The organism is Stutzerimonas sp. (assembly GCF_982611455.1).
Genome location: NZ_CEXBBO010000002.1, coordinates 1 through 56,258, shown reverse-complemented (window position 1 = coordinate 56,258; position 56,258 = coordinate 1). Strand labels below are relative to the sequence as shown.

Genomic DNA, 56,258 nt, shown 5'->3' with positions numbered 1-56,258 from the left:
TTTATCACCGCCTGCAATTTGGCCCGGTTGGCATCGTCGAGATTGATCGCTTCCGGCGACAGCAGCACGTAATTGGCTAGATCGACCGTCAGCGTTTCCTGCTGTCCATCGGCGCTACGCAGTCTGCGCACCGGTTTTATCTTCAGGTATTGCAGGCTGGCGAAGCGCACCGTGCCGCGCAGCTTTTCCAGGCTGCCCTTCTTCTTCAAGCGGTCGAGTAGATCCGGCGGTATCACCAATACTTCGAGGCTGGGATCATTGAACGCAGCGATGCTTTCGCCGATATTCGACTCGAAGTTCCAGCCCAGTACCACCACCTTGTCCCAGCCACCGAGCAGGCTGTCGCGTTGGGCCAGGGCCTTCTTCAAGGTGGCCGCCCCGGTCAGCTTGTTCGGTGAGTCGGCATAAACGAGGGTACGCACGCCACCGCCCGAGACGCTGCCGAGGTTGCGTGTGGGGTTTTCCTGCTCGGCCAACGGCAGGGCGCCATACAGCGACAATACGATCTGCGACAGGTCGCCGATACGGAAGCTGCGGCCCAGAGAGTTCTTCGCCGATTCGACGTGGTAGTCGCCGATGGCTTGGTAGAAGAATGGCTGTGCGTTCTGATCGATCAGCCGCTTGCGCATAATCATGCAGGCCGGTTTACCCAGGTCACTGGTGATCCAGCGGCGGCCCAGCCTCTCGGCCACGGCAGCGGTTGTACCAGACCCGCCGAAAAAATCGGCGACCAGGCCGTTTTCGGGGCAGGAAGCTTGGATTATTCGTTCGAGGAGTTTTGCGGGCTTTTGGGTAGCGTACTCAACTCGCTCATCTGCCATAGCGTTTATTTCGGAGATGTCAGTCCAGATATCCCCAAGAGCTTCTCCTTTTTCTTCGTCCAAGAACCGGATTAAGCGCCGTTTGCCCGTACTGGTCCTATAAATTTTACCTTGCGCTTCAAATGTGGCAATTGATGTATCAGAGTAATCTCCCAGGTCACAGTCTCTGAAAAGGCGCCCGTTGGCATCTGGTCGGAACTTAGCTCTGATGAACTCCGCGTCATACGGTTTGTAAACGTTATACCAAGAATACGTTTCGCCTTTTGAATAGAAGAACAGTGACTCTGAGTTTCTAGCAAATTGCTTACCGGTAGCCTTTGCGCCCCTTACTGGTTGTCGTTTCCACCGTATTTCGTTTCTGAAACAACCTTTCCCAAATACGTCATCCATTACCAGCTTGACGTAATGCCCCACATGCCAATCCAGATGCACATAGATCGAGCCGCTATCGCTCAGCAGCTCGCGCATTAGAATCAGCCGTGGTGTGATCATTTCTAGATAGGAGGCGGTACCGTCGCTCCAAGTATCCGAATAGGCGAACTGTTCGATTACCGTAGGTTTCTGTTCAAGCTCCACACCCGGCAGAGAGACTTTAGTGCGGTAGTCGGCCTTGGAGTCGAACGGCGGGTCGATATAGATCAGGTCGAGCTTGCCGCGCATGCTGGTCAACCCGGTGGCTTCATCGCCGGCGAGCAATGCAGCCATGGCTAGCAGGTTGTCGCCATAGATCAGCCGGTTGCGCCAGGGCATTTCCGCTTCACCATCTCCGCGCGATGGCTGCACCCCACTTGGCAGCCCGCCCTGCATCGAGGCCAGCGCTTGCTGGCGCAGATTGCCGGCAATCCAGTCCGTGGTCTTGCTGTCCTTCGACGGCAAGACCCATTCGCGGGTTTGTAAACCCACCCGGTGGCGCCCTTCCAAGCTCTCAAGAATTTTTACTGCAACCTGCCGCCCGCGGGCGACGATTTCGGGGAGTTGCTCCAGCAAGGATCTGGCCATGAGGTGGTACTGCATCCATTGAAACGAAAATTCAACGGATACTGAACCAAAACTAAACCACAGTTCAATCATGGACCTAACTTTCGGTTCCATGAACGAAAAAGCCCTTTTTGCCGAACGCCTGAAAGCCGCCATGCTCGATGCCGGCTATGAAGCCCGCCCCGGCGTGTTGGAAAAGCAATTCAATTCACGCTACTGGGGGCGCTCGGTTAGTTTCCAAGCAGCGCGCTCTTGGCTGACCGGCCGGTCGATGCCCGAGCAGGACAAGCTGCAGGTGCTAGCCGAATGGCTACGAGTAGAACCACATGTATTGCGCTTCGGCGAGAGGGCCTCCCTACGCATCCAAGAAACCCGCAGCCGCTGGGATCAAGCTTTGATCGGAGAGGAGCGAGAAGTGATGCAGGCCTATCTGGACCTGCCGGCCGAACAACGCAAGATCATTCGCGAAGTGATCATGGCTTTTACCAAGAGCAGAGAAGCTCAGCCACAGAAGTGAAGGGCTTAGGTCGCCGGATCGCCGCGATGGATAGATAGCCGGAGCAGCGGAGGCATCGAGCCCACTCCGCGCAAAAATTTATGAGCCTATTTTGTCGGATTGCCTTTATTAGAGCGATTCGAGGCATTCGGCGAGTGTCGTACCGAGGCCTTCTACCAAACGCTCATAGCCACGCGCATCGGCTTCGATGGTATTGCCCATGGCATCGAGTTCGGCCAGCTTCACCGGCAATCCGCGACTCAGCGTGTCGGCCAGGCGTGGGCGGCTCGGTGGCTCATAGAACACACAGCTGGGGCCGGCCTGTTGCAGGCGCTCGCGCATAGCGGCGACGTGTCGCGCGCCCGGCTGAGTCTCGCCGCCAGCGCTGAATGCGCCCGTGTGTTCGAGGCCATAGGCGGTCTCGAAATAGTCGTAGGCTTCATGGAAAACGAAAAATGGCTTGTCGGACACCGCAGCCAGACGAGTTTGCAGACGCTGGTCGAGCGCGTCCAGGCGTGCCTTGAACGCGGCGAGATTGGCCTGGTAGCGCTGGGCGTTCGTCGGATCGAGCACGGCGAGATCGCCAGCCATCTGCTCGGCAATTACCAGGGCATTGGCCGGCAGCAGCCAGAGGTGCGCATCAAGGCTGCCCGGACGATGATCGTGATCATGCTCTGCGTGCTCATCATGGCCGGCATGCTCTGCATGACCGTCATGGCTTTCACTGTGGTGATCGTGCTCGTCGTGGCTGTCACCGAAGTGGCGCAAGGTCAGGCCCGGCAGTGATTGCAGCACAACCTTCGGCCCGTCGCGGCCCTTGAGCACCGGGGCCAGAAAGCCTTCCATATCCGGGCCGATCCAATAAAACAGGTCGGCGCCGCGCACGTGCCGGACATCCGACGGACGCAACGCGTAATGATGGGCGGACGCCCCGGCGGGCAGCAGCACGGCCGGCGTGTCGACACCCTCCTGCACCGCCGCCGCTATCAATTGCAGCGGCTTGATGCTGGTCAGCAAATCGACCTCGGCACGGGCCGGGGCACTGGAGAACAAGGATATGGTCAGAAGCAGTGGCGATGAAAAAAGACGGTACACGGGCAACACTCGACTGGACTGAATAGGTAACATAATAACGTCTCTCCACAACCTCGTCTCTGCATATGCCCAAGACTCCGCTGGCCTATACGCCACACGATCATGATCACTGCGTCAGTCATGCACTGGCCGAAGCCGACACGCTCTGCGCGCGTTCCGGCGTGCGCCTTACCGCACTACGCAAACGCGTGCTGGAGCTGGTCTGGCAAAGTCACAAGCCACTCGGCGCCTACGACATCCTCGGCGAGCTGACCGAGCAGGATGGCCGTCGCGCCGCGCCGCCGACCGTCTATCGGGCGTTGGATTTCCTGTTGGAAAACGGCTTAGTGCATCGGATCGCATCGCTCAACGCCTTCATCGGTTGCAACCATCCGGAACACCCACATCAGGGACAATTCTTGATCTGTCGCAATTGCCACACCGCCATCGAGCTGGAACATGCAGCCATCAGCGATGCGATCACGACCGCGGCGGCCAGCGTCGATTTCAGCGTCGAAGGCCAGACGGTCGAAGTGGTTGGCCTTTGCGCGCCGTGCCGGAGCGCCGCATGAGCGAAGCGCTGATCCGTCTGGATGACGTCCACGTGCGGTTTGCCAAGCAGGCCGTGCTCGAAGGCGCTCAGTTGCAGGTGCATCGCGGCGAAATCGTTACCCTGATCGGTCCCAACGGCGCGGGCAAAACTACGCTGGTACGCGCCGTGCTCGGCCTGCTTCAGCCCGACAGCGGCACGGTCTGGCGCAAACCCAAACTGCGCGTTGGCTATATGCCGCAGAAGCTCCACGTCGACCCTACGTTGCCGCTGTCGGTGCTGCGTTTTTTGCGTCTGGTGCCCAAAGTGGACCGCGCCAGCGCTCTGACCGCGCTGGCCGAAGTTGGCGCCGAGCACGTTATCGACAGCCCGTTGCAGACTGTCTCTGGCGGTGAAATGCAGCGTGTGCTGCTCGCGCGGGCGTTACTGCGCAAGCCCGAGTTGCTGGTGCTGGACGAACCGGTGCAAGGCGTCGATGTATCCGGCCAGGCCGAACTCTATCGGCTGATCGGCCGTCTGCGGGATCGCTATGGCTGCGGTGTGCTGATGGTTTCTCATGATCTGCATCTGGTCATGAGCGCCACCGATCAGGTCGTTTGCCTGAATCGTCATGTCTGCTGTTCGGGCCACCCGGAGCAAGTCAGCAACGATCCGGCCTTCGTCGAACTGTTCGGCCAGGATGCCCGCAGCCTGGCGATCTACCACCACCAGCACGACCACAGCCACGACCTGCACGGTAGCGTGGTCACCGACAAAACCCATGTCCATGGCCCGAATTGCAAACATTGATCAACATGCCTGATTTTCTTCTCAACGCGCTGCTCGCCGGCCTGGCCCTGGCCCTGGTGGCCGGCCCGCTCGGCTCTTTCGTGGTCTGGCGGCGTATGGCCTATTTTGGCGACACCCTTTCCCATTCGGCGCTACTCGGCGTCGCGCTGGGGTTGATGCTGGAGGTCAACCTGACCCTGGCGATAATCGTCTGCTGCGTGCTGCTAGCGGTGTTGCTGGTGACCTTGCAACAACGCCAGCCGCTGGCATCGGACACCCTGCTCGGAATTCTGGCGCACAGCACCTTGTCGCTGGGGCTGGTTTCGCTGAGTTTCATGCAGGATGTACGCATCGATCTGATGGGTTACCTGTTCGGCGATCTGCTGGCCGTGAGCCCGACCGATCTGGCCTGGATCGTCGCAGGCAGCGCGCTGGTCCTGCTCATTCTGATGCTGCTGTGGCGACCGCTACTGGCGGTGACCGTGCATGAAGAGCTGGCCAAGGTCGAAGGCCTGCCGGTTGCAGGCATCCGTCTGGCGCTGATGCTGCTGATTGCCATAGTCATTGCGGTGGCGATGAAGATTGTCGGCGTGCTGCTGATTACCTCGCTGTTGATCATTCCCGCCGCGGCTGCCCAGCGCCATGCACGCACGCCGGAACAGATGGCCTTCGGCGCCAGTCTGCTGGGGCTGCTGGCGGTGTGCTGCGGGTTGGCGTTGTCTTGGTATCAGGACACGCCAGCCGGGCCGTCGATCGTGGTGTCGGCGGCGGGGTTGTTCCTGCTGAGCTTCGCCTGGCCACGCCGCTCAGGCTGATGCAACGAGTAGAGTGGGTGCAACCCGCCACACCAACCTTTCAACGCTGCCGGGCATACGAACAGTCATGAACCCAACCGCGCCCCTGCGCTATCTCCAAGGCTACCCGGACGCTCTGCAACAGCAGGTTCGGCACCTGATCGCCGAACAGCGCCTGGGCGATTATCTCGCCCGACGTTATCCGCAGCGCCATCAGATTCAGAGCGACAAAGCGCTGTATGACTTCGTCCAGAAACTCAGGCAGGCACACCTGAAAAGCGCGCCGGGTATCGACAAGGTGCTCTACGACAATCGCCTGGACCTGACCCACCGCGCCCTTGGCCTGCACACCGCCGTATCGCGCGTGCAGGGCGGCAAGCTGAAGGCGAAGAAGGAGATCCGCGTCGCCGCGCTATTCAAGGAAGCGGCGCCGGAATTTCTGCGAATGATCGTCGTGCACGAGTTGGCACATCTGCGTGAGAGCGAGCACAACCGCGCGTTCTACAAACTCTGCGAACACATGATGCCCGGCTACGCGCAGACCGAATTCGATCTGCGCTGCTACCTGCACTGGCGTGAACTGGAAAGCGCCTGAGAGCGACACGCGATACCAGCGCCGCCAGGTGTGAACTGCCAACCTCCAAGAGCTTCGCCCCGAGGGCGGGCCTCCCACGACTGGCACGGCGCATGCCAAATCCAGTAGGAGGCCCGCCTCGGGGCGATTGCAAGCCGTAGGCCTGCCGGGTCGTCTGCTCGGGCGTTTAGGCCGGCACTTGATCCGCCGCAGGCTGACGCGCCCAGATGCGGTGTTGCGCCAGCGCCTGCGCGAACGCTACAAACACCGTGGCCACATCCCCATCGTCGCCTGTCACCAGGCCGGCATCTTCCGGCAGGTTAAGCGCCGTGAGCAGTTGCCGCGCATCGCCCAGCACGGCGATCGGTTTTAGGTGCTTGTAGGCTTCGAGCAGGTAGTGCTTGGCCACGCCGGACTTGGCCATGGCCTGCACGCTTTGCGCGCCGCCAGGCACGAACACCGCATCGAAGGCGATGGAAGGCATGCCGTCCATAGCCGCGTCGGGAGTGAGCATCTTGCCATCGGCCGTTTTCACCGGGGCCGGTGAGGGGCCGATCAGCTTGGCCAGCGCGCCTTCGCCAGCCAGCTTCTGCTTGAAGGCATCAATGGCGGCACCGTCCACGCCATTAGCGATGAGGATGGCCACCTTGCGCGATTTGATATTGCCCGACAGATGATTCATCAGGCTCAGCGCCGGTGAGCTGGCCGGTGTCGGCTGCTTGATGCTGACAGTCGGTGCGGTCGGCGGCGTTACGCCGATGTTCTCGGCCACCCGGCGCGCCAGCTCCAGATCGATATTGGCGAGGATCTCGTTAACCTGGCGCTCACGAATGAACACCCGCTCGACCTTGCCCAGCTCGAAGCTGTAGGCGCCGATGATGTGTTCTTTCTCCGGCGCGCTCATGCTGTTCCAGAACAGTGTGGCCTGGGAGAAATGATCCGCGAACGACGGGCTGCGCACGCGCACCTTATGTCCTTCCATGCGCTCCGGGTAGCTCTCGAAGCCACCGCCACTGGCCGCTGGTGGGGTTTCCTTCGGCCAGCCGCTGTCGATGGAATTGGGCTCGTAGTTGGCGCGGCCCTTGTTGATCGTTTGTCGATGAAAGGCGTCGCGCTGATTGTTGTGCGTGGGCGCGATCGAGCGGTTGATCGGGATCTCGTGGAAGTTCGGCCCGCCGAGGCGCAGCAGCTGGGTGTCGGTGTAGGAAAACAACCGGCCTTGCAGCAGCGGATCGTTGGTGAAATCGATGCCAGGCACGATGTGGCCGATGTGGAAGGCGGCCTGCTCGGTCTCGGCGAAGAAGTTGTCCGGGTTGCGGTTGAGGGTCATCTTGCCGAGCTTCTGCACCGGCACCAGCTCCTCGGGGATGATCTTGGTCGGGTCGAGCAGGTCGAAGTCGAACGTGTGTTCGTCGGCCTCTTCTACCACCTGCACGCCCAGTTCCCACTCGAAGTAGTCGCCCATTTCGATGGATTCCCACATGTCACGGCGATTGAAGTCCGGGTCTTTACCGGCCAGCTTCAGGGTCTCGTCCCAGACCAGCGAATAGGCGCCAGAGACCGGCTTCCAGTGGAATTTGACGAAGCGGCTGACGCCCTCGGCGTTGACCAGGCGGAAGGTATGCACGCCAAAGCCTTCCATTGCCCGGTAGCTGCGCGGGATACCACGGTCGGACATGGCCCAGATGACCATGTGTGCCGACTCAGGCGTCAGTGAGACGAAATCCCAGAAATTGTCATGAGCCGATTGGCCCTGCGGAATTTCGTTGTGCGGCTCAGGCTTTACCGCATGGACGAAGTCGGGAAACTTGATCGCATCCTGGATGAAGAACACCGGCATGTTATTGCCGACCAGATCGAAGTTGCCCTCGTCTGTGTAGAACTTGGTGGCGAAGCCGCGGACGTCACGCACGGTATCGGCTGAACCGCGCGACCCCTGCACGGTGGAAAATCGCACGAACACTGGCGTTTCCTTACCTTTGCCGGCAAGAAAAGACGCCTTGGTCAGCGCGCTGTGATCGTCGTAGCTGACGAATACGCCGTGGGCGGCGGTGCCGCGAGCATGGACGATGCGCTCCGGTATCCGCTCATGGTCGAAGTGCGTGAGCTTCTCGCGCATGATGAAGTCTTCGAGCAACGACGGGCCGCGCTCGCCAGCCTTCAAAGTGTTCTGGTTGTCGGCAATCTTCACACCTTGATTGGTGGTCAATGCCTCGCCGGTGGCATCGCTGCGTGATGCCTCGAGATCATCGAGTTTGGCGCTGTGATTCTTGCGATCGACGGTATCTGTACCCGCCAACTCGCTGTGCTTTGGATCTTTGTTGTTCGTCATGATGGGCCTCGGTTGAGCAAATGAGCTGAACCGCGAAAGGCCATGGCCGCTCTTGCTGGGGCCTGATGCATGGATCAATTCACGGCGTACCGGTTAGTGACCTGCGAAAGCTGTACAAGGTTGCGCCGTGCATCGATTTGCTCAGCCTATGGTTGCGATGGGTTGCTTCAATGAAGGCAGGTTCGCTACGCCGATGAGGCACAAACGCGTAGAATGCACGCCTTTCGCCGATTATCCCGGCACTGACGACCGCACCCACAAGGTTCGCCCGTGATCGAATTCCAGCAAGTCCATAAAACCTACCGGAGCGCCGGCCGCGAGATACCGGCGCTGCGACCGACCCAACTGGAGATCGGCGCTGGCGAAGTGTTCGGTCTGATCGGCCATTCCGGTGCCGGCAAAAGCACTCTGCTGCGCCTGATCAACCGTCTCGAAGAACCCTCCGGCGGACGCATTCTGGTCAACGGCGAAGACGTCACTGCGTTGGATGCCGATGGCCTGCGGCGCTTCCGCCAACGTGTAGGCATGATCTTTCAGCATTTCAATCTGCTGATGTCCAAGACCGTGGCGGATAACGTCGCCATGCCGCTGCGTCTGGCCGGCACTTACTCGCGTAGCGAGATCGACAGCCGTGTCGCCGCGCTGCTCGATCGCGTCGGCCTGAAGGAGCAGGCACGCAAGTATCCCGCGCAGCTTTCCGGCGGGCAGAAACAGCGCGTCGGCATCGCCCGTGCGCTCGCCACCGAGCCGGACATTCTGCTCTGCGACGAGGCCACCAGCGCGCTCGATCCGCAAACCACCGCCTCGGTGCTGCAGCTGCTGGCGGAAATCAACCGCGAATTGAAATTGACCATCGTGCTGATCACCCACGAAATGGATGTGATCCGTCGGGTCTGTGACCGCGTGGCGGTGATGGATGGCGGCGAGATCGTTGAACAGGGTGCGGTGACGGATGTGTTCCTGCATCCCAAGCATCCGACTACCCAACGTTTCGTGCTTGAAGACGAAGCCGTCGAGGAAGGCGAGCAACGCGACGACTTTGCCCATGTGCCGGGTCGCATCCTGCGTCTGACGTTCCAGGGCGAAGCCACCTACAAGCCGCTGCTGGGTACCGTCGCGCGGGAAACCGGGGTGGATTTCAGCATCCTTTCCGGGCGCATCGACCGTATCAAGGACACGCCCTACGGCCAGCTGACCCTGGCCCTGGTCGGCGGTGACATGGCGGCAGCGCTGGCGCGCTTGGATGCCGCGGACGTACATGTGGAGGTGCTGCGCTGATGGAAGCTTTGCTAGCAAACGTCGACTGGTACGAAATCTGGCTGGCGACGCTGGACACGCTGCTGATGCTTGGCGGTTCGCTGCTGTTCACCATTCTGCTCGGCCTGCCGCTGGGCGTGCTGCTGTTCCTCACCGGCCCGCGCCAGCTGTTCGAGAACGGTCCGCTGTACGCCTTCCTCTCGCTCGTGGTCAACGTGCTGCGATCGCTGCCGTTCATCATCCTGCTGATCGTGATGATTCCCTTCACGGTGCTGATAACCGGTACATCATTGGGTGTAGCTGGGGCAATTCCGCCGCTGGTGGTGGGTGCTGCACCGTTCTTCGCGCGCCTGGTGGAAACCGCCCTGCGCGAAGTGGACCGCGGCATCATCGAGGCGACGCAGGCCATGGGCGCCACGACTCGGCAGATTATTTTCAGCGCCCTGCTACCCGAAGCGCGCCCCGGCATCATCGCTGCCGTTACCGTTACCGCAATCACGCTGGTGTCCTACACCGCCATGGCTGGCGTGGTGGGTGCCGGCGGGCTTGGCGATCTGGCCATCCGCTTCGGTTATCAACGCTTCCAGACCGACGTCATGGTGGTCACAGTCGTTCTGCTGCTGGTACTGGTGCAGGTGCTGCAAAGCGTCGGCGACAAGCTGGTGACGCATTTTTCCCGTAAATAATTGCCCTAGTTAACGCATGTTCAACCACAGATGGCGGCGCCTGTGCGCCACATCGATAAGGAGCCATCCATGAAAAAACTGCTTGCCGCCCTCGCCGCTGTTGCGGCCTTCTCTGCACATGCCGCTGACGAACTGAACGTCGCCGCCACCGCCGTCCCGCACGCGGAAATTCTCGAATTCGTCAAACCGCAGCTGGCCGAGCAAGGCGTGGAGCTGAACGTGAAAGTCTTCACCGACTACGTGCAGCCGAACATCCAGGTTGCCGAGAAGCGTCTGGACGCCAACTTCTTTCAGCACCAGCCGTACTTGGATGAATTCAACAAGGGCAAGGGCACCGAACTGGTCAGCGTCGCTGGCGTACACATCGAGCCCTTCGGCGCCTATTCCGACAAATTGAAGTCACTGGACGAGCTGCCCGATGGCGCCACCGTAGTCATCCCCAACGATGCCACAAACGGCGGCCGCGCCCTGCTGCTGCTGCAAAAAGCAGGCGTTATCACGCTGAAAGAAGGCGCCGGCATCACCGCCACGCCGAAAGACATCGCCGAAAACCCGAAGCACATCAAGATCCGTGAACTGGAAGCCGCGACCCTGCCGCGCGTGCTGACTCAGGTCGACCTGGCGCTGATCAACACCAACTACGCGCTAGAAGCCAAGCTCAATCCCACCGAAGACGCCCTGGTCATCGAAGGTAGCGACTCGCCTTATGTGAACATCCTCGTCGCCCGCCCGGATAACAAAGACAGCGCCGCCATGCAGAAGCTGGCCCAAGCCCTGCACAGCGACGCGGTGAAGCAGTTCATCAACGAGAAGTACAAGGGTGCGGTCGTACCAGCGTTCTAAGCGGATGATCCGCCGATCGCGCCGATCGGCACCCACCAAGGCCCGCCTGGCACATGCCAGCGCGGGCTTTTTTATTCTTCCGCGTGGCTGAGACCCGGCTTGATGGGTTTCACCGACCTTCGTTTCCCGATCAGCCTATTCCAGCGCCAATACCGCCGGCAATTGCTCGGCAAGTTTTTCTGGGCGCAGTGGGGCGCGGATGAAGCCGCGCAGGCGACCGTCCGGACCGACAAGTGCAAGGTTGCCGCCGTGATCGACGGTGTAGTTTTCTTTCGAGGTGTCGGCCGGGATGAACGGGACACCGACGGCGTTGGCCAGGGTCTGGATGTCATCCAGCGGGCCAGTCAGGCCGATGAAGCCGGCACCGAAATAGTCGAGGTACTTTTTCAGCTGTTCCGGGGTATCGCGTTCGGGGTCGACGCTGACTAGGATCGGCTGCATCCGCTGGCGCACTTCTTCCGGTAGCTTGCCGCGCAGCTGCCGCAGCTCGGCGAGGGTGGCGGGGCAAATGTCCGGGCAGAAGGTATAACCGAAGAACAGCAGGTTCCAGCGTCCTTCGAGCTGATCCATCGATACCGATTCGCCGTCCTGGTTGGTCAACGTCAGGTCTGGCACATCACGCCCCTGCGGCAGCATGACAATACCCGCATCGAGCAGCTCGGCGGTGTCGAGTTGCTGCTCCGTATTGAGCACCTTGTAGACGGTCAAGCCAATGACCAGCGCAACCAACGCCACGAGGATGAATACGGTTTTCTGGATGCGTGTCATGAAGGTCCTTGGCTGCCTGCTAGATGTTTAGCAGCAGATAATGATCAACCAGCAGCGCGATGAACAGCGCGAACAGGTACCAGATGCTGAATTTGAAGGTCTTGATTGCCGCGTGAGGCCGGCTGTCGCGGTAGAGTACGACGGCCCAGAACAGAAAACGCGCGCCCAGCAGCACAGCCGACGCCAGGTAAAGCGGGCCGCTCATGTGAATGGCGAAGGGCATGAAGCTCACCGCCAACAGCACCGCGGTATAGAGCAGGATGTGCACCTTGGTGTAGTGCTCGCCATGGGTCACCGGCAGCATTGGGACATTGACCTTGGCGTATTCCGCCTTGCGGTGGATCGCCAACGCCCAGAAGTGCGGCGGCGTCCAGGCGAAGATGATCAGCACCAGCAACAGTGGTTCAGCGGTCACCTGGCCCGTTACCGCGACCCAGCCGAGCAGCGGTGGCGCAGCACCAGCCAACCCGCCGATGACGATGTTCTGCGGCGTGGCGCGCTTGAGGAAACCGGTATAGATCACCGCATAGCCGATCAGCGAGGCCAGCGTCAGCCAAGCCGCCAGGGCGTTGGTGAAGGCCAGCAGCAGGCCCATCCCCGCGACACTGAGCAGCAGCGCGAACAGCAGTGCCGCCGCTGGCGAGACCCGCCCTTCGGCCAGCGGTCTTTTGTGGGTGCGCGCCATGACCGAATCGATGCGCCGGTCGACCACATGGTTGACCGCCGCCGCTCCGCCGGCGCAAAACGCGATTCCGAGATTACCGAAGAGCAGCACCGTCCAGGGCACGCCGGCGCGCGTGGCGAGAAACATGCCCACCAAGGACGTGATGAGCATCAGCAGCACCACTTTCGGCTTGGTCAGTTCGAGGTAATCGCGCCAAGTGGCCTGGACGCCGCGTTCGCTGAGTAGAGTCGTCGCCATGGGGATTCTCCTTCTGGTCAAGCGCGAGGCAGGTCGAGCCCGCCCGTGGTATTCGAAAGGGTTCGTGGCGTCGCGTGCGGCTGCGCCATGGCATAAGGCCGGCGCGCCACGTAGAGGCGATGGTTGATCAGGACGCAGACCAGCAGCAGCAGCGCGCCACCGGCGTTGTGGGCGACGGCTACTGCCAGCGGCAGGTTGAGCAGCACGTTGCTGATACCGAGGCCGATCTGCAGCGTCAGCGCGGCCAGCAACAGCCCGGCAAGACGCGCCATGCCATGGCACCAGAGCTGCCAGGCGAGAGCCAACAGCACCAGCGCTACGCTCAGCGCGCCAAGACGGTGGGTGAAATGAATAGCGGTGCGCGCCTCGCCGTAAAGCATGCCTCCCAGGTAGTTGGGGCCAATATCATGCTGGGCCAGATTGAAGGCGTTGGCGAAATCCATCTGCGGCCACCATTCGCCATGGCAGGTAGGGAAATCAGTGCACGCGACGGCCGCATAGTTGCTGCTGACCCAGCCACCAAGGGTGATCTGAGCGATCACCAAGACCAGCGCACCGGCTGCCAGCGCGCGCAGCCTGGTCGGCAGCACGGGCAGGTCAATGTGCTTGCCCGACAAACGCAGACTCAGCAGAAACAGCAAGCTCAAGGTGGTGAAGCCACCCAGCAGATGTGCGGTTACTACCTGTGGCCAGAGTTGCAAGGTCACGGTCCACATGCCGAAGGCTGCCTGGGCGATCACCACCGCCAGCAGCAATAGCGGCAACTTCAGCGGTTGCTCCGGCAGCGACCGACGGCGCACGGCTTGCACGGTGAGTCCGAGAATCACCAGCCCCAGCGCGCCGGCGAAGTAGCGATGGACCATCTCGTTCCAGCCCTTGTGCACCTCCAGCGGGGCCTCAGGGAAGCGCAGCGCCGCCAGGCTCTGCGCTTGCTCGCTCATGGGCACGGCGAGAAAGCCGTAGCAACCGGGCCAATCAGGGCAGCCGAGCCCGGCGTGGGTCAGGCGGGTGTAGGCGCCGAGCAGTACCACCACAACGGCCAGCAGCGTGGCGAATACGGCAAGGCGATAACCGGGGCGTGACGTTTGCGGCATAAGGTCCTCGTTTCACTCGGGCTGGAGGCTGGGCGATCAGTCTTTAGTCGTTGCTGAGCCTTCAACCCGACAGCCCCTTCTTCGTTTCGTGTTGCCATCTGTACTTGGTTTCCCCCCCGTCCAGCCTCCAGCCTTTATCGTTCTTATCGTCTTTATCCAATCTGGGAGATTTTCAACAAATGCTTCAGGTCGTCGAGGATGGCCTTGCCGTTGGCTTTCGCGTCGTAGCGCAGCACCAGGTTGCCGTGCGGGTCGACGATCCACAGCTGTGCGCCGCCGGGTGCCTCGGGGTGGCGGGCATACACCGCTGGGTCCAGTGAATAGCGCTGCAATTGCGGGTATTCGCGCTGGAGGCGCTGCGCGTAATCGGCAGCCAACGTCTGCCCGCTGGCCAGGGCATGGCTGGCGCGCCCGGCTTCACGCGCCAGGCCGATATTGATCTGCCGCGCCAGATAGACCAGTTGCTGACAGGCCTCGTCGCAGCCGTCCGGGGCGGTCACCAGCAGCTCCCAGCGCGGCTCGGCCGCTACCGGCGCGGTCACGCCGAGCGCGTCGCGGCCCTGACCGGTAGCGACGAGCGTACCGTCGTAGGTTCGGGTTTCCGGCACCCAAAAGTCGAAGCGGTACATCGCCGAGGCCAGCAGCATCGGCCCGATCACTACCGCCAGGATCAGCAGCAGCTGAAGCCGCCCGCGACGCCGATGAGGCGCGGAAGGATAGATTGTCGGATTCATCGCATTCACTGCTTGCTCCCCCGTGCCTGATGCACGCCGAAATAGATGAACAGCGCCAGCAACGCTGCCGCCAACGCAAACCACTGCACGGCGTAGCCCAGATGTTGCTGCGGACGCATGGCGGTGATCGGCCAGTCGGCGCGGTAGGCCGCCGGGCCCGGCTCCAGTCGCAGCTCGTACTTGATGCCATCGCGCCCAAGCAACTCCCACAGCGCCTCGACGTCGACGTGATTGATCAACCGTGGCCAGCCTTCCGCCATTCGGCTATTGAGGATGAACGGCTTTCCAGTGGGTGCGTAGGTCCAGGCGGCCAGCTTCAGCGGACGATCCGGGGTGTCGAATTTCGGTGGGATTCGCCGATCCGGCCAAGGTATCCAACCGCGGTTCACCAGGACCCAGCGACCGCTGGGCTGATCTTGAAAGGGTTGCAGCAGCTCGACACCGACCTGACCGTCGCGCGTGCGGCTGTCCAGCAAAAAGCTGTGCTCGGCATCGAAGCTGCCCTGTAGATAGATGCGGCTGTAGGCGGGATCGGCAAGCTGTTCGATCTGCTCCGGACTCACGGGCGCGGCTTGTTCGCGAGCCTCCTGACGCGCCAGCATGTCTCGCTTCTGCTCTCCGCGCTCCAGCTGCCAGAAGCCCAGCCAGACCAGCAACGGTAGCAAGGTCAGCACCACCAAAGTCGGCACCAGACCGGGTTTGAAGCCGTTCATGCCCTGCCCTGCGGCGTATCGATCCGGCTGGCTATACTGCACCCCCACTTCTCCCCGTTCACCTATCACGGCGGACCCGCTCATGCTCAAGGCGGCAATTGTTCTGTTATTAGTAGCCACGCTGGTCAGTCTGTTCAGTGGTTTGTTCTTTCTGGTCAAAGACGAGGGCAAATCCTCTCGCCTGGTGACCGCATTGTTCGTTCGCGTCTCCCTCTCTGCCCTGACGGTCGCGCTCATCGCCTGGGGTTTTTATACCGGTCAGTTGCAGCCGGGTTTCGGTTAAGACACATCCTTAAAACTCCATGATGGGCTTCACCCACCCTACGACCCTGGCGGGTGCAACCTACGCATCGTGCAAAACCGCATCGGCGCGTCACACCCGCCTACAGAGACGGTTCGCGTCTTGCCTCGTCCAGCCTCCGGCCTCCCGCGCCGTTGTCGGCTTTAAAGCACGTAGACAAAGATGAACAGACCGATCCACACCACGTCGACGAAGTGCCAGTACCAGGTCGCGGCCTCGAAACCGAAGTGCTGCTCAGGCGTGAAGTGGCCACGAAAACTGCGCACCAGCATCACCGTCAGAATAATTGCGCCCATGGTCACGTGAGCGCCGTGAAAGCCTGTGAGCATGAAGAAGGTTGCGCCGTAGATACCCGAGCCAAGCGTCAGCCCGAGTTCGGTATAAGCGTGCACGTATTCCTCAGCTTGCAGGGCTAGAAACGAGGCGCCGAGGAGCACGGTCAAACCCAGCCCCAACTTGAGGTGCTTGCGATTTCCCTTGCGCAGTGCGTGATGCGCCCAGGTCACGGTAAAGCTGGAGCTGACCAGCAAGAGGGTGTTGATCAGCGGTAATCCCCAAGGACTGATGGTGCCTTCAGGCGCTGGATAGATTTGGGGATCCGGGTTGTTCAGCAGCGGCCAGGTGTATTCGAAATTGGGCCAAAGCATGTTGCTGACGCCTTTGTCGCCATCGCCACCGAGCCAGGGGCCGGCCCAATAGCGGACGTAGAAAAGAACGCCGAAAAAGGCAAGAAAGAACATCACCTCGGAGAAGATGAACCAGCTCATGCCCCAGCGGAACGAACGGTCCATCTGCGCGCTGTAGAGCCCGGCACGACCCTCGCGAACCACCGAGCCGAACCAGCCGAACATCATGTAGGCGATCAGCAACGCGCCGATAAAGAAGATCAGTGGACCGTTGGATTCCGCGCGCTCGGCCTTGAGATCGTTGAACCAGGTGCCGAGGCCATAAACGGTGACCAGCAGTGCAATCGTGGCGATGATCGGCCACTTGCTCTGGGCGGGAACGTAGTAATTCTCGTGCGGTGTGGTCTGTTGGCTCATTGCAGACTCTCCTTCGTCGCCACCGCGGACGCCTGATCAACGACGGCGACGGGAGGTTGGCGAGACGTGATGTCGAACAGGGTGTAGGCGAGCGTCAGGTGACGCACATCTGCGGGTAGATCACGATCGACGATGAAACGCACCGGCATCTCGATGCGCTCACCGGGCTGCAGCACTTGCTGGGTAAAGCAGAAGCACTCGGTCTTGTGGAAAAACGCCGCCGCCTTGGATGGCGACACGCTGGGCACCGCCTGCGCCGTCATCGGCTTATCGGTTGGGTTGTAGGCGATGAAGCGCATCTCCCGGCTGGACCCGGGGTTCACGCTGATCTGGTCGGCTATCGGCTTGAATTCCCAGACCATCCCCGACGCATTGGTGGCGAGGAACTGCACCCGCACCTCGCGTGCCTCGTCCACCGTCTGCGTGCCTTCGTAAGCGCCGGCCGTCTTGCCGTTGATGCCGAAGGCCTTGCACATCACGTCGTAGATCGGCACCAGCGCGAAGCCGAAAGCGAACATCGCCACCACGACGAGCAGCAGACGGCGCACCAAACGGGCGGTGGGCAGGGAATCGCTCATTGCATCCTCCTCGCATTGGGCCGTTTATCGTGCACAGGCTTCGGCTTGGCACCCTTGCACTGGTGGGCTGAAGCCCACCCTACAATGCTTTCGCAGCCACTCTGGTGGGCTGAAGCGGAGCGCCGCCCGGCCCACCCCGCGAAGGACTCGCCGCTATACGGATGGCGTAGGGTGGGCTTCAGCCCACCAATGCAGCTAGCGGCCAACTCCCGAGCAGCTGCAGCGCACGCCATTGAAGCCACCGTTCGTCCAGCCTCCGGCCTCCAGCCTCCAGCGGCTCCATTATTCATGCTTGGGCCCCGTCCGATGCTCATGCAGCTCCTCCACACTCGGCGGCACGCTGAAGGTGTGGTAAGGCGCGGGCGACGGCACGCTCCACTCCAGTCCTTCGGCGCCGTCCCAGGGTTTAGCCGCAGCCGCCGGGCCGCCGCGGATGCACTTGATGACGATGAACAAGAACAAGAGCTGAGTGGTACCGAACATGAAAGCGCCGATGCTCGAGACCATGTTGAAGTTGGCGAACATCATGTTGTAGTCGGGGATCCGCCGCGGCATGCCGGCCAGCCCGACGAAGTGCATCGGGAAAAACGCCAGGTTCATGCCGATAAAGCTCATCCAGAAATGCAGCTTGGCCAACGTCTCGTCGTACATATGCCCGGTCCACTTGGGCAACCAGTAGTAGGCCGAGGCGAAGATGCCGAAGATCGCGCCGGGCACCAGCACATAGTGGAAGTGCGCCACCACGAAGTAGGTGTCGTGGTATTGGAAGTCCGCCGGGGCAATGGCCAGCATCAGCCCGGAGAAGCCGCCAATGCTGAACAGGATGACGAAGGCCACGGCGAACAGCATCGGCGTCTCGAAGGTCAGCGAGCCACGCCACATGGTCGAGACCCAGTTGAACACCTTCACTCCGGTCGGCACTGCGATCAGCATGGTCGCGTACATGAAAAACAGCTCGCCGGTCAGCGGAATGCCGACCGTGAACATGTGGTGCGACCAGACGATGAACGAGAGGAAGGCGATCGCCCCGGTGGCGTAGACCATCGAGGTGTAGCCGAACAGCGGCTTGCGGCTGAACGCCGGGATGATCGAACTGACCGCGCCGAACGCCGGCAGGATCATGATGTACACCTCGGGATGGCCGAAGAACCAGAACACATGCTGGAACAGCACCGGATCACCGCCGCCCGCGGCGCTGAAGAAACTGGTGCCGAAGTGGATATCCATCAGCATCATGGTCACCACACCGGCAAGCACCGGCATCACCGCGATCAGCAGGAAGGCCGTAATCAGCCAGGTCCAGACGAACAGCGGCATTTTCATCAGCGTCATGCCGGGGGCGCGCAGATTGAGGATGGTCGCCACCACGTTGATCGCGCCCATGATCGAACTGATGCCCATCAGATGGATGGCGAAGATGAAGAAGGTCACCGACTCCGGCGCGTAAGTCGTCGACAGCGGTGCATAGAAAGTCCAGCCGAAGTTGGGCCCACCTCCCTCCATGAACAAGGTGCTGACCAGCAGGGTGAAGGCTGCCGGTAACAGCCAGAAGCTGAAGTTGTTCATCCGCGGCAGGGCCATGTCTGGCGCGCCGATCATCAGCGGAATCATCCAGTTGGCCAGGCCGACGAAGGCCGGCATCACCGCGCCGAATACCATGATCAGGCCGTGCATCGTGGTCATCTGGTTGAAGAACTCCGGCTGCACGATTTGCAGGCCCGGCTGGAACAACTCGGCGCGGATGACCATGGCGAAGGAACCACCAAGGAGGAAGGCGCAGAAGCTGAACCACAGGTACATCGAACCGATGTCCTTGTGATTGGTGGTCAGCACCCAGCGCATCAGCCCCTTGGCCGGGCCATGGTGATGGTCATGCCCGGCATGACCATGATCGTCGATCACTGCACTCATCGCCGCCTTCCTCTTATTGACTGGCTTCTTCGGCCTGTTTGAAGTCGAGCACGTCTTTCGGCGTGACCATGTCGCCCTTGTCGTTGCCCCACGCGTTGCGTTCGTAGGTCACCACGGCAGCGAGGTCGACCTCCGACAGTTGCGGGCCGAAGGACGGCATTGCCGTACCCGGCGATCCTTTGACGACGATGCTCAAATGGTCTTCCGCTTCGCCAGTGGCGATGGGCGAACCCTTAAGTGCAGGGAACATCGGTGGCAGGCCTTCACCGGTCGGCTGGTGGCAGGACGCGCAGTTGGTCTGGTAAACGGTCTCGCCGCGGGCGACCAGCTCTTCGAGCGTCCATTCCTTGCTGGTCAGCTCGGCGAGCTTGGCGGCCTCGGCCTTCTTCTCGCCCAACCAGGCGGCGTAGTCTTCCTTTGACTTCACATCCACGACCACCGGCATGAAGCCGTGGTCCTTGCCGCACAGCTCGGTGCACTGGCCGCGGTAGATGCCGGGCTCATCGATGCGGGTCCAGGATTCGTTGATGAAGCCGGGAATCGCATCCTTTTTCACCGCCAGGTCCGGTACCCACCAGGAATGGATGACGTCCGCCGAGGTGATCAGGAAGCGCACCTTGGAGCCGACCGGAATGACCAGCGGCTGGTCCACCTCCAGCAAGTAATGCTCGCCCTTGGGCGCAAGATTGTTGATTTGGTCGCGCGGGGTGGTGAGGTTGCTGAAGAATTCCACATCCTCGCCCAGGTACTTGTAGTGCCACTTCCACTGGTAGCCGGTGACCTGAATATCGACATCCGATTCGGACGCGTCGTAGATGTGGATCAGCGTACGGGTCGCCGGTACCGCCATGCCGACCAGAATCAGCAGCGGAATGATGGTCCAGAGCACCTCGACCTTGGTGTTCTCGTGAAAGTGCGCCGATTCCAGCCGCTTGGAGCGGCGGTGAGCGAACATCGACCAGAACATCACCGCGAACACCAGCACGCCGATGATCACGCAGATCCAGAAGATGGTCATGTGCAGATCGAAAACGGAGCGACTGACCTCTGTGGCACCGGAGCGCATATTCACGTCCCAGGCCGCCTGGGCCTGACCGAATAGCGACCACAGCCCAATCCCCATCCAGACTCGTGGATGTCGCGACATTGCGGGTTCCCCTTATGGTTCTTGTTATCCCGCCGACTGCTTCGGTCCGATCACCAACGAGCAACACGCTCGATTCAATGACCTGATCAGGCTCCGACCTGGCTCCCCCCAATTCCTGGTTGCCAGGCGGCGCTTTGCATGGACAGTCGGATTCAATCGGTACGCTTACGAACGGAGTATAGACAGCGATCCCGGACTGGCAATTTCGTCAGACTCTCGTTCAGTTCAGGCGCTGGCTTCAGCTTCTGCGGGATCATCGTTCTTCTTCACACCGCGAATATTCATCAGTGCCAGACACACCTGCAGCGTGATCAGCGCCCATGCTTGAGCGTGCCAACCCCAAATCACCCATAGCAGGTTGCTCAGCAGAAAACACCAGAACCCCACCGTACGCCGCCCCGGCTTCAGCGAGCCGATCAGCCAGGCCGCCAGAACCGTGACCACCATTGCCGGCCATTGCAGCAGGTCGATCCAATCCACATTGCCTCCGAGAATGCGTATGCGCGCCGGGCCATACCGGCGCCGCAGCAATACAGAGATTGGTGCGCGGCGCGCTGCGTATAGTTCCGGCGAGCCGCCTTGCGGTGTTTCCGGTGAGGTCCTTAGAAAAGAACCGTTTGGCAAGGTCGCGGGGATAGCGGGCCTGTCTCAAGCGCAAAAGCATCGCGCCGGGGCGGCCCTCCCACAAAGAGCGAAAAACCGCGCCGCCGCAATTTTTTGTAGGAGGCGCGACCCGCGGCGAATGCAGGCCGCAGGCCTGCCAGCCCTGTAGGGTGGGTTTTAGCCCACCGAAGGTGTTTCGCTACCGCTAGGCGAGATTCCATGGCACGGGTTTGAAGGCGATTTGTTCTGGCGTATTGAACGGCACGGCACCAAGTTTCGGTGGGCTGAAGCGGAACGCTGCCCGGCCCTCCTACGATAGTCAGGCAGGCGGGCGCGATTGACGTGGGGTCCAGCATTCGGCCGCGGCAGGCTCAGATCAGGCTCATCTGCTGCCCGGGCGGAGCGAAGCGACTGCAGTCGAGGCCATAGTTCTGGTCCCGGCGGTTGTAACCCAGCCGTTTGCAGGCCAGTTGAAAGCGCTGGGCGAGCAACTGAGCGAACTGCCCTTCGCCGCGCATACGGCTGCCGAAGCGGCTGTCGTAATCCTTGCCGCCGCGCGATTGCCGCACCAGGCTCATGACGTGGGCGGCGCGCTGTGGGAAATGCTCCTGCAGCCATTCATCGAACAGCGTGGCTACTTCATGAGGCAGCCGCAGCATCACGTAGCCGGCCGAGCGCGCGCCAGCGTCCCGCGCCGCTTCGAGCATGCGTTCCAGCTCCATGTCGTTGATCATCGGAATCATGGGTGCGCACATCACGCTGACCGGCACACCCGCCTCGTGCAAGCTGCGCAACACTCGCAGTCGCGCCGAAGGCGATGCCGCGCGGGGCTCCATAATGCGTTTGAGTTCATCGTCCAAGGTAGTCAGGCTGACTGAAACACTAGCCAGGTTTTGCTCGGCCAGCGGCACCAGCAGGTCCAGATCACGCAGCACCAGCGACCCCTTGGTAATGATGTGTACCGGATGCTTGAAGCGCAGCAGAATTTCCAGCGCCTGGCGCGTCAATCGCTGCTCGCGCTCGATCGGTTGATAGGCATCGGTATTGACCCCCAGCGCAATGGGCTGCGGCACGTAGCCGGGCTTGCTCAGCTCTTGCTCCAGGCGCTCGGCGAGGTTGGTTTTGGCGATCAGGCGGGTTTCAAAATCGATCCCCGGCGACATATCCCAATAAGCGTGACTGGGCCGCGCAAAGCAGTAGATGCAGCCGTGTTCGCAACCACGATAGGGATTTACCGAGCGATCGAAGCCGACATCCGGCGACTGGTTACGGGTGATGACGGTTTTCGCCGTCTCGCTGCGCACCTCAGTGGCGCGGGTCGGCGGCACGTCCTGCTCCCAACCGTCGTCGTACGCTTCGCTATGCGTCGGAGCGAAGCGGTTGTCGGGGTTGACCGCGGTGCCGCGACCGCGCGGTGTGGTTTTTGGTGCGAACATGGCGGGCTCCGAAATACTGTATATAGATACAGTATCAGAGCCAGACGTTGCATCGCCAACATCAATATGCCCGCCCGTCGCCGTAGGGTGGATCGCGCCTCATCGATTCACCCTACGGCGCACCGCCCGGCCAATCGGAGCACGCGCGTCCTAACGCAATCGGTGGGTATGAACATCGACATCCGCCCTACATCGCGGAATGGCGTCAGCTAGAACGACGACGCACCTGCACCTTGCTGTACTCAGCTTCCGCACCGTCGCTGAGCTGAATGAGGCCACGCTGCGCCAGCTCGCGGGCACGCCAGTAGAGAAACAAGTCGGTGGGAAAGAAGCCATCGCAGCGGCCCATGACCTCGGCCATGGCGCGAGCCAGTGGCATCCAGTCGTCGCTGCAAGCTGCTACCAATTCGTCGTCGATCCGCGCGTTGCTCTCACCCACGAAACGACCGTCGATCCAGCGACGTATCGCAGCGTTCTCTTCAGCGACGGTCCGCCATTGGCTGGCGAGGTCGGCGATGCGAGCCGGCTCGACGAGGCGCGTTTGATAAAGCGCAGCCAGAGCATCCAGCGCATGCATGGACACCGCCATGCGCGTGCCGACACGACTATCGCCCGTGCCGCAAACGACCTCGTGCAGCGGTATCGCAGCACCTTCCAATGCCGCCGCCACGCGGGCCAACATCAGTTGTTCGGAGGCGCTGTCGCCATGCCAGACCGTTACCGGACGCGACTGGCCAGGCAGCCCTGCCAGCCACTCGGCATCTTCGTCGACTCCTGCGAAATCAGGCCGAGGCTCCAGTCCGACGGGCCAAACCTCCTTCCAGAAGTCCGATCGCATCGCACACGGGCGCCTTTCGATATCAGCAAGCGGGCCGACAGCCAGATCGTCACGCAGCACGCGCACCTCGTCGCCAGCGCTTTCGTCCACCAGCTGCCGGACGCTGTCAGCGGCAAGGTCGCCACAGGTGAGATGCCACATGGCAAATCTCCCGTCGATCAGTCGGATTTTTTCTTCAGCTTCGGATTCGGGAAGAACTGCACGGCCTGCACCTGCGGGTCGGCGGGTTTCGGCTTGGCCTGATTGACTCGCGTGCCCAACTCCGACGGCACAGACTGGCCCTGGGCGTTGAGGGTGTCAGCGTAGCCGCACTCGACGCACTCGCGATGCGGCACGCCATCGACATCCCACATCTTGATGCTGTCGCTGGCGCTGCACGCCGGGCACACGGCACCGGCGATGAAGCGTTTGGTTGTCGTTACCTTAGCATCGTCGCTCATGCCACTTCCTCGGTCAGGCCGAGGTGGCGTAGCAGCGCATCGGTAGACGGCTCGCGGCCCCGGAAATCAACGAACAGCACCATCGGTTCCTGCGAGCCGCCGCGCGCCAAGATGGCAGCGCGGAAAGCGCGCCCGGTTTCGGCATTGAACACGCCTTCCTCCTCGAAACGCGAAAAGGCGTCGGAAGACAGCACTTCGGCCCACTTGTAGCTGTAGTAACCCGCCGCGTAACCGCCGGAGAAGATGTGCGCGAAACTGTTGGGGAAGCGATTGCTGGCGGGCGGACGCATCACCGAGACCTCGTCACGGATGCTTTCCAGCACTTCGAGCACGCTGCGGCCGTCGCCGTGGGTGGCGTGCAGTTCGAAGTCGAACAGCGAGAACTCCAGCTGGCGCACCATCACCAGGCCAGACTGGAAATTCTTCGCCGCCAGCATCTGGTCCAGCTTGTCCTGTGGCAGCCGCTCGCCAGTCTGGTAATGACCAGAGATGAGCGCCAGACCCTCCGGCTCCCAGCACCAGTTCTCCATGAACTGGCTCGGCAGCTCCACCGCGTCCCAGGCCACACCGTTGATGCCCGAGGCGCCGGCATGCTCGACCTGGGTCAGAAGGTGATGCAGCCCGTGGCCGAACTCATGGAACAGCGTGGTGACTTCATCGTGGGTCAGCAGCGCCGGGCGCTCGCCCACCGGCGGGGTGAAATTGCAGACCAGATTGGCCACCGGCGTCTGCAGCGTACCGAGGCAAGTGCGGCGCTTGTCGCGGGCGCCGTCCATCCAGGCGCCACCGCGCTTGTTGGAGCGGGCGTAGAGGTCGAAGAAGAATCGCCCAACGTGCTCGCCCTTCTCGCGAATCTCGAACAGGCGTACATCCGGGTGCCAGCTGTCGAAGTTTTCCAGCTCGTGGATTTCGATCCCGTACAGGCGCTGGACGATGGCGAACAGCCCGGACAGCACCTTGTCGACCGGAAAATACGCGCGCAGCTCTTCCTGGTTCAGGCTGTAGCGTTGCTGACGCAGCTTCTCGCCGAAGTAATTGCCGTCCCAGCTCTGCAGATCGCTCACGCCTTGTTCGGCGGCGAAGTCGCGCAGCTCCTTGAGGTCGCGCTCGGCGAACGGCTTGCTGCGCTTGCCCAAGTCGCGCAGGAAGCCCAGCACCTGATCGGTGCTCTCGGCCATCTTGGTCGCCAATGACAGCTCGGCGTAGTTGCCGAAGCCCAGCAGCTTGGCCAGCTCCTGGCGCAGGTCGAGAATTTCTTCCATCACCGGACCGTTGTCGAACTGGCCGGCATTCGGGCCTTGATCGGAGGCGCGGGTGGAGTAAGCGACGTAAACCTCTTCGCGTAACGCTCGGCTGTCGGCATAAGTCATCACGGCGTAGTAGCTGGGAAATTCCAGACTGATCAGCCAGCCGTCGAGGCCTTTGGTCTTGGCGGCTTCAGCCATCTGCGCTTTGGCCGAGTCGGTGATGCCGGCCAGCAGGCTTTCATCGGTGACGTGCTTGGTCCAGGCCTGCGTCGCATCGAGCAGTTGATTGGAAAACTTGCTGCCCAGTTCGGCGAGCTTCATGCGAATCGCGCCGAAACGCTGCTGCTCGGCCGGTGGCAGGTCGATGCCAGACAGGCGGAAGTCACGCAGCGCATGTTCGATGATGGTGTTCTGCGCCACATCGAAGCCGTCGGCTTCCGGGCTCAGCGATAAGGCCTGGTAGGCCGCGAAGAGATCGGCGTTCTGCCCGAGTTCGGTGGCGTATGCCGACAGCTTGGGCAGACACGCCTCGTAGGCGGCGCGCAGTTCGGGGTTGTTGCGTACGGCATTGAGGTGGCTGACCGGGCCCCAGGCGCGGCTGAGCCGCTCGTTCATCTCGTCCAGGCCAATCACCAGATTGGACCAGTCGAGGCTTTCGGCCGGGCGGCTAAGCAGTTCCTGCAAGGCGACACGGTTGTCGCCGAGGATGGCATCTACCGCCGGCTCGACATGCTCCGGGCGAATCTCCGAATAGGGCGGCAGGTCGAAATCCCGAAGCAGCGGGTTGGTATCGGTCACGGCAGTTGCCCCTTTTGAATGGTTAATCACCGGCGCATGTTAAAGACAAATGCCCGACCGCGCAGCCTGGAAACGAGGCGATAGAGCCGCTCTATGTACGACGAAACGGTGCAGTTGCGGGCATGCGTACCGCTATTGGACAGCTGTCTGCTCGGGCAATTCGGGGCGACGCGCATAGCGCTGGGCGAGCACCGTGCAGACCATCAACTGAATCTGGTGGAAGATCATAAGCGGCAGAATGATCATCCCCACGGCATTGGTGGCGAACAGCACCTGCGCCATGGGCACGCCGGTGGCGAGGCTTTTCTTCGACCCGGCGAAGATGATGGTGATGCGGTCTTCCAGATCGAAGCCCAGCCGCTTGGCGAGAAATTGCGTCAGCCACAGGACGATCGCCAGCAACAGGCAGCAGGCCAGTAACAGGCCGAGCAGATGCGTGAGCGGCACCAACTGCCAGAGGCCTTCGACCACCGCACCGCTGAAGGCGACGTAGATCACCAGCAGAATCGAGCCTTGGTCGACGCTCTTCAGCCAGCCCTTGTTACGCGTCACCCAGGCACCGATCCAGCGCCGCGCGATTTGCCCGGCGACGAAGGGCACCAGCAGCTGCAGGACGATCTTGCCGATGGAGTCCAACGTCGAACCGGCCTCGCCTTCGACGCCCATCAACAGCAACACCAGCAGCGGCGTGAGGAAGATGCCGATCAGGCTGGAGGCGGCCGCGCTGCAGATCGCCGCCGGAATGTTGCCACGCGCCAGCGAAGTAAAGGCGATCGCCGACTGCACCGTAGCGGGCAACGCGCAGAGATAGAGCATGCCCAAATACAGCTCATCGCCCACCAGCGGCGTCAGCACAGGCTTTAATGCCAGCCCCAGCAGCGGAAACATGACAAAGGTGCAGGCGAACACCAGCAGGTGCAGACGCCAGTGGCCGGCGCCCGCCAGAATGGCCTCGCGGGATAACTTGGCGCCGTGCATGAAAAACAGCAACGCAATCGCCAGCGTGGTCAGCCAGTCGAAGAACACCGCACCCCGTCCTTCGCACGGAAACACCGTGGCGATCGCCATGACCGCGAGCAGGGCGAGGGTGAAGTTATCGAACAGTATGCGGAGCTTGGACATCTCGAATCCTTTGGTCTTGCGGGCAACGGGGAACGACCTTAACGTGGGCGCCATCTTCCGACTAACGCCAAGCAGGCATTAAATGTCGTCAACCGGACAAAACACCGCATTGATTACCCGCATTGGAGAGCTCAAGCAGCTGCCACGCCCGGTGTATGGCCAACTCGATTCGCCACCCAACCTCAAGCTCGGCTATCGCCACAGCCACCCTTGGGTGCAGCTGTCCCATGCGGTGGAGGGCGTGCTCGAGGTGCGCACCGAAAGGGGTCGGTTCATCGCGCCGCCCTTGCGGGCAGTCTGGATTCCCGCCGGGATAACCCATCAAGTGTTTTGTGCGCCGGATACCTGCATTCGCAGCCTGTACATCGATCGCAGCGTGGCCGGCGATGCGTCCGAGCACTGCCGGGTGCTGCAGGTCAGCCCACTGCTACGCGAACTGATCCGGCACTTCAGCACCCTGCCCGAAGCTTACGCCGAAGACGGTGCCGATGGACGATTGGTGCAGGTACTGCTGGACCAGCTAGGCAGCGCGCCGGAAATCGAACTGGTGCTGCCACTGCCCGCCGAACCGCGCCTGCACCGCCTGTGCAAGAGCCTGCAAGCGCGGCCCGATTCGCAGGAAGGCTTGGCAGACTGGAGTCAGACCCTGGGCGTGTCCGAGCGCACCCTGAGCCGGCTGTTCCTGCGCGAAACCGGGCTGAGCTTTCGTGCCTGGCGGCAGCGCCTGCGTCTGCTCAGCGCGCTGCCGGCGCTGGAAAGCGGCGAGCGGGTTACCGACGTGGCGCTGGGCTGCGGTTACGAGTCCCTGTCGGCGTTCATCGCCGCGTTCCGCGAGCAATTCGGCGCGACACCCGGTGAATTCTTTCGCGATGCCAAACGCCAAAATCAGCCATAAGCTTCAAGCTAGAAGTCTCAGCTTGAACCGCGTCCCCTCTCAGTCCGTAATTGGACGTTCATTCACCACAGGAGCCTGCCCCATGCCCATCCGTACCTATCAAGATCACACGCCGAAGCTCGGCGAGCGCGTCTTTGTCGACCCCAGCGCCGTGCTCATCGGCGATATCGAAATCGGCGAAGACAGCTCCGTCTGGCCGCTGACCGTGATCCGCGGCGACATGCACCGCATTCGTATCGGCGCGCGCAGCAGCATTCAGGACGGCAGCGTCCTGCACATTACCCATGCCGGCCCCTTCAACCCGGACGGATTTCCGCTGGTCATCGGCGACGAGGTGACGGTCGGCCACAAGGTCACCCTGCACGGCTGCACCCTGGGCAGCCGCATCCTGGTCGGAATGGGCTCGATCGTGATGGACGGTGCGGTAATCGAAGACGAAGTGATCATCGGCGCCGGCAGCCTGGTGCCACCGGGCAAGACACTGGAAAGCGGCTACCTCTACGTCGGCAGTCCGGTAAAACAGGCCCGTCCATTGACCGACAAGGAGCGCAGCTTCTTCAGCTACACCGCCGGCAACTACGTGAAGCTAAAAAATCTGCACATGGCAGAGGGGGCTTAACGGCAGCCGAAAGCCTCACGCTTGAAGCAGCCGCGAATTTGGCGGCCGTTGGCGCTCCTGCCTCATGAATTCGAAAGCACTCGTTTGTGTGCATATGTGGAAAACGCACACACGAAACCGTACTTTTTGTGCATGTTTGCCCCCAATAACGCTGCTGCGCCCCGGTGCCGCAGGACAAAACAACACTGACGAGCCGTATATGCACCAATCCACCCTCCTCTTCGACCTCGACGGTACCCTCACCGACCCGCGCGAAGGCATCACTCGCTCGATCCAGCATGCGCTGGCGCAGTTGGGGATCGACGAGCCGGACCTCGCCAAGCTGGAGCCCTTTATCGGCCCGCCCTTGTTACAGGCTTTCATGCAGTTCTATGGCTTCGACGAGGCACGTGCGTGGGAAGCGGTGGGGCATTACCGGGAGCGCTTCAAGGCCACCGGCCTTTACGAGAACCTGCTGTTCGACGGCGTGCTGGAGATGCTCGAACACCTGCGCGGACAAGGTCGCACGCTCTATGTGGCGACTTCCAAGCCCTCGGTGTTCGCTCGCGAGATCGCCCGGTATTTCGCTTTCGATCATCACTTCAAGGTCATCTACGGCAGCGAACTGGACGGTACTCGCACCAACAAGGTCGAGCTGATCGCTCATCTGCTGAACGAAGAAAAGCTGGAGGCGGGCCACACGTTGATGATCGGTGATCGCAAGCATGACCTGATTGGCGCCCATGCCAACGGGCTACAGGCGGCAGCGGTGGGCTATGGCTTCGGCAGTCACGCCGAGTTGATGGCCGAGTCGCCCGCCTATTACTACGCCACGCTGCAGGAGTTGCGCACGGCGTTCGCCTGATTCCGGGAGCCACCGAGCCACGCTTCAGACGATCGCAACTAATCGCGCTCGGGGCCGAAGGTCACCGGAGGCGAGCCATCGGCGTTGATCTGCTCGACACGCAGCGGCCGACCTTCGGCGTCGAGCCGAACCCGCCCGATACCTGCCCCGTTCCACAATCGCTCGCCGGAGCGGCTGCGGCTCGGCAGCCACGGCTGGACCCGCACGCGACGGCGCTTGGTAAACCAGTTCAGCGGTGAGCGCGGCGAATACAGCCAGCGGTTGAGCCGGTCGAAGATATCCAGCAGGCGGCGCGGAAATTCGTTCTTCACGCCGCTGCTGGTGATCTGCCAGAGCTTGGGCCCCTCGGTGCGACCGCGTATATGCACCTCGTAAGCGAAGGAGTAGTGCACGTCGCCGGACAGGATCACGTAGTTACCCGGCGTTCGGGTATGGCGAAATATATTGAGCATGACCTGGGCCGCGCCCCGGTGGGCCATCCAGTTCTCGGCATCGACCAGCAGCGATTGCCCCGCCCAGCTGAACATCCGCTGCACGGTCTCGATCAGCTTCACGCCAAACATCGGCGCCGGCGAGACGATGATCACCGAGCGGTGATCGAGCAGATGCTGCTGGAAGTCCGTCAACGCTTCCCAATCCATCAGGCCCGAGGGCCTGCTGAGGTTGCGCTCGTTGCGCCAGCGTCTCGTTCGGGTGTCGAGCACCACCAGCGCCGGCTCGCTCGGCAGCACGTAGCCCCAGTCGCCGCGCTGCAGCAATTCATCGATCAACTCGTTGTGCAGGCTGCAGTCGAGTCGTCCATCCTCTCCGCTCGTCAGCAGATATTCGACCGCTTGCAGCGCTGGGCCATAGGCCTCGGGCTCGTTGCCCCAGGCCTGGCACACGAGGTAGCCGAGCAGCGCGTTGCCAATGATTCGCCGCGAAAAGGGATGGCCGTATGCGGTTTGCTCCCAGCGGGCGCTGAGATTCCAGTCGTCGGTGATGTCGTGATCATCGAAAATCATCAGCGACGGCAAATGCGCCAGCACGCGCGCGACCTGCGGCAACCCGGCGCGAAAGGCCTCCAGGCAGCGCGCTTCTTGGGCATACCGCTCGGCCAGTTCCTCGTCCAGTTGCGGCGCGCGCGTTTCGATCAGCTTCCAGGGCTCCGGCGACCAGACCAACAGGTACATGGCCAGCACCTCGGCCAACGAAACCAGGTGGTTATGTGCACTGGTGGTGGTGAAGATTGGCTTCTCGACGCCGCCGAAGAAGCGCTCGCGCAGCGCCTCGTTGGACTTGAACGCTGGCAGCAATTGTTCACGCCGATAGTAGGTCGCCGGATGCGCCATCAGCTCGTCGCTGTCGGCGACCACCGCGCCCTCCAGGCACTCACCGTACAGCCCGAGGCGGCGGATCAGCGCATGAATCGCCACCAGCGTCGGCCCTGCCACATCGTCGACATATACCTGATCGCCAGTCATCAGCAACGCTGCCGGCCAACGTTCGGGGGCTTCGCGCGCCTCACCCAGCAGGGCGTCGACCACTGCCAGCCCGTCCGCCGCGTCGTGGTGCGGTTTACGACAGGAGCCATGCAGCAGGTCGTCGTACCGTGAGCGTACAACGAACGCCGGTCGTCGGGCGCCGTCGTAAATCAGCTGTTGCGCCCAATCGGCCATGCGCTGCTCGCCATCGCCGCGGATGATCAGCAAGTCGTATTCGATCAGTTGATCGCAGGGCAGCGGTGCGTCGAGCGGCACATCGATCAGATGCAGCCACGCCTCGGTCCCGATGCGCAGATAACGGCAGGCATCGCCATCCAGACTAAGTGTGCGCGGCGGCTCGCCGGCAGCTTGCAATTCCAGACGTAACTTCAGCGGCTCGCTACCGACCAGCCAGAGCACCAGCCGATCGGCCTGCAGCCGACGCAACAGCGGCCCGGCGAGAACTGGCGGAAGGGATGGCGGCGTTTGGGATACGGCGGGATCGTTCATTCAGCGGCTCGTTGAACTGCGGTTGAGGCTCAGAGTGTACCGAACGACTTCGCACCACTCGGTATCGGTGCTCCGATCGAGGCGGAAATCGCCAGCGATCACGCGAGCCTGAGCGATCTGATTCGTGGAGAAACGCTGTATTTCAAGCCGACTGTCGCGGTTGCGCCATCACATCCACACTGACCGCACGACCTGAATACTGCGGCCAAAAAAAGGCGCGCCCGGAGGCGCGCCAAAGTTGAAGCGCACGCGGTATCTATTTGAGCTGAGTGATCAACTCGCGACGGAGCAGGGTTTTGACCTTGATCAAATGGTCATCTCTCTGCGTCTTGGCCTTGTGGAAGCCTTTGGCAGTTTTCGTATCGAGCGGCGTGCCTTTGTTATCGAGAATGCCGGATAGGTTATCCATGGAGCCTCCGTTTAAACGGCTTGTATTGGCTAGCTGTAGGGGCTGATCAAGGGCTCTGCTGAGCTGACGTTCTAAAAAAATGGACGGAGGAAAACGGAAAACAATTCCGTCGGTTCAGGGCTGAAAATACTGAAAGACGACAAGTGGCAGCCGCCAAGCTTTTCGAACAGCGCAGATCAGTCATTGCGAAATCGGCCGCGACGCCTTGCCCGAATTGGATTTAAGCGAAGCGACGAGTACTTCAGCGAAGCGTTTCCAGCAGGCGTGTCCGCTCGTCGGCAGGCATACGGGCAAGCGCTTCGACGCGATCATAAAAGCGCTGCCAATCGCCGCCGGCCTGCGCGAATAACGCGGCGAACGCCGGCACCCAACGATCATAGAGGCCGAACGGCACCAGGCTGGCGTTGTTCAATGGCTGGGCCATCCAGCGATCGAAACGGCCATCACCCTTCCAAGGGCCCTCACGCAGCTGCCGATAGGCCTGACGCATCCGCGTGAACTCCGCGCGCTTGGCGGTGCGCATCTCGGCTTCGCTCAGATCGGATGCATACAACGCGGCCAAGCGCTCGCGGGTCGCCAGCACCAGCCTGCTGAGGTCCGCATACTGATCGCGCGCCGCATCGCTGTGCGGCGGCAGGCCTTGGCTGGTTAGCCATTGGCGCAGGCCTTCACGCTCAACGAATGAGGCGAAGGATTCGTTGAAGGCCGTGTCGTCGGTGACATACAGCTGCTGGTGCGCCAGTTCGTGGAAGATCAGCCCAGCCAGGCGCTCATCATCCCAACGCAGCATGGAACTGAGCAGCGGGTCGTCGAACCAGCCCAGCGTCGAATAGGCCTGCACGCCGCTCACCATCGTGTCGTAGCCCTCGGCCTGGAGCAGCGCAGCCGCACCCCGAGCGCGACCTTGCTGGTAGTAGCCGCGGTAGGCCACGCAGCCGGCGATAGGGAAACAATGAGTCAGCGGCGCCACCGAAAACGCTTCGGTGGCAAAGACATTCCAGACGACATACGGCCGCTGGATGTCGGCATAAACCCGGTAACTGTCATTGTCCGGCAGCGCCAACGCGGTACTGGCGAAACGACGCGCTTGCAGAGCCAGGGCGAGACGCTGGCGCAGCTGCGGATCTTGCTGTGGATTTTCGATGACTGCGGCGATGGGTTCACGCTGGCGCAGCAGATCGAACTGACCGACGGCGAGCTGACCGTAATAGGTGCTGCAGCCGTTCAGACCGACGGCCAGCAGAAACGGAAACCAATGCCAGAGGCAGCTGTCGACTAAGGCGGTTTTGAATTTCAACATTTGGCAAGCGCTGACGGATGACCGAGCGGGTCGATGAGCCGCAGCCTACAACGACAATGAAGTGCGCCCAACCGTTGCACGGCAGTTTCCGCCTTCTCAGCCAGACCGGCCAATAGCCGGTCGGAGAGCCCATACATGCGAATCCTGATCTCTGCTTTAGCGCTGTCCACCCTGGGCGGTTGCGCCCTCTGGATGCCCAAGCCGGACCCGAGTCAGGCCTGGGTCGAGTTGGCCCCGCATGATGAAACCGAACTGGTGGCCGTCGCGGTGGACCAGAAGCTGCTGGACGATGACCGCTACTTCCAGGTGACACCCGGTAGCCACCAATTGGGCATGCGCTATCGCTTCGAGGTGGGACCGGCCGATGTTGGCCGCGACAGCGAGGCGCTGGAACGCGACTGCCGCCTGACGCTGAGTTACGACAGTTTCGACGCTGGTGCCCGCTATCGCCTGGTCGCCGGCGGTTACGGTTTCCGTCCCTGGGCCAAGCTCTACGACCAGCACAACCAGTTGCTGGCCAAGGCAAGCGAACGCGGCTGCGGTGGTGTCGCCACTCGCTGACCGGCACAGCCTGTTAGTCGCTGCCCGTTGAAAAATCGGCCAGGCTGGCTCAGTCTCATCAGATGACCGCGTCAGCGAAATGCTGAGCCCGCGGGCTTGCCGAGGAATCGTTCATGCGACTGCCGCTTGCTCTATCCGTGGCGCTTGGCCTGTCCGGCTGCGCCGGCCCCCTGCCCGCCCCCGACCCGAACATGGCCTGGGTCGATCTGACCGCACAGCCCGCCGACATCTTCATGTCCGACCGCCTGGATGATAAGCGCACGCCCGATGGCCGCTATTTCCAGGTTAGCCCCGGCGCGCATGAACTCGAAGCACGCTATGAATTCGAAATCAGCAGCGGCGGCTTCGGCATTTTCGGCGAACCCCATTACCTGCGCTGTACCATGGTCATCCGCTATGACGACTTCCAAGCCGGGCGGCGCTATCTGTTCCAAGCGCGCTCGCTGGGCTTCACGCCGCAGGGTTGGCTGCGCGACGAACAGTACAACGTGCTGGCACGAGCCGAGGCCGAGCACTGTTACTGAGCCGCTCTGCCAGCCATTCCCTGTCAGCAAACCCGACAGCAAAGAGAGACACGATGTCCCGTATCGAACACACCCGTTTTTCCACACTCGATCTGGCGCCGATCCGTGATGACGGCGACGCCGGCCTCGCTCTGCGCAATTCCCTGGCGCTGGCCCAGCATGTCGAAAAGCTCGGCTTCGAGCGCTTCTGGGTCGCCGAGCACCACAACATGGACGGCATCGCCAGCGCCGCTACCTCGGTGCTGATCGGCTATCTGGCGGCCGGCACGTCACGGATTCGCCTGGGCGCCGGAGGCGTGATGCTGCCCAACCACGCGCCGCTAGTGATCGCCGAGCAATTCGGCACGCTGGAAGCGCTCTATCCCGGGCGCATCGAGTTGGGGCTGGGCCGCGCGCCGGGTGCCGACCAGTTCACCGCCCACGCCCTGCGTCGCGACCGCATGGGCAGCGCCGACGACTTTCCCGCCGATGTCGAGGAATTGCAGCTGCTGCTGGGCCCGCGTCAACGCAACCAACGGGTGATCGCCATGCCCGGTGTCGGCAGTAATGTGCCGATCTGGCTGCTCGGCTCCAGCCTGTTCAGTGCGCAGCTGGCAGCCGCCAAGGGCCTGCCCTACGCCTTCGCCTCGCATTTCGCGCCACGCTACGCGCATGAGGCGATTCGCCTGTACCGCGAGAATTTCAAACCGTCCGAGGTGCTCGACAAACCCTACGTAATGCTCGGCGTACCGCTGATGACCGCCGACACCGACGAGCAGGCCGAGTACCTGGCGACCACCGCATACCAGCGCATCCTCGCGCTGATTCGCGGCCAGAGTCTGGTGCTGGTGCCGCCAGTGCAGAGCATGCAGGGCAAATGGCTGCCGCATGAGCAGGACGCCGTGGGTAATTTCCTTGGCATGGCATTGATCGGCGGACCGGAAAAGATTCGTGCGCGACTGGACGTTCTGCTCGAGCAAACCCAGGCCGACGAGCTGATCTTCACTTGCGATTTCTACGAAACCGCCGACCGCCACCATGCCTTCGAGATTCTCGCTGGGTTGCGCCAGGGCTGAAGATTGGCTGGTGGGTTGAAGCGGAGCGCCGCTCGGCCCGCCCTACAGGCCAGCGGCGTTCCGTTTCGTAGGGTGGGCTTCAGCCCACCATTCGATCGTTGCTCTGCGAGGGAACGCTACTTCCGGCGCTCCGCTTTCCTTTTCCGTTCGGCAAATGCAGCTGAACCCCCTCGAACCATTCCAATCGAAACTCATGCGCACCTCAGCGCGTCACGCTCGCTTCGGAAGACTGCATGAATTTTCTCGAATGGATGGCTGTGCTCGGCGTCCTGCTGTTGATTCTCGCCCTGGCGTCGGCCTATCTGCGCTGGCTGCCGGTCACCACATCGCTGATCTATCTCGGCTTCGGTCTGCTGATCGGGCAGCTCGGCATCGGCCTGTGGGAGATGGACTTCATCCAGACCGCCGGCTGGATGGTGCACCTCACCGAAATCGCGGTGCTGGTGTCGCTGTTCGTCAGCGGCCTGAAACTGCGCATGCCGCTGCGGCATCCGGCCTGGAAAAGCGCCTATGTGCTTGCCGGCCCGGTGATGCTCGCCTGCATCGCCGGTGTCGCGCTGTTCTGCCATTACTTGCTGGGCCTGAATTGGGGACTGGCGGTGCTGATCGGCGCGATTCTGGCACCCACCGACCCGGTGCTGGCCAGCCTGGTGCAGGTCAACAATTCTCGCGACAACGATCATGTGCGCTACGGCTTGTCCGGTGAAGCCGGTTTCAACGACGGCACCGCCTTCCCCTTCGTGGTGTTCGGCCTGCTGCTCATCGAACAGGGCACCCTGGCGACTGGCTGGGTCGGCGAATGGGCTCTGCATCGCCTGCTCTGGGCCGTCCCGGCGGGACTGATCTTCGGTTACCTGCTAGGCAAACTGATCGGCAAGCTGGCGATCAAACTGCGCGCGCGGTATGCGGATACGTCGATGTCGCCCAATGACTCGCTGGCGCTGGCGTTGATCGCGCTGGCCTACGTCGGTGCCGAGATGATCGGCGCCTGGGGGTTTCTAGCGGTATTCGCGGCTGGTCTCGGCCTGCGTCATGCGGAAATGTCCGCCGCGAAAAAATCCGAAACGCCTTCAGAAGAGCTGATCGCCCACGCTGTTCCGCACCTGGCCGAAGGTGGCATGGTGCCGCGTGAACTGCCGTTGGAAAGCGGTAGCATCGCCGAACCCAAGGTGGCTGCGGGCGTGATGATGGGCGATATCCTGACCTTCGGCGGGCAGCTTGAACGCAGCCTGGAAGTGTTGCTGGTGACTATGCTCGGCGTGCTGGTGTCGGCGCACTGGGACTGGCGCGCGGTGCCGTTGGCGCTGACGCTGTTTCTGGTGATCCGGCCGCTCAGCGTGTGGCTGCTGATGCCTCGGCGGTATCTGGATCACACCCAGCGGCTGACCGTCGGCTGGTTCGGTATTCGCGGCATCGGCAGTCTCTACTACCTGAGCTACGTCGTGACCCATGGCCTGCTGCCGGTCGAGGCCGAGCAGCTCGTTCAGCTGGTGCTGTCGGTGGTTGCGCTGAGCATCCTGATCCATGGCCTCAGCACCCAGCCGCTGTTACGGCGCTACGAGCGCAGTCGCTGCCAGACATCGGCGACGTGAGCTGAACCGCAGGCCCCCAGGCAGCTGATCGCACTGGCTGCCGGGCGGCCTGAAAGGCGATCAGCTCTCGGCGAGGCGAAAGCCGACTTTCATGGTGACCTGATAGTGGCCGACCTTGCCGTTTTCGACATGGCCGCGGATTTCACCGACCTCGAACCATTCGACATTGCGCAGCGTTTTGCTGGCTTCGGCAATACCGTTCTGAATCGCCTCGTCCACGCTGGTGCGCGAAGAACCAACGATCTCGATCTTCTTGTAGATGTGATGATCCGACATAGATTTCCCCTTCTGATCTGAAGAGCCTCCGCTCGGTAGTGACGCATCCTGTCTGCTTGAGGCCCGCCTGACAGGTCGGAAGTTCAGCGCAACGGTTCAATCGAAGCCGTTGAAAAAGAAAGTCACAAGCACGAATAGCAAGTAGGGTGGGCTTTAGCCCACCAGTGGCGCTGGCCCATTGGTGGGCTAAAGCCCACCCTACGGAGCCGTCTGGGCAACTGACACGATCACGAAAAACCTAGGGTGCGCTCCGCGCACCGACGATGCACCGGGCCGCCTGCGGTTCCGGGGCGCGCGGCCCACCCTACTTCAGCCGGCGGTAGCTGTAGTGCTGCGGCTTGAATACCTGATTGAAATGCCTTCCCAGCGAATCCGCCTCCAGCAGCGCCTGTACCACCTCGGCCGGCACTTGTTCGTATCGGTAGATCGAGCCGTTGTGAAACTCGACTTCCAAAGCCTGCTCGTCAGGCTCGTAGCCCAGCGAGCGCAGGCTGCGGGACGTTACGGCGGCGCGCTTCATTTGGCGGTATCGGGTTGCCGCTTGAAGCCTTCGGCCTGCATCCGCCACAAGGCATCGAACTCGCCGCCACGACTGCGCAATTCATGCGGCGGACCGTCTTCGACAATGCGCCCTTCACGCAGCACGATGACCCGGTCGAAGCTCGCCAGGGTCGACAGCCGATGCGCCACCGCCACCACGGTGCGGTTGTGCACCAGATCATTGAGCGCGACCTGAATTTCGGCTTCGGATTGGGTGTCCAGTGCGGAGGTGGCCTCGTCGAGGATCAGGATCGGCGCGTCCTTGAGAAACGCACGGGCAATACCGAGGCGCTGGCGCTGGCCGCCGGAGAGCATCACACCCCGTTCGCCGACCAGGGTGTCGTACCCCTGCGGCAGCTCACGGATGAAGCCGTCGCAGAAGGCATTGCGCGCTGCCGCGATCACTTCCTCGTCGGTCGCGCCGGGGCGGCCGTAGCGGATGTTCTCGCGGATGCTGCGGTTGAACAGCGCGGTTTCCTGCGGGACCACTGCGATTTTCTCACGCAGGCTGTCCTGGCTGACGCCGCGGATGTCCTGTCCATCGATAAGGATGCGGCCGTCGTGCACGTCGTCGAGCCGCTGGATGAGGTTGATCAGGGTCGATTTGCCGGCCCCGGAAGAGCCCACCACGCCGACCTTCTGCCCGGCCGGGATATGCAGGTCGAGATGCTCGAACACCGCGCCACGATCCGGGTAGCGGAAGCTGATGTGCTCGAAGGTGATATCGCCTTCGGCCAGCAACAGCTGAGCGTCGCTGTCTTCCAGGCCATGCGGCTGGACGATGATGCGCAAGGTGTCGTCAATCGCACCGATCTGTTGAGTGGTGTCCACCAGCGCCAGCGCCAGATCACGCGAACCGTGCAGGATGCGAAAAGTCAGTGCGCTGACCAGCACCACGTCGCCGGCCGTTACCGAGCCGCCGATCCACAGATTGATCGCCCAGATCAGCATGCCGCCGGCCATAACCGACAGGCAGATGTCGTGCATGACCCGCGCTTTCTCCAGATACATCCAGCTGCGCCGCTGGGCACGCGCTTCATAGCCGATCTCGTTGGCCAACCGCTCGGCTTCGCGGTCGCGGGCGGAGAATGCCTTGATCGTCCAGACATTGGAGACGGCATCGACCAGCTCGCCGCCGACCCGCGCCGACTGGGCGGCGAAGCGTTGATGCTTGGCACGGCCACGAATGCCGAACCCAGTGATCAGCGCGGCGACGATAGCGACGAACAGAATCAGCGCCACTGCCATGCGCCAATCAACGGTGAACAGCACCAACACGGCGCCGATGAAATCGACGATCGGCGGCACGATCTTCCAGGCCAGCCCGCCGTAAATCGATCCTGCGGCGGTGCCGAGGGCGGAAATGCGATTGCCCAGCGAGCCGGCGAAATGCTCGGTGAAATAGCGCATCGGGTGCCCGGTCAGGTGCTTGAACAGGTCGACGCGAATGTCCACCACACTGGCCACCACGGTGCGACAGCCGAGCCAGCCACCGAGGCGCCAAAATACGTTTTCGATGACGATCAGGCTGATGAACAGCCCCAGCGGAAACCAGACATTGGCTGCGCTACGGTCCCCGCTGGCCTGGGCCATGGAGTCCACCAACATTTTCATCCCGTACTGCACCGCCACCGCACAGCTGGAAGCACCGACGATCAACGCCAGCAGGCCACCGAAATGCCAGGGTCTGGCGCAGATGTAGCGCCAGAGAAAGGCCACCGGCCCGCTCGGAAGCGGTACCGCTTGCGGTTTCGCCTTGGGTGCGGTGGCCGGGGCGTTCATGGCATGGCGTCGGCGAGTTGCAGCGCGGAATTGAATTGGCTGAAGCGCAACTGCTGCAGGCGAAGCTCGTCAGCCAGACCTTCATGCACGCAACGGTTGCCGTTTTCGTCGGGAAAGCCGAGCAGCCCGACCGGGCAGTGGCGATCGTCGGTCCAGCCTGGGTAATCCAGCACCGGATACAGGCAAATACCTTCGACGGGAACGCCACGCTGCATGGCCAGCCCGGCCTGCTCGCTGACGTAGCGCAGCCAGTCACCACGCACGTCGCCCTCGGCACCGGTTTCGGCGATCAGCAAGGGCCGCTTGTAGCGCTGCCATATCTCGCTGAGGATGCCCTTGAAAGGCCGGTAGTCGGGGCTGTCGCGCTCGATGGTGCGGCCATCGCCGAGGTACCACTGGTTGTCGGAGTAGTAATTGACGCCCAGCACATCGAGATACTCCGGCGCGCCGCCCAAGCCCGGCCAAAGCTCGCCACTGAGCATGTCCCAGGCCTCGAATTGCGATTGGCGGAAACGCTCCGCCTCGCGCTGGGGGCCGGGGCGATCGTTGGACGCGACGACGTGAATGGCCGGATCGACCTGGACGAAGCGTGCCCGTGGCTCGACGTCCCGGATCGCCGCCATGGCGGCGATGGTCGCGCGCACCAGTTGATGCTTGAGCTCGAAGCCACGACCACGGGCCATTGGGTTGAAGTAGGCTTCGTCGCCGCCGGCCCAGGCCCAGAAGGAAATCTCGTTGAGCGGCGCGTAGAAGGGCACCGTATCGGTTTCATCCTTGATCAGTTGCGCCGCTGCCGCCGAGTAGCGGGCGAAGCGCTCGACGAACTGCGGTCGCCAGATGTCGATGTCGTCCGGCCAGCCGTAATGGCAAAGATCCCAAATGACTTGGGTGCCCTGGCGCTGTGCCGCCTGCAACATCGGCAAGCAGCTCGACCAGTCGTACTGACCTGGCGTCTTTTCGATCAGATGCCATCGTAGTCCGTCGCGCACGCTGCGCAGGCCATGGCGCTGTAGCACCGCATAGTCATGCGCGGCCCAGCGGTCATGACCAGTGGCAGCGAGCAGATCGAGGCGCCGGCCATCGCTGCGGCGATGATTCGAGCACTCGAACCCCCCCATGAAGAAACTCTTGAACAGCGTGGGCTGATGCATCTTGCGCCTCGTTTCAGGGTGCCTGTTCAGCCAGCGATTGGCTGTGTTCGGTGCTTTCACCGGACTCGGGGCCGAGCTCGGCCTCCTCGATGCGCTTGTACAACGCCAATGCCTGACCGACCACCTGATCCATGTTGTAGTACTTGTAGGTGCCGAGCCGTCCGACGAAGGTGACGCCGGGCGTCTGGTCCGCGAGCTTCTGATAGCGCTTGTACAACTCCGCATTTTCCGGTCGCGGAATCGGGTAATAGGGGTCGCCTTCGGCCGAAGGGTATTCGTAGGTGATGCTGGACTTCGGGTGAACTTGCCCGGTGAGGTGCTTGTACTCGCTGATACGCGTGTAGGGCACGTCTTCGCTCGGGTAGTTGACCGTGCCGACCGCCTGGAACTGCTCCTGATCGAGCTGCTTGTGCTCGAACTTCAGCGAGCGGTACGGCAGTTTGCCGAAGCGGTAGTCGAAGTACTCGTCGATCGGACCGCAGAAGATCAGATGGTCGTGCTGCACCTCGTCGCGAATTTCCCTGTAGTCGGTGTTGATCATCACCTTGATATTCGGGTGCGCGAGCATCTTCTCGAACATCTTCGTATAGCCGTGCTTGGGCATCTGCTGGAAGGTGTCGGTGAAATAGCGGTCATCGGTGTTGGTGCGTGTGGGGATGCGCGAGGTCACCGATTTGTCCAGCTGCGACGGGTCCAACCCCCACTGCTTGCGGGTGTAGCCGCGGAAAAATTTCTGATACAGCTCACGGCCGATGCCGTTGATCACCACGTCTTCGCTGGTCTCGATGTGCGCCACCGGCTCGGCGCGGCTGGCGAGGAAATCCGCCGCCTCCTGCTCGGTGGTCATGTTCAGGCCGTAGAGCTTGTTCAGCGTGGTCATGTTGATCGGGATCGGCACCAGTTGATCGTCCACCTGAGCCAGCACCCGGTGTTCGTAGGGCCGCCATTCGGTGAACCGCGAGAGATAGTCGACGATGCGCTGGGCATTGGTATGGAAAATGTGCGGCCCGTAACGATGGATCAGCACGCCGGCTTCATCGTAATGGTCGTAGGCGTTGCCACCGATGTGCGGCCGGCGGTCGACCACCAGCACGCGCTTGTTCAGCCCGGCCGCCAGGCGCTCGGCCAGTACGCTGCCGGCGAACCCGGCGCCGACGATCAGGTAGTCGAAGCCGCGCCGACGGCGTGCAGGATGATCGCTGGCACCACCGCCTGCGTGCTCGGGATTGCTGTCTCGCAGGCTCAGATCGCGCATTGCATCTTCTCCTTCATCAACGCCCAGGTGTGATCCCAGGACATGTCACCGAGGATCTCGTCAGCAGTCTTCAACAAACGATCCCGGTCTTCGCCATCGGCGAGGGCACGCTCCACCGCGGCCATGAACGCGTCGGGAGAATCGGCGATATGGACGATCTCGGTATCGCCATAGGTCCGCACCACATCCTTGATCGGCGTGGACACCACCGGGCAGCCACCGGCGAGGTATTCAGGCGTCTTGGTCGGGCTGATGAAGCGGGTCGACTCATTCATCGCAAACGGCATGATCGCCACGTCCCAGCCCGACAGATACCTGGGCAATTCGTCATAGGTCTTGCCGCCCAGATAGTGAATGTTGTCGCGTTGTGGCAGATCCGCCGGGTCGATCTTGACCACCGGCCCGACCAGCACGAACTGCCATTCGGGGCGCTTTTGCGCGATCTCGGCGATCAGCTGGATATCGAAGCGCTCATCGATCACGCCATAGAAGCCCAGCCGTGGATGCGGGATTTCGGCCTGGTCATCGGGATCGGCCTGGGTCCGCCGTGCCTCGGCGAAGTGCGCCACGTCGACACTGCTGGGAAAGGCGTGTGCATTGTCATGTAGCTCGCGCTTGGCTTCCCAGATGCTGTAACCGCCAGTGAATACCACATCGGCGCGGTCGAGCAGTTCGCGCTCGCGCTGCACCAGCTCCGGCGGTGCGCCGCGAAATGCCGAGAGCTCATCCATGCAGTCGTAGACGGTGAGTTTCGGTTTTAGATGCCCGGCATAGCCCAGCGCCATTGGTGTGTAGTACCAGAGCATGAGTTCGTTAACGCCGAGTTTTTCCAGGTATCCATCGAGCAGGTCACGCTGTATGCGCAACGCCGTCTCGCCCTCGCAACCTTGAGGCAGGCGCGGCACCAGCACCTGCACGCCGTTTTCCTCGGGACGCACTTCGAGCCAGGGTTGGGCGTCCTCGGTGGGGATCGGTTCTTCGAAGAACAGCACGTTGAAATCCCGCGCGAAGCGCGACATCAGATGCTGCGGGCGCTGATACACAAAGCTCCAGCGAAGATGCGAAAGACACAACAGGGTTGGAACCAGCTCATCGAAGATGACTTCGGGCGGCGTTTCCTGCTTGTCGGGGGATTTGCCGATTTCGTATTGGTAAGGGCCGGCCCAGCTCATGGCAACCTCTTGCAGATAGCGAAGTCTCCAGAGTCCCTTCTGCCGCATCGCATAAGCCCGCGCAGCCTGCGCAGGGAGCAGAAAAGTCGGGGCCCGCTTGATCACCGAAAACCGTCGCGACACCAAGCGCAACCCGCCGGCTATGGACGGCGCCGGGTGAGCCAAGGTTCCCTTTGACGCAGCAAGCAGGTCGGTCATCGGCTGGCCGTCGTCTCGTTGGAACTTGGCCGAGCCTTCTCCGTCCTTATTCACAGGACGCCTGACTTACCCCGGCAGCGGCGCTGCGTGCCCCGGCAGTAAAAGCACCGCCGATTCGCCGAACCCTACTCTGGAGATGCATGCAGCGGCCGCGCTCATACGGTCAGCCGCAGACTCCGTGCGCGTCGAAAGAAATGCCATGCGAGGTCGAGACATGATTCTGGTAACCGGAGGCGCTGGTTATATCGGGTCCCACGCTGTGCTGGAGCTGCTCTTGGCAGGCCACGAAGTGCTGGTACTGGACAACCTTTGCAACAGTTCAAAGATCGCATTGGATCGCGTCGAAACCCTGGCTGGCCGCACGGCGCAGTTCGTCAAGGGTGACGTGCGTAATCGTTCGCTGCTCAACGCGTTATTCGCCGCCTACCCGTTAACGGCCGTCCTGCATTTCGCCGGTCTGAAGGCGGTGGGCGAAAGCGTGCGCGAACCGCTGCGCTATTACGAGACCAACGTCAGCGGCAGCATCGCACTCTGCCAGGCCATGGCCGAAGCCGGCATCTTCAAGCTGGTGTTCAGCTCATCGGCAACCGTCTACGGCGACTCTCCGCGCATGCCGATCACCGAGAACTGCCCGACCGGCATTCCGACCAACCCCTACGGCCAGTCCAAATTGATGGCGGAAAACGTGCTGAAAGGGCTGGCCGAGTCCGACCCGCGCTGGTCGATCGCCCTGCTGCGCTACTTCAACCCCATCGGCGCGCACGAGTCCGGGCTGATCGGCGAAGACCCCAACGGCATCCCCAACAACTTGCTGCCCTATATGCTTCAGGTCGCCGTGGGTCGTCGCAAACAGCTGAACGTCTACGGCGCCGACTATCCGACCCCGGACGGCACTGGCGTGCGCGACTACATTCATGTGGTCGATCTGGCCAAGGGTCACCTGAAGGCCTTGCAACGCCTCGACCTGGTTCACGGTGTTTCCACGTGGAACCTCGGCACCGGCCGCGGCTACTCGGTGCGCCAGATGATCACCGCGTTCGAGGAGGTGATCGGCCGGTCGCTGCCGCACGTATTCAAGGCGCGCCGTCCTGGCGACACCGCCCAATGCTGGTCAGACCCGACCAAGGCTCGGAATGATTTGGGATGGGAAGCCGAACGGGATCTGTTGACCATGCTTAGTGACGCCTGGCGCTGGCAGAGTCGCAACCCTCAGGGTTATGCCCAGGAAACAACAAAAAAAGACGAAACAGCCGCAACCGCGCTGGCCAGCTAGTGCCGCGCGGCGCGACGCGCTATGGCTCTGTGGATATGCAAATTTCTAAATCCGTAGGGTGGGCTTTAGCCCACCGCTGCCACTACCCTGCGGGTTGTTCGCTTCCGAGCCGTCGACAAACCTCTTCAGTGGGCTGAAGCCCACCTACATAGCTGACCGATGCCTGGCGCTGGACGGGCGAAACGGCCGATACAGCGTTGGCCAGCTGAAACGGCTGACCCGTTGGGCCGCGCGTCACGCGGTCGACTAAACATCATGCCAATTGCCGTCTGTAGGGTGGGCTTTAGCCCACCGCTATTAGCGCTTTGCAGGTTGTCAGTCCCCGTTCCCGCCGCCCGCCCTAATAGCCACTACGTGCTTACATTTGCACTCAGCTCGTTGCGTAACCATTCGGCCAGGCGCTCCGCACGGCGATCCAAGCGGCGAGCCGGCACCCAGAGAGCCAGCTTGGCGCGGGTCTCGATGAATCCCCAAGGCGCCAGCAAGCGGCCGTGGCGTAGATCGTCAGCCACCAGTTGCAACGGCGCGATGGCCACGCCGAGCCCTGCCAGTGCTGCTTCCAGTAAAAAGTAGAGGTGCTCGAAGCCCTGCCCCATCTGCAATCTCGCGGGATCGAGGCCGCTGCCGCTCGCCCAGGCCGGCCAGGCCTGGGGACGCGAAACGGTGTGCAGCAAAGGCTCACCGAGCAGCTCGTCCGGCCGCGCCTGGCTTAATGCCGCAAAGCGCGGATGGTGCGGATTCAGCACAGGTCCAATGCGTTCGACGGTTAGCTCATGTACTTGCATGTCCGTCGGCCAAGGCGGTTCGGCGTACAACAGCGTGGCGTCCAGCCCCGGTTTGCGCGGGTCAAGCTCGCCCTCGCTGGCGGATAGCTGCAGGCGCAGTTCAGGCAGCTCTCGGTTGAGCCGATCCAGCCGCGGGATGAACCAGCGCGCCAGCAGGCTGCCCGGACAACCGAGCACGAACGGCGCGTCCATCGTCTGCTGGCGCAGCTCGGTGCAGCTATCTCGCAACCGCGCGAACGCCTCGCCTGCAGCCTCTCGCAACCGCAGCCCTGCATCGGTGAGTTTTACGCCGCGCCCTTCCTTGCTGAACAGCGCGACGCCGAGGTCCTCCTCGAGCAGGCGGATCTGTCGGCTGACGGCTCCGTGGGTCACGCTGAGTTCCGCTGCCGCTTGGCTTACGCTTTGTAGGCGCGCGGCGGCTTCAAAGGCTCGCAGCGCGTTGAGCGGGGGAAGTGCCTGGCGCATCGGTGAGTTTTCCTGACAGGTTTCGACGATCTTATCGCTTTTTATCCGGGCGCAACTCGGTTAATTTCCAGCCTATCGCGCAATTGCTGGAATCGGAATTGCCCCACCCATTCCCCGCAGGAGATGACCATGACCTCATTCCGTAGCGGCCCTGACGCCAAGGGCCTGTTCGGCCACTTCGGCGGTCAGTACGTCGCCGAAACCCTGATGCCGCTGATCCACGAGCTGGCCGCCGAGTATGAAAAAGCCAAGCAGGACCCCGAGTTCGCCAAGGAACTCGCCTACTTCCAGCGCGACTACGTTGGCCGCCCTTCCCCGCTGTATTTCGCCGAACGCCTGACCGAGGCCTGTGGCGGCGCGAAGATTTACCTCAAGCGCGAAGAGCTCAATCACACCGGCGCGCACAAGATCAACAACTGCATCGGCCAGATCCTGCTGGCGCGGCGCATGGGCAAGCAGCGCATCATCGCCGAGACCGGCGCCGGCATGCACGGCGTGGCCACCGCCACCGTCGCCGCGCGCTTCGGCATGCAGTGCGTGATCTACATGGGCACCACCGACATCGAGCGCCAGCAGGCCAACGTCTTCCGCATGAAGCTGCTCGGCGCCGAGGTGATTCCGGTCACCGCCGGTACCGGCACGCTGAAGGATGCAATGAACGAAGCCCTGCGCGACTGGGTGACCAACGTCCACAACACCTTCTACCTGATCGGCACCGTCGCCGGTCCGCACCCCTACCCTGCGATGGTTCGCGACTTCCAGGCCGTGATCGGCAAGGAAACCCGCGACCAACTGCAAGCCCAGGAAGGCCGTCTGCCCGACTCGTTGGTCGCCTGCATCGGCGGCGGCTCCAACGCCATGGGCCTGTTCCACCCCTTCCTCGATGATGAAAGCGTAGCGATCATCGGTGTCGAAGCGGCCGGCCACGGCATCGAAACCGGCAAGCATGCCGCCAGCCTCAACGGCGGCGTGCCTGGCGTGCTGCACGGCAACCGCACCTTTTTGCTACAGGACGAAGACGGCCAGATCATCGACGCCCACTCGATTTCCGCCGGCCTCGACTACCCCGGCATCGGCCCGGAACACGCCTGGCTGCACGACATCGGCCGCGTCGAATACACCTCGGTGACCGATGACGAAGCCCTGGCTGCATTCCACAAATGCTGCCGCCTCGAAGGCATCATCCCGGCCCTGGAAAGCGCCCACGCGCTGGCCGAAGTCTTCAAGCGTGCGCCCGGCCTGCCGAAGGATCACCTGATGGTGGTCAACCTCTCGGGCCGCGGCGACAAGGACATGCAGACCGTCATGCACCACTACGACGAACAGGAAGAACATATATGAGCCGTTTGCAGACGCGCTTCGACCAGCTGAAACAGGAAAACCGCGCCGCCCTGGTGACCTTCGTCACCGGCGGCGACCCGGATTACGCCACTTCGCTCGCCATCCTCAAGGGCCTGCCGGAGGCCGGTGCCGACGTCATCGAGCTGGGCATGCCCTTCACCGATCCGATGGCCGATGGCCCAGCGATCCAGCTGGCCAACATCCGCGCCCTGGCCGCCAAGCAGGACCTGGCCAAAACGCTGCAGATGGTCCGTGAATTTCGCCAGGGCAACCAGACCACGCCGCTGGTGCTGATGGGTTACTTCAACCCCATCCACAAGATGGGTGTCGAGCGCTTCCTGGCCGAAGCGGTAAAGGCCGGTGTCGACGGCCTGATCGTCGTCGACCTGCCGCCGGAACATAACGAAGACCTCTGCGACCCGGCCCAGGCAGCGGGCATCGACTTCATCCGCCTGACCACCCCGACCACCGACGACAAGCGCCTGCCCACGGTGCTGAACAACAGCTCGGGCTTCGTCTACTACGTCTCGGTGGCCGGCGTGACCGGCGCCGGTTCGGCCACGCTGGAACACGTCGAAGAAGCCGTTGCGCGGTTGAAGCGCCACACCGATTTGCCGGTATGCGTCGGCTTCGGCATCCGCACGCCGGAACAGGCCGCGTCCATTGCCCGCCTGGCTGATGGCGTAGTCGTCGGCTCCGCGCTGATCGACCATATCGCCAATGCCGAATCGCCCGAACAAGCCGTAAACGGTGTGCTCGGCCTGTGCAAAGAGCTGAGCGAAGGCGTTCGCAAAGCTCGCGGCTGATCAGTTATCGACCTGGGAGCGCTGGTGGGCTAAAGCCCACCCTACAGGAGCATCATGTGCGTGCTCCAACCGTAGGGTGGGCTTCAGCCCACCACAAATTATGTACACCCATGAAGGCAAGGAAGCCTCCATGTCCGATTACCGCCGCAGCCAGGTGCCCGGCGGCACCTGGTTTTTCACCGTGACCCTGGCAGACCGCCGGTCGCGACTATTGATCAACGAAATCGCACTGCTTCGCCACGCCTATGGCCTGACTCAGCGCAACCGCCCTTTTCAAACCCTCGCCATCTGCATCCTGCCCGACCATTTGCACGCTATCTGGACGCTCCCGGCCGGCGACGCCAACTTCGCCGGCCGCTGGGGCCTGCTTAAAAGCACGTTCTCGCGACAGTTCCAGGCAATACCGCAGAGTCACAGCCAGATGCGTAAACGAGAGAAAGGCATCTGGCAACGCCGCTACTGGGAACATCAGATTCGGGACGAATCGAATCTGCAGCAACACGTTGATTACATTCATTACAACCCGGTCAAGCATGGGCTGGTTGAACGGGTCGCCGATTGGCCGTATTCGAGTTTCAATCGGTATGTGGAGAAAGGGCTATTGCAAAGCGATTGGGCGGGTAACTTCGTAGAAGGGTCATATGGCGAGTAACTCGAATCGACACGTGACCTTGGTGGGCTGAAGCGGAGCGCGCTGTCCGCCCTATTACGCCGCTCCAATTTGTAGGGTGGGCCGGGCGGCGCTCCGCTTCAGCCCACCGCTAATATTGCACCGCGTCCGATGGCGCTCACCGTCCGTTTCGTCATCGTTGAACGATCAAAGTCTCGCTCGTACAGTCGGATAAGAACAGCAGGCGGATGGCATGCCGCCTTTCTATCTCAGAGGAGAAGTTATGACCATCCCCAGCATTGCCCTGAAAGACGGTCACCAGATCCCTCAGCTCGGCCTCGGCGTATTCCAGATTCCAGCGGAGCAGACGCGCCAGGCGGTGCTGGACGCCTTCGAGATTGGCTATCGGCACATCGATACCGCCGCCATCTACAAGAACGAGCAGGGCGTTGGTGAGGCCATCGCCAGCGCCGACCTGTCACGCGAGCAGCTGTTTATTACTACCAAGCTGTGGAGCGACCAGCAGGGTTACGACAGCACGCTGCGGGCCTTCGATGAGAGCATGGCGAAACTGAAGCTCGACAGGCTCGATCTGTACCTCATTCACTGGCCGTGCCCGCAGCGGGGCGAATTCCTCGCCACCTGGAAGGCCTTCATGCGTCTGCGCGACGAGGGCCGTATCACCTCCATCGGTGTGTCGAACTTCCGCGTACAGGACATCGAACTGTTGATCAGCGAGACCGGCGAGACGCCCGTGGTCAACCAGATCGAGCTGCATCCCTATCTCCAACAACAGGAGCTGGTCGAATATCACGCCGCCAACGGCATCGCTACCGAAGCCTGGAGCCCGTTGGCGCGCGGCGGCGAGATGCTGGCCGATCCGATGATCAAGACGCTGGCGGAGAAGTATGGCAAGACGGCGGCGCAGGTCGTGCTGCGCTGGCACCTGGACAACGGCTTCGTGATTTTCCCGAAATCGGTGCACGCCGAACGGCTGCGCGAGAACTTCGACCTGTTCGACTTCTCGCTCAGCACGGATGATATTTCCAGAATCGCCACCCTGGACCGCGGCCAGCGCATCGGCCCGAATCCGTCAGAGCTCAACTAGGCGCAACTCAACTGAGGAGGCTCAATGGACTACTTCAATCTCGGCCGGACCGGGCTCAAGGTTTCACGGCTGTGCCTGGGCTGCATGACCTACGGCATCCCCGACCGCGGCAAGCACCCTTGGACGCTGGACGAGGCGCAGAGCCGACCGTTCATCCAGAAGGCGCTGGAGCTGGGCATCAACTTCTTCGACACGGCCAATGCCTATTCGGACGGGACCAGCGAAGAAATCGTCGGCCGCGCCTTGAAGGACTTCGCCCGTCGCGACGAGGTGGTGCTGGCAACCAAGGTCTACATGCCGCTGCGGGACAAACCCAACAATGGCGGCCTGTCGCGCAAGGCGATCTTCAACGCCATCGACGAGAGCCTGCAGCGCCTGGGTACCGACTATGTCGACCTGTACCAGATCCATCGCTGGGACTACGCCACGCCCATCGAGGAAACCCTGGAGGCGCTGCACGATGTGGTCAAGGCCGGCAAAGCGCGCTATATCGGCGCCTCGTCGATGTACGCCTGGCAGTTTGCCAAGGCGCTGTACACCGCAGACCGCCACGGCTGGACCCGCTTCGTCAGCATGCAGAACCACGTCAACCTGCTCAACCGCGAGGAAGAGCGCGAAATGCTGCCGCTGTGCGCCGCCGAGGGCATCGGGGTGATTCCCTGGAGCCCGCTGGCCCGCGGTCGCCTGACCCGCGACTGGGACACCAGCAGTGCACGCAGCGAGACCGATGATTTTGGTCGCACGCTGTATGGCGCCACCGAGGATGCCGACAGGCGCGTCGTCGAAGCGGTGGCGCGGGTCGCCGAAGCGCGCGGCGTCCCGCGGGCGCAGGTGGCGCTGGCCTGGGTCGCGCAGAAGGCTGAAGTCACGGCACCGATCATCGGCGCTTCAAAGCCGCACCACCTTGACGATGCCATCGCCGCGCTCGCGTTAAGGCTGACAGACGAGGAAATCGCCGAGTTGGAAGAGTCTTACGTGCCGCATTCGGTAGTGGGTTTCAGCTGAGGCCCGGCCGCAATCCGTAGGGTGGGCCGGGCGGCGCTCCGCTTCAGCCCACCGCATGCCCCCTATCGGCTAGGCATCGGCTGCCCTTCTTTGGACGGCCAGCCGGTATTGGTGGGCTGAAGCCCACCCTACGAGTTTCCCGCTCACTGGGTACCCGCCTCGAAACAAACCATCACCCATCGATGACCAATATCAACCGGCTCGATTTCGACAGCGCCGTGCGGGCGCGTAGCATGCGCTGCACATCCCCAGAACCATTCGAGGAGATTGTCCATGCCTGATACCCCTTACGTACCGCCGCAAGTCTGGACCCACGACGCGCCGTCGGGCGGCAAGTTCGCCAGCATCAACGCCCCCACCGCCGGCGCGCGGGAAGACAAACCGCTGCCGGTCGGCAAGCACCCGCTGCAGCTCTATTCACTGGCCACGCCCAACGGCGTCAAGGCCACAATCATGCTCGAAGAGCTGCTCGCCCTCGGCCACAGCGGCGCGGAATACGACGCCTGGCTGATCAAGATCGGCGATGGCGACCAGTTCGGTAGCGGCTTTGTCGGGATAAATCCGAACTCCAAGATTCCTGCCCTGGCGGATCACAGCGTCGAGGGCGAGCCGCTGCGGGTGTTCGAGTCCGGCTCGATCCTCGTTTACCTCGCAGAAAAATTCGGCGCCTTCTTGCCCACCGAAACCCGCGCGCGCACCGAAACCATGAATTGGCTGTTCTGGCAGATGGGCTCGGCGCCCTTCCTTGGTGGCGGCTTCGGGCACTTCTTTGCCTACGCACCGGAAAAATACGAATACCCGATCAACCGCTACGCGATGGAGGTCAAGCGCCAGCTCGACGTGCTGGACCGCCAGCTGGCCGAAAACCGCTACATCGCTGGCGACGAATACACCATCGCGGACATGGCGATCTGGCCCTGGTACGGCGTGCTTGCGCGCGGCGAGCTGTACGAAGCCGGAGAATTTCTCTCGGTGCAAGACTACAAGCACCTGCAGCGCTGGGCCGCTGAAGTGGCCGAACGCCCTGCCGTAATCCGCGGGCGCAAGGTCAACCGCACCTGGGGCGACGAGTCGGAACAGGCGCCCGAACGGCACAGTGCGTCAGATCTGGATTGATCGCCAACCGTCTGTATGGTGGGCCGGATCGGCTCCGCTTCAGCCCACGGATCAGGGGAAACAAAGTGGTGGGCTGAAGTGGAACGCCGCCCGGCCCACCCTACGCCGGCCCGACGATCACCATCACCTCGCCACAAAGCAGGCGGACGGCAGCCGTTCAGCCCCGAGCGCCGATACATCCCGTAGGGTGGGCTTCAGCCCACCATCTGCTTCCTCATCCGTAAGCTGAAGCGAAACGCCACGCGGCCCAACCGCCTTACAAAAGCGGCGGACCTTGTCCGCTCAGCCCACTAAACGCCGATTTCTGAACTATGGCGAGGCAGCCAGACCCAATACTCATGGGCGTCGCTCTTGGCCAGCCGACGGGGCCCGCGTCATGGCTGGCGCAGCACAGGTGCAGTCTGACTGCCGGATAAGCGCAGCGCTCGACCGATCCCGTCGTCCACACGACCCGTTCAGCACAACGCGAGGTGAATCATGAAACACACACTGGTAGCAGCGTTCGCAACGCCAACCGATGCCAGCCGCACCTATGGCGACCTGATGTCGAGAGGCATTGCTCAGGAGCAAATTCATTCCGTAAGCGCCGAAACCGCACAGATCCATGCTTACGACGCGCCCTACTCCACCACCGATAGCACGGTGGATCGCACGCATCACGAGTCCAAAGTCGCGCATTTTTTCAAGTCGCTTTTTGGCCATGAGCCACACGAAGATCATCGCCGCCATGCCACAGCCTATCCAGAAGCTGTGCGCCGAGGCGCCACGGTGATCGCAGTCGACGTGCACGACGACGATCAGCTGGTCAGGGCGCGCGATGCGCTGGAGTACAACGGCGCGATTAGCATCGACGAGAGCGGAGCCGGTGCCAGCGGTACGGCGGCCACGCAGGGCTATGCCGGGCCGACCAGCCCGTATGCCGGCGCGACCGGGGGCGACAGCCATCTCGACAAGCATTTCGTTGGGTCAACCACCACGACCGCCAACACCCACTCCGACAGCGAGCGTCTCACCCACGCCGCGGGCGCCGGGCCGACTGACGACCCGTCCGCTATCGACAGGACAGATACTGTCGATACGGGCCGATACGATGTTGGCAGCAGCGCCAAACGAGCCGGTACGGATTATCCAGACACCTTGGCGACCAACCCCGTGACCGGTGGCGGAAACACCGTGCACGAATCCAGCGTAGGTGGCCATCCGGTAACAGAAGGCGGCGGCTCCAGAGAGGCCGGGACCTGCACTGACCGAATCTGCGTGATCCAGCGACCGAGCTGACTCCAGACGTGAACCGTGTGCTGCGCGTTGCAGCCCGCGGTTCGAATGGCTTCGGGGTGGCAGCGAGCGCGGGCTTTGCGCGCCATCCGAAGGCAGGGCAACGCAACGCCGCTACCGCCTGCCGCTCCCTAAACTACGCGGGCACATTCCCCTCGGCTTTCAGCGTTCAGCCCAAAGCACGCCGCAACCCAGCGCTCCCAATCGCCCACGCCACACAATCCTCGGTCAGGCCCAACGCGGCATTGGCCAGCGTATTGCTCTGGTATGGCTTGCGCAGATTGAGCCCGATCTCGGACGCGACCAGCGCTGCGGTCGCTCCAATCAACGCGGGTAGCCAGATCGGCTCCCGCCGTGCGCCAGCCAATGCCGCCGCGGTCACGCCACCCGATAGCGCACGAAACATCATCGAAGGCAGAATCGTCCGATCCGGCGCAAAGGGCATCTTGTCGCCCAGCAGTTCGGCAGCAGCCATGGGCATTAGAAATTGCTGGGCGCGGTGCGAGGCCAACGTACGCGCCGGCTCGTCTGCTTCATCGATGTCGTCATGCATGGCCAGCGCCCGGCTGGTCATCGCTGGCGCCAGCGTGCTGCGCATGCCTGTCACCAAGCCCAGCGCCAGGGCACCCCAAAACAGATTGCTGGATATCGTCATCGTCAAATCTTCCGGTGGTTGCTAATACCGACCGGCTTCGCGCCGCGGACGTTCACCTGGGGAGATAGGCTGTCGAATCAACCCAACCGCCACCTGCTGGTCAGCGAGGCGCCATCACCACTGGTAAAACCCATAGATCACCACGCCGAGGCCAAAGCCCATCTGCGCCAACAACAGCGCCCGGATGGCGAAGGTATAGCTGATGACCGGGTTCTGCCCCTGCGCATCGTTGGCAAAAAGTCGGTAGCTTGCAGGGAATTCTGACTCGATCTCCCTGAGCGCCGTGATGGTCAGCTGCAACAGCTGGCGGCTACGCGCATCGACCAGCCAAAAGACCGCGGCCAGCAAGACGGTGAACGCGCCCAGCAACACCAGCAGCCCTGGCGAGAAGCCCCGCTCCAACGCGGCCAGCACGCCGCCATCGGCAAAGATCGCCAGCACGACAAAGAAGTTGAACCCCCGCAGGCGCTGCTCGGCATTGAGTTTGAAATGCGCCCAAACAAACCCTCGACTGTCCACGCGATTCCCCTTCATCGAGATTAGCCGTCATCGATCGTTCATATGAGAGCTCGCGGGTGACGATAAATCCCATCGACGGCGATTTGATAGCGCAGCAAGGGCAGCAGGCAGCCGGACGAAATCAAGCGCGCTACCTGGGCGCTTCGAGCATCCTCCACAGACGGCCCACTGCTCATGCTCGCTGGGAAACCACAAATCCAGCGCCCACCGATACCGTGGTATGCCCTGAATCGATCCCGTAGGGTGGGCCGGGCGGCGCTCCGCTTCAGCCCACCGCTCACAACGGCACCGCACCGGTGGGCTAAAGCCCACCCTACGGGCTGGTCATACCGGCGCATCGGCAATTCCCTTCCATTCACGCCGGTATCTACCAACAGCGTTGGTTCCCTCCGCAGAGCCCATTCGTCGTCAGTCGACGCCGACAAACCCACCCGTCTGATGCTGCCACAGGCGTGCATAGAGGCCGCCGCGCTCGATCAGTTCGGCGTGGGTACCGGTCTCGATCACCCTGCCCTCGTCGATCACCACCAGACGATCCATGCGCGCGATGGTCGAAAGCCGATGCGCGATTGCAATCACCGTCTTGCCTTCCATCAGCGTGTCGAGGCTCTCCTGAATCGCCGATTCGACCTCCGAATCCAGCGCCGAGGTGGCTTCGTCGAGCACCAGGATCGGCGCGTCCTTAAGCAGCACCCGAGCAATGGCGATGCGCTGACGCTGGCCCCCGGACAACTTGACCCCACGCTCCCCCACCATGGCCTCGAAGCCGAGGCCGCCCTGGCTGTCGTCCAGCGTGGCGATAAAGCCATTCGCGCGGGCCTTGCGCGCCGCGGCCCAAAGCTGTTCGTCGCTGGCGTCGGGCTTGCCGTAGCGCAGGTTGTCGCGGATCGAGCGGTGCAGCAGCGAAGTATCCTGCGTGACCATACCGATGTTGGCGCGCAGGCTTTCCTGGCTGACCTCCGCGACGTTCTGACCGTCGATGAGGATGCACCCGCTTTCCAAGTCATACAGGCGCAGCAGCAGATTGACCAAGGTCGACTTGCCGGCGCCGGACGGCCCGACCAGGCCGATCTTCTCGCCCGGGCGAATGTCGATGCTCAGCCCGCTGATCACCCCGCCCTGCTTGCCGTAGTGGAAATGCACGTCGTCGAAACGCACGCCGCCCTGCTCCACCTTGAGCGGCTTGGCATCCTCGCGGTCAACGACATGACGTGGCTGGACGATGGTCTGCATGCCGTCCTGCACGGTGCCGACGTTCTCGAAGATGCCATTGACCACCCACATGATCCACTCGGCCATATTGTTGATACGGATCACCAGGCCCAGCGCCAGGGCAATGGCACCGGTGCTGATCAGCGCCTCGCTCCACAGCCACAGCGCCAAGGCGCCGGTGCCGACGATGAGCAGGCCGTTCATGCAAGTGATGAGGAAGTCCAGGCTGGTGATGATGCGCGACTGCAGGCGGAACTTGCCGAGCAGCTCCTGCATGGCCTCACGGGCGTAGCTTTCCTCTTCCTTGGAATGAGCGAACAGCTTGAGCGTGGCGACGTTGCTGTAGCCATCGACCACCCGGCCCATGACCTTGGAGCGCGCAGCAGAGGCGGCCGCCGAGCGGGCCTTAATGCGCGGCACGAAATACCAAAGGGCGGCGCTGTAACCGATGATCCACAGCGACAACGGAACGATCAGGCGCAGGTCAGCGGCGGCGAACAGATACAGCGCGCTGCCGGCGTAGACCACCACGTGCCACAGCGCGTCGATCACCTGCATGGCCGAATCGCGCAGCGACGGGCCGGTCTGCATCACGCGCTGAGCGATGCGCCCGGCAAAGTCGTTCTGGAAGAAGTTCAGGCTCTGCTTGAGCACATAGCGGTGGTTCTGCCAGCGGACCAGATTGGTCAGCCCCGGGTTAATCGCCTGGTGAGTCAGCAGGTTATGCAGGCCGAACACCAGAGGCCGAATGATCAGCGCCACCAGCGCCATCCACAGCAGTTCGTTGCGGTGCTCGGCGAAGAAGGTGCGCGCGTCACCTGTGGTCTGCGCCATATCAATCAACCGGCCGAGAAAGCTGAACAGCGCCACTTCGATCAATGCCGCGAAAAAGCCGACCACCAGCACGGCGGTCATCAACGGCCACACCTGTTTCAGGTAATGCGCATAGAAGCGCAGCATCCCGGCCGGCGGCGCGACGTCCGGGCTGGGCTTGAAGACATCGATCAGGTTTTCGAAACGTAAGCGCTCCATAAACCCCGTCCTGGCGGACGGGTTTGTTTTCAGGAAGCAGAG

The 56,258-nt window shown here is 62.2% G+C and carries 55 protein-coding genes (1 of these 55 running past the window's edge); 24 read left to right on the top strand and 31 right to left on the bottom strand.

Translation table 11 applies throughout. The annotated features are described in order from the left end of the window. A protein-coding gene (locus AC2LD7_RS01525; RefSeq protein ID WP_484596096.1) for a site-specific DNA-methyltransferase crosses the window boundary here: on the bottom strand, window positions 1-1,892 show its 5' portion. It extends 250 nt beyond the left edge of the window; 1,892 of the gene's 2,142 nt are visible here — the first part of the coding sequence; its start codon is at window positions 1,890-1,892; its stop codon lies off the left edge, out of view. A gap of 19 nt (window positions 1,893-1,911) precedes the next feature. Between AC2LD7_RS01525 and AC2LD7_RS01520 the strand changes: the two genes are divergently transcribed. Further along, window positions 1,912-2,316, top strand: coding sequence for a transcriptional regulator (locus AC2LD7_RS01520; protein ID WP_484596095.1), 405 nt, complete (start codon window positions 1,912-1,914; stop codon window positions 2,314-2,316). A 108-nt stretch (window positions 2,317-2,424) separates the two neighbouring features. On the opposite strand, the gene znuA is transcribed toward AC2LD7_RS01520, so the two are convergent. Then, window positions 2,425-3,390 carry a zinc ABC transporter substrate-binding protein ZnuA gene (gene znuA, locus AC2LD7_RS01515; protein WP_484596094.1) on the bottom strand — a complete coding sequence of 322 codons (966 nt, stop codon included), beginning with the start codon at window positions 3,388-3,390 and terminating at the stop codon, window positions 2,425-2,427. Window positions 3,391-3,455: 65 nt separating this feature from the next. On the opposite strand from znuA, the gene zur reads away from it, so the two are divergent. From zur to AC2LD7_RS01495, 4 genes are all read left to right on the top strand, one after another. After that, window positions 3,456-3,941 carry a zinc uptake transcriptional repressor Zur gene (gene zur / locus AC2LD7_RS01510; protein WP_484596093.1) on the top strand — a complete coding sequence of 162 codons (486 nt, stop codon included), beginning with the start codon at window positions 3,456-3,458 and terminating at the stop codon, window positions 3,939-3,941. Then, window positions 3,938-4,708: a zinc ABC transporter ATP-binding protein ZnuC gene (znuC, locus tag AC2LD7_RS01505; protein WP_484596092.1), complete on the top strand. Its 771-nt coding sequence runs from the start codon at window positions 3,938-3,940 to the stop codon at window positions 4,706-4,708. The genes zur and znuC overlap by 4 nt, the downstream gene beginning before the upstream one ends. Window positions 4,709-4,713: 5 nt before the next feature. Continuing rightward, window positions 4,714-5,502, top strand: coding sequence for a zinc ABC transporter permease subunit ZnuB (gene znuB / locus AC2LD7_RS01500; protein WP_484596091.1), 789 nt, complete (start codon window positions 4,714-4,716; stop codon window positions 5,500-5,502). A 67-nt stretch (window positions 5,503-5,569) separates the two neighbouring features. Continuing rightward, window positions 5,570-6,076, top strand: a complete 507-nt coding sequence (locus AC2LD7_RS01495) for a YgjP-like metallopeptidase domain-containing protein (protein WP_484596090.1) — start codon at window positions 5,570-5,572, stop codon at window positions 6,074-6,076. 166 nt (window positions 6,077-6,242) lie between these two features. Here AC2LD7_RS01495 and katE read toward each other — a convergent pair whose 3' ends face one another. After that, window positions 6,243-8,465 carry a catalase HPII gene (gene katE / locus AC2LD7_RS01490; protein WP_484596089.1) on the bottom strand — a complete coding sequence of 741 codons (2,223 nt, stop codon included), beginning with the start codon at window positions 8,463-8,465 and terminating at the stop codon, window positions 6,243-6,245. 192 nt (window positions 8,466-8,657) lie between these two features. Here katE and AC2LD7_RS01485 point away from each other — a divergent pair, with 192 nt between their 5' ends. The 3 genes from AC2LD7_RS01485 to AC2LD7_RS01475 all read left to right on the top strand — a co-directional run bounded on the left by AC2LD7_RS01485 (window position 8,658) and on the right by AC2LD7_RS01475 (window position 11,173). Continuing rightward, on the top strand, window positions 8,658-9,665 hold the full coding sequence (locus tag AC2LD7_RS01485) for a methionine ABC transporter ATP-binding protein (protein ID WP_484596088.1): 1,008 nt from the start codon (window positions 8,658-8,660) through the stop codon (window positions 9,663-9,665). Further along, window positions 9,665-10,330 (top strand): methionine ABC transporter permease, encoded by a 666-nt coding sequence (locus AC2LD7_RS01480; RefSeq protein ID WP_484596087.1) that lies wholly within the window; start codon window positions 9,665-9,667, stop codon window positions 10,328-10,330. The genes AC2LD7_RS01485 and AC2LD7_RS01480 overlap by 1 nt, the downstream gene beginning before the upstream one ends. Before the next feature lie 69 nt (window positions 10,331-10,399). Further along, the gene (locus tag AC2LD7_RS01475; RefSeq protein WP_484596086.1) at window positions 10,400-11,173 is read left to right on the top strand and encodes a MetQ/NlpA family ABC transporter substrate-binding protein; all 774 of its coding nucleotides are present in this window, start codon (window positions 10,400-10,402) and stop codon (window positions 11,171-11,173) included. A gap of 135 nt (window positions 11,174-11,308) precedes the next feature. Here AC2LD7_RS01475 and AC2LD7_RS01470 read toward each other — a convergent pair whose 3' ends face one another. The 5 genes from AC2LD7_RS01470 to AC2LD7_RS01450 form a co-directional block, all read right to left on the bottom strand. Next, window positions 11,309-11,941: an SCO family protein gene (locus AC2LD7_RS01470; protein ID WP_484596085.1), complete on the bottom strand. Its 633-nt coding sequence runs from the start codon at window positions 11,939-11,941 to the stop codon at window positions 11,309-11,311. Window positions 11,942-11,960: 19 nt separating this feature from the next. Then, entirely contained in the window at window positions 11,961-12,863 is a 903-nt protein-coding gene (gene cyoE / locus AC2LD7_RS01465; protein WP_484596084.1) for a heme o synthase, read from the bottom strand. A gap of 17 nt (window positions 12,864-12,880) precedes the next feature. After that, window positions 12,881-13,957, bottom strand: coding sequence for a COX15/CtaA family protein (locus AC2LD7_RS01460; RefSeq protein WP_484596083.1), 1,077 nt, complete (start codon window positions 13,955-13,957; stop codon window positions 12,881-12,883). Window positions 13,958-14,109: 152 nt separating this feature from the next. Beyond that, entirely contained in the window at window positions 14,110-14,691 is a 582-nt protein-coding gene (locus AC2LD7_RS01455) for a hypothetical protein (RefSeq protein WP_484596082.1), read from the bottom strand. A gap of 5 nt (window positions 14,692-14,696) precedes the next feature. After that, window positions 14,697-15,404, bottom strand: coding sequence for an SURF1 family protein (locus AC2LD7_RS01450; RefSeq protein WP_484596246.1), 708 nt, complete (start codon window positions 15,402-15,404; stop codon window positions 14,697-14,699). Between the two features lie 82 nt (window positions 15,405-15,486). Between AC2LD7_RS01450 and AC2LD7_RS01445 the strand changes: the two genes are divergently transcribed. After that, a complete protein-coding gene (locus tag AC2LD7_RS01445) occupies window positions 15,487-15,687 on the top strand; it encodes a twin transmembrane helix small protein (protein WP_484596081.1) in 201 nt (66 codons plus the stop codon). Between the two features lie 161 nt (window positions 15,688-15,848). Here AC2LD7_RS01445 and AC2LD7_RS01440 read toward each other — a convergent pair whose 3' ends face one another. From AC2LD7_RS01440 to AC2LD7_RS01395, 10 genes are all read right to left on the bottom strand, one after another. Further along, entirely contained in the window at window positions 15,849-16,748 is a 900-nt protein-coding gene (locus AC2LD7_RS01440; RefSeq protein WP_484596080.1) for a cytochrome c oxidase subunit 3, read from the bottom strand. Beyond that, window positions 16,745-17,326 (bottom strand): cytochrome c oxidase assembly protein, encoded by a 582-nt coding sequence (locus AC2LD7_RS01435; protein WP_484596079.1) that lies wholly within the window; start codon window positions 17,324-17,326, stop codon window positions 16,745-16,747. Before AC2LD7_RS01435 ends, AC2LD7_RS01440 begins: the two co-directional genes overlap by 4 nt. Window positions 17,327-17,608: 282 nt before the next feature. Further along, window positions 17,609-19,237, bottom strand: coding sequence for a cytochrome c oxidase subunit I (gene ctaD, locus AC2LD7_RS01430; protein ID WP_484596078.1), 1,629 nt, complete (start codon window positions 19,235-19,237; stop codon window positions 17,609-17,611). Between the two features lie 13 nt (window positions 19,238-19,250). Next, entirely contained in the window at window positions 19,251-20,384 is a 1,134-nt protein-coding gene (gene coxB / locus AC2LD7_RS01425) for a cytochrome c oxidase subunit II (protein ID WP_484596077.1), read from the bottom strand. 225 nt (window positions 20,385-20,609) lie between these two features. Further along, window positions 20,610-20,864, bottom strand: a complete 255-nt coding sequence (locus AC2LD7_RS01420; RefSeq protein WP_484596076.1) for a hypothetical protein — start codon at window positions 20,862-20,864, stop codon at window positions 20,610-20,612. A 494-nt stretch (window positions 20,865-21,358) separates the two neighbouring features. Continuing rightward, window positions 21,359-22,423 (bottom strand): PA0069 family radical SAM protein, encoded by a 1,065-nt coding sequence (locus tag AC2LD7_RS01415; RefSeq protein WP_484596075.1) that lies wholly within the window; start codon window positions 22,421-22,423, stop codon window positions 21,359-21,361. Window positions 22,424-22,628: 205 nt separating this feature from the next. After that, window positions 22,629-23,402, bottom strand: a complete 774-nt coding sequence (locus AC2LD7_RS01410) for a DUF1835 domain-containing protein (protein WP_484596074.1) — start codon at window positions 23,400-23,402, stop codon at window positions 22,629-22,631. 17 nt (window positions 23,403-23,419) lie between these two features. Continuing rightward, window positions 23,420-23,701, bottom strand: a complete 282-nt coding sequence (locus AC2LD7_RS01405; RefSeq protein ID WP_484596073.1) for a YheV family putative zinc ribbon protein — start codon at window positions 23,699-23,701, stop codon at window positions 23,420-23,422. Next, window positions 23,698-25,746 carry an oligopeptidase A gene (prlC, locus tag AC2LD7_RS01400; RefSeq protein WP_484596072.1) on the bottom strand — a complete coding sequence of 683 codons (2,049 nt, stop codon included), beginning with the start codon at window positions 25,744-25,746 and terminating at the stop codon, window positions 23,698-23,700. Before prlC ends, AC2LD7_RS01405 begins: the two co-directional genes overlap by 4 nt. A gap of 132 nt (window positions 25,747-25,878) precedes the next feature. Further along, window positions 25,879-26,868 carry a bile acid:sodium symporter family protein gene (locus AC2LD7_RS01395; RefSeq protein WP_484596071.1) on the bottom strand — a complete coding sequence of 330 codons (990 nt, stop codon included), beginning with the start codon at window positions 26,866-26,868 and terminating at the stop codon, window positions 25,879-25,881. A gap of 82 nt (window positions 26,869-26,950) precedes the next feature. Between AC2LD7_RS01395 and AC2LD7_RS01390 the strand changes: the two genes are divergently transcribed. From AC2LD7_RS01390 to AC2LD7_RS01380, 3 genes are all read left to right on the top strand, one after another. Then, the gene (locus AC2LD7_RS01390; protein WP_484596070.1) at window positions 26,951-27,763 is read left to right on the top strand and encodes an AraC family transcriptional regulator; all 813 of its coding nucleotides are present in this window, start codon (window positions 26,951-26,953) and stop codon (window positions 27,761-27,763) included. 82 nt (window positions 27,764-27,845) lie between these two features. Further along, window positions 27,846-28,382: a gamma carbonic anhydrase family protein gene (locus AC2LD7_RS01385; protein WP_484596069.1), complete on the top strand. Its 537-nt coding sequence runs from the start codon at window positions 27,846-27,848 to the stop codon at window positions 28,380-28,382. Between the two features lie 199 nt (window positions 28,383-28,581). Beyond that, complete coding sequence (locus tag AC2LD7_RS01380) at window positions 28,582-29,226, top strand: HAD family hydrolase (protein ID WP_484596068.1); 645 nt, start codon at window positions 28,582-28,584, stop codon at window positions 29,224-29,226. 38 nt (window positions 29,227-29,264) lie between these two features. Here AC2LD7_RS01380 and AC2LD7_RS01375 read toward each other — a convergent pair whose 3' ends face one another. The 3 genes from AC2LD7_RS01375 to AC2LD7_RS01365 all read right to left on the bottom strand — a co-directional run bounded on the left by AC2LD7_RS01375 (window position 29,265) and on the right by AC2LD7_RS01365 (window position 32,908). Next, window positions 29,265-31,199 (bottom strand): alkaline phosphatase D family protein, encoded by a 1,935-nt coding sequence (locus AC2LD7_RS01375; RefSeq protein ID WP_484596067.1) that lies wholly within the window; start codon window positions 31,197-31,199, stop codon window positions 29,265-29,267. Between the two features lie 256 nt (window positions 31,200-31,455). Then, window positions 31,456-31,608, bottom strand: a complete 153-nt coding sequence (locus AC2LD7_RS01370; protein ID WP_484596066.1) for a hypothetical protein — start codon at window positions 31,606-31,608, stop codon at window positions 31,456-31,458. Window positions 31,609-31,849: 241 nt separating this feature from the next. Continuing rightward, window positions 31,850-32,908: an aminopeptidase gene (locus AC2LD7_RS01365; RefSeq protein WP_484596065.1), complete on the bottom strand. Its 1,059-nt coding sequence runs from the start codon at window positions 32,906-32,908 to the stop codon at window positions 31,850-31,852. 135 nt (window positions 32,909-33,043) lie between these two features. Here AC2LD7_RS01365 and AC2LD7_RS01360 point away from each other — a divergent pair, with 135 nt between their 5' ends. The 4 genes from AC2LD7_RS01360 to AC2LD7_RS01345 all read left to right on the top strand — a co-directional run bounded on the left by AC2LD7_RS01360 (window position 33,044) and on the right by AC2LD7_RS01345 (window position 36,640). Then, window positions 33,044-33,469 carry a PA0061/PA0062 family lipoprotein gene (locus AC2LD7_RS01360; RefSeq protein WP_484596064.1) on the top strand — a complete coding sequence of 142 codons (426 nt, stop codon included), beginning with the start codon at window positions 33,044-33,046 and terminating at the stop codon, window positions 33,467-33,469. Window positions 33,470-33,582: 113 nt separating this feature from the next. Next, entirely contained in the window at window positions 33,583-33,993 is a 411-nt protein-coding gene (locus AC2LD7_RS01355) for a PA0061/PA0062 family lipoprotein (RefSeq protein ID WP_484596063.1), read from the top strand. A 53-nt stretch (window positions 33,994-34,046) separates the two neighbouring features. Next, a complete protein-coding gene (locus tag AC2LD7_RS01350; RefSeq protein WP_484596062.1) occupies window positions 34,047-35,048 on the top strand; it encodes an LLM class flavin-dependent oxidoreductase in 1,002 nt (333 codons plus the stop codon). Window positions 35,049-35,281: 233 nt separating this feature from the next. Continuing rightward, entirely contained in the window at window positions 35,282-36,640 is a 1,359-nt protein-coding gene (locus AC2LD7_RS01345; protein ID WP_484596061.1) for a cation:proton antiporter, read from the top strand. A 60-nt stretch (window positions 36,641-36,700) separates the two neighbouring features. On the opposite strand, the gene AC2LD7_RS01340 is transcribed toward AC2LD7_RS01345, so the two are convergent. From AC2LD7_RS01340 to AC2LD7_RS01315, 6 genes are all read right to left on the bottom strand, one after another. Beyond that, on the bottom strand, window positions 36,701-36,916 hold the full coding sequence (locus AC2LD7_RS01340) for a dodecin (RefSeq protein ID WP_484596060.1): 216 nt from the start codon (window positions 36,914-36,916) through the stop codon (window positions 36,701-36,703). 304 nt (window positions 36,917-37,220) lie between these two features. Next, the gene (locus AC2LD7_RS01335; protein ID WP_484596059.1) at window positions 37,221-37,436 is read right to left on the bottom strand and encodes a KTSC domain-containing protein; all 216 of its coding nucleotides are present in this window, start codon (window positions 37,434-37,436) and stop codon (window positions 37,221-37,223) included. Then, window positions 37,433-39,238: an ABC transporter ATP-binding protein gene (locus AC2LD7_RS01330; RefSeq protein WP_484596058.1), complete on the bottom strand. Its 1,806-nt coding sequence runs from the start codon at window positions 39,236-39,238 to the stop codon at window positions 37,433-37,435. Before AC2LD7_RS01330 ends, AC2LD7_RS01335 begins: the two co-directional genes overlap by 4 nt. Continuing rightward, the gene (locus AC2LD7_RS01325) at window positions 39,235-40,389 is read right to left on the bottom strand and encodes a glycoside hydrolase family 1 protein (RefSeq protein WP_484596057.1); all 1,155 of its coding nucleotides are present in this window, start codon (window positions 40,387-40,389) and stop codon (window positions 39,235-39,237) included. The genes AC2LD7_RS01330 and AC2LD7_RS01325 overlap by 4 nt, the downstream gene beginning before the upstream one ends. Before the next feature lie 13 nt (window positions 40,390-40,402). Then, window positions 40,403-41,644 carry a UDP-galactopyranose mutase gene (gene glf, locus AC2LD7_RS01320; protein WP_484596056.1) on the bottom strand — a complete coding sequence of 414 codons (1,242 nt, stop codon included), beginning with the start codon at window positions 41,642-41,644 and terminating at the stop codon, window positions 40,403-40,405. After that, window positions 41,632-42,816, bottom strand: coding sequence for a glycosyltransferase family 1 protein (locus AC2LD7_RS01315; protein WP_484596055.1), 1,185 nt, complete (start codon window positions 42,814-42,816; stop codon window positions 41,632-41,634). Before AC2LD7_RS01315 ends, glf begins: the two co-directional genes overlap by 13 nt. Before the next feature lie 412 nt (window positions 42,817-43,228). Here AC2LD7_RS01315 and galE point away from each other — a divergent pair, with 412 nt between their 5' ends. Next, window positions 43,229-44,287, top strand: a complete 1,059-nt coding sequence (gene galE / locus AC2LD7_RS01310; RefSeq protein WP_484596245.1) for a UDP-glucose 4-epimerase GalE — start codon at window positions 43,229-43,231, stop codon at window positions 44,285-44,287. Between the two features lie 350 nt (window positions 44,288-44,637). Here the strand turns inward: galE and AC2LD7_RS01305 are convergent, their stop codons facing one another. Then, the gene (locus AC2LD7_RS01305; RefSeq protein WP_484596054.1) at window positions 44,638-45,537 is read right to left on the bottom strand and encodes a LysR family transcriptional regulator; all 900 of its coding nucleotides are present in this window, start codon (window positions 45,535-45,537) and stop codon (window positions 44,638-44,640) included. Between the two features lie 123 nt (window positions 45,538-45,660). Here AC2LD7_RS01305 and trpB point away from each other — a divergent pair, with 123 nt between their 5' ends. The 7 genes from trpB (at window position 45,661) to AC2LD7_RS01270 (ending at window position 52,801) form a co-directional block, all read left to right on the top strand. Beyond that, complete coding sequence (trpB, locus tag AC2LD7_RS01300) at window positions 45,661-46,878, top strand: tryptophan synthase subunit beta (RefSeq protein WP_484596053.1); 1,218 nt, start codon at window positions 45,661-45,663, stop codon at window positions 46,876-46,878. Continuing rightward, window positions 46,875-47,684 (top strand): tryptophan synthase subunit alpha, encoded by an 810-nt coding sequence (trpA, locus tag AC2LD7_RS01295; RefSeq protein WP_484596052.1) that lies wholly within the window; start codon window positions 46,875-46,877, stop codon window positions 47,682-47,684. The genes trpB and trpA overlap by 4 nt, the downstream gene beginning before the upstream one ends. A gap of 130 nt (window positions 47,685-47,814) precedes the next feature. After that, the gene (locus tag AC2LD7_RS01290; protein ID WP_484596051.1) at window positions 47,815-48,336 is read left to right on the top strand and encodes an REP-associated tyrosine transposase; all 522 of its coding nucleotides are present in this window, start codon (window positions 47,815-47,817) and stop codon (window positions 48,334-48,336) included. Between the two features lie 241 nt (window positions 48,337-48,577). After that, window positions 48,578-49,402, top strand: coding sequence for an aldo/keto reductase (locus AC2LD7_RS01285; protein WP_484596050.1), 825 nt, complete (start codon window positions 48,578-48,580; stop codon window positions 49,400-49,402). 24 nt (window positions 49,403-49,426) lie between these two features. Then, the gene (locus tag AC2LD7_RS01280; RefSeq protein WP_484596049.1) at window positions 49,427-50,407 is read left to right on the top strand and encodes an aldo/keto reductase; all 981 of its coding nucleotides are present in this window, start codon (window positions 49,427-49,429) and stop codon (window positions 50,405-50,407) included. Window positions 50,408-50,680: 273 nt separating this feature from the next. After that, on the top strand, window positions 50,681-51,523 hold the full coding sequence (yghU, locus tag AC2LD7_RS01275) for a glutathione-dependent disulfide-bond oxidoreductase (protein WP_484596048.1): 843 nt from the start codon (window positions 50,681-50,683) through the stop codon (window positions 51,521-51,523). 477 nt (window positions 51,524-52,000) lie between these two features. Further along, window positions 52,001-52,801 carry a hypothetical protein gene (locus AC2LD7_RS01270; protein WP_484596047.1) on the top strand — a complete coding sequence of 267 codons (801 nt, stop codon included), beginning with the start codon at window positions 52,001-52,003 and terminating at the stop codon, window positions 52,799-52,801. Window positions 52,802-52,967: 166 nt separating this feature from the next. On the opposite strand, the gene AC2LD7_RS01265 is transcribed toward AC2LD7_RS01270, so the two are convergent. The 3 genes from AC2LD7_RS01265 to AC2LD7_RS01255 all read right to left on the bottom strand — a co-directional run bounded on the left by AC2LD7_RS01265 (window position 52,968) and on the right by AC2LD7_RS01255 (window position 56,216). Continuing rightward, window positions 52,968-53,453 (bottom strand): DUF4126 domain-containing protein, encoded by a 486-nt coding sequence (locus AC2LD7_RS01265; protein ID WP_484596046.1) that lies wholly within the window; start codon window positions 53,451-53,453, stop codon window positions 52,968-52,970. Window positions 53,454-53,567: 114 nt separating this feature from the next. Beyond that, on the bottom strand, window positions 53,568-53,972 hold the full coding sequence (locus AC2LD7_RS01260) for a hypothetical protein (protein WP_408101586.1): 405 nt from the start codon (window positions 53,970-53,972) through the stop codon (window positions 53,568-53,570). A gap of 408 nt (window positions 53,973-54,380) precedes the next feature. Continuing rightward, the gene (locus tag AC2LD7_RS01255; protein WP_484596045.1) at window positions 54,381-56,216 is read right to left on the bottom strand and encodes an ABC transporter ATP-binding protein; all 1,836 of its coding nucleotides are present in this window, start codon (window positions 56,214-56,216) and stop codon (window positions 54,381-54,383) included. Between the last annotated feature and the right edge of the window lie 42 nt (window positions 56,217-56,258).

Coding starts and splice junctions, on each gene's coding strand:
- AC2LD7_RS01520 (WP_484596095.1), top strand. CDS start 1,912: ATGAACGAAAAAGCCCTTTTTGCCGAACGCCTGAAAGCCGCCATGCTC.
- zur (WP_484596093.1), top strand. CDS start 3,456: ATGCCCAAGACTCCGCTGGCCTATACGCCACACGATCATGATCACTGC.
- znuC (WP_484596092.1), top strand. CDS start 3,938: ATGAGCGAAGCGCTGATCCGTCTGGATGACGTCCACGTGCGGTTTGCC.
- znuB (WP_484596091.1), top strand. CDS start 4,714: ATGCCTGATTTTCTTCTCAACGCGCTGCTCGCCGGCCTGGCCCTGGCC.
- AC2LD7_RS01495 (WP_484596090.1), top strand. CDS start 5,570: ATGAACCCAACCGCGCCCCTGCGCTATCTCCAAGGCTACCCGGACGCT.
- AC2LD7_RS01480 (WP_484596087.1), top strand. CDS start 9,665: ATGGAAGCTTTGCTAGCAAACGTCGACTGGTACGAAATCTGGCTGGCG.
- AC2LD7_RS01475 (WP_484596086.1), top strand. CDS start 10,400: ATGAAAAAACTGCTTGCCGCCCTCGCCGCTGTTGCGGCCTTCTCTGCA.
- AC2LD7_RS01470 (WP_484596085.1), bottom strand. CDS start 11,941: ATGACACGCATCCAGAAAACCGTATTCATCCTCGTGGCGTTGGTTGCG.
- cyoE (WP_484596084.1), bottom strand. CDS start 12,863: ATGGCGACGACTCTACTCAGCGAACGCGGCGTCCAGGCCACTTGGCGC.
- AC2LD7_RS01460 (WP_484596083.1), bottom strand. CDS start 13,957: ATGCCGCAAACGTCACGCCCCGGTTATCGCCTTGCCGTATTCGCCACG.
- AC2LD7_RS01455 (WP_484596082.1), bottom strand. CDS start 14,691: ATGAATCCGACAATCTATCCTTCCGCGCCTCATCGGCGTCGCGGGCGG.
- AC2LD7_RS01450 (WP_484596246.1), bottom strand. CDS start 15,404: ATGAACGGCTTCAAACCCGGTCTGGTGCCGACTTTGGTGGTGCTGACC.
- AC2LD7_RS01445 (WP_484596081.1), top strand. CDS start 15,487: ATGCTCAAGGCGGCAATTGTTCTGTTATTAGTAGCCACGCTGGTCAGT.
- AC2LD7_RS01440 (WP_484596080.1), bottom strand. CDS start 16,748: ATGAGCCAACAGACCACACCGCACGAGAATTACTACGTTCCCGCCCAG.
- AC2LD7_RS01435 (WP_484596079.1), bottom strand. CDS start 17,326: ATGAGCGATTCCCTGCCCACCGCCCGTTTGGTGCGCCGTCTGCTGCTC.
- ctaD (WP_484596078.1), bottom strand. CDS start 19,237: ATGAGTGCAGTGATCGACGATCATGGTCATGCCGGGCATGACCATCAC.
- coxB (WP_484596077.1), bottom strand. CDS start 20,384: ATGTCGCGACATCCACGAGTCTGGATGGGGATTGGGCTGTGGTCGCTA.
- AC2LD7_RS01415 (WP_484596075.1), bottom strand. CDS start 22,423: ATGTTCGCACCAAAAACCACACCGCGCGGTCGCGGCACCGCGGTCAAC.
- AC2LD7_RS01410 (WP_484596074.1), bottom strand. CDS start 23,402: ATGTGGCATCTCACCTGTGGCGACCTTGCCGCTGACAGCGTCCGGCAG.
- AC2LD7_RS01405 (WP_484596073.1), bottom strand. CDS start 23,701: ATGAGCGACGATGCTAAGGTAACGACAACCAAACGCTTCATCGCCGGT.
- AC2LD7_RS01395 (WP_484596071.1), bottom strand. CDS start 26,868: ATGTCCAAGCTCCGCATACTGTTCGATAACTTCACCCTCGCCCTGCTC.
- AC2LD7_RS01390 (WP_484596070.1), top strand. CDS start 26,951: ATGTCGTCAACCGGACAAAACACCGCATTGATTACCCGCATTGGAGAG.
- AC2LD7_RS01385 (WP_484596069.1), top strand. CDS start 27,846: ATGCCCATCCGTACCTATCAAGATCACACGCCGAAGCTCGGCGAGCGC.
- AC2LD7_RS01380 (WP_484596068.1), top strand. CDS start 28,582: ATGCACCAATCCACCCTCCTCTTCGACCTCGACGGTACCCTCACCGAC.
- AC2LD7_RS01375 (WP_484596067.1), bottom strand. CDS start 31,199: ATGAACGATCCCGCCGTATCCCAAACGCCGCCATCCCTTCCGCCAGTT.
- AC2LD7_RS01370 (WP_484596066.1), bottom strand. CDS start 31,608: ATGGATAACCTATCCGGCATTCTCGATAACAAAGGCACGCCGCTCGAT.
- AC2LD7_RS01365 (WP_484596065.1), bottom strand. CDS start 32,908: ATGTTGAAATTCAAAACCGCCTTAGTCGACAGCTGCCTCTGGCATTGG.
- AC2LD7_RS01360 (WP_484596064.1), top strand. CDS start 33,044: ATGCGAATCCTGATCTCTGCTTTAGCGCTGTCCACCCTGGGCGGTTGC.
- AC2LD7_RS01355 (WP_484596063.1), top strand. CDS start 33,583: ATGCGACTGCCGCTTGCTCTATCCGTGGCGCTTGGCCTGTCCGGCTGC.
- AC2LD7_RS01350 (WP_484596062.1), top strand. CDS start 34,047: ATGTCCCGTATCGAACACACCCGTTTTTCCACACTCGATCTGGCGCCG.
- AC2LD7_RS01345 (WP_484596061.1), top strand. CDS start 35,282: ATGAATTTTCTCGAATGGATGGCTGTGCTCGGCGTCCTGCTGTTGATT.
- AC2LD7_RS01340 (WP_484596060.1), bottom strand. CDS start 36,916: ATGTCGGATCATCACATCTACAAGAAGATCGAGATCGTTGGTTCTTCG.
- AC2LD7_RS01335 (WP_484596059.1), bottom strand. CDS start 37,436: ATGAAGCGCGCCGCCGTAACGTCCCGCAGCCTGCGCTCGCTGGGCTAC.
- AC2LD7_RS01330 (WP_484596058.1), bottom strand. CDS start 39,238: ATGAACGCCCCGGCCACCGCACCCAAGGCGAAACCGCAAGCGGTACCG.
- AC2LD7_RS01325 (WP_484596057.1), bottom strand. CDS start 40,389: ATGCATCAGCCCACGCTGTTCAAGAGTTTCTTCATGGGGGGGTTCGAG.
- glf (WP_484596056.1), bottom strand. CDS start 41,644: ATGCGCGATCTGAGCCTGCGAGACAGCAATCCCGAGCACGCAGGCGGT.
- AC2LD7_RS01315 (WP_484596055.1), bottom strand. CDS start 42,816: ATGAGCTGGGCCGGCCCTTACCAATACGAAATCGGCAAATCCCCCGAC.
- galE (WP_484596245.1), top strand. CDS start 43,229: ATGATTCTGGTAACCGGAGGCGCTGGTTATATCGGGTCCCACGCTGTG.
- AC2LD7_RS01305 (WP_484596054.1), bottom strand. CDS start 45,537: ATGCGCCAGGCACTTCCCCCGCTCAACGCGCTGCGAGCCTTTGAAGCC.
- trpB (WP_484596053.1), top strand. CDS start 45,661: ATGACCATGACCTCATTCCGTAGCGGCCCTGACGCCAAGGGCCTGTTC.
- trpA (WP_484596052.1), top strand. CDS start 46,875: ATGAGCCGTTTGCAGACGCGCTTCGACCAGCTGAAACAGGAAAACCGC.
- AC2LD7_RS01290 (WP_484596051.1), top strand. CDS start 47,815: ATGTCCGATTACCGCCGCAGCCAGGTGCCCGGCGGCACCTGGTTTTTC.
- AC2LD7_RS01285 (WP_484596050.1), top strand. CDS start 48,578: ATGACCATCCCCAGCATTGCCCTGAAAGACGGTCACCAGATCCCTCAG.
- AC2LD7_RS01280 (WP_484596049.1), top strand. CDS start 49,427: ATGGACTACTTCAATCTCGGCCGGACCGGGCTCAAGGTTTCACGGCTG.
- yghU (WP_484596048.1), top strand. CDS start 50,681: ATGCCTGATACCCCTTACGTACCGCCGCAAGTCTGGACCCACGACGCG.
- AC2LD7_RS01270 (WP_484596047.1), top strand. CDS start 52,001: ATGAAACACACACTGGTAGCAGCGTTCGCAACGCCAACCGATGCCAGC.
- AC2LD7_RS01265 (WP_484596046.1), bottom strand. CDS start 53,453: ATGACGATATCCAGCAATCTGTTTTGGGGTGCCCTGGCGCTGGGCTTG.
- AC2LD7_RS01255 (WP_484596045.1), bottom strand. CDS start 56,216: ATGGAGCGCTTACGTTTCGAAAACCTGATCGATGTCTTCAAGCCCAGC.